Origin of the sequence: Bacteroides cellulosilyticus, assembly GCF_020091405.1 — a bacterium.
In the GTDB taxonomy this organism is placed as follows: domain Bacteria; phylum Bacteroidota; class Bacteroidia; order Bacteroidales; family Bacteroidaceae; genus Bacteroides.
On the sequence record NZ_CP081903.1, the window covers coordinates 1 to 57671 of the forward strand.

Annotated in this window: 40 protein-coding genes (1 of these 40 running past the window's edge); 16 read left to right on the forward strand and 24 right to left on the reverse strand. The window is 41.9% G+C overall.

The window, feature by feature from the left end; all coding sequences use genetic code 11:
- Window positions 1-1389, forward strand: coding sequence for a chromosomal replication initiator protein DnaA (dnaA, locus tag K6V21_RS00005; protein ID WP_217714182.1), 1389 nt, complete (start codon window positions 1-3; stop codon window positions 1387-1389).
- On the opposite strand, the gene K6V21_RS00010 is transcribed toward dnaA, so the two are convergent.
- Complete coding sequence (locus K6V21_RS00010; protein ID WP_007218932.1) at window positions 1386-2120, reverse strand: NADPH-dependent oxidoreductase; 735 nt, start codon at window positions 2118-2120, stop codon at window positions 1386-1388. The genes dnaA and K6V21_RS00010 overlap by 4 nt on opposite strands.
- Before the next feature lie 340 nt (window positions 2121-2460).
- On the opposite strand from K6V21_RS00010, the gene K6V21_RS00015 reads away from it, so the two are divergent.
- The 3 genes from K6V21_RS00015 (at window position 2461) to folB (ending at window position 8313) form a co-directional block, all read left to right on the forward strand.
- Window positions 2461-4998: an adenosylcobalamin-dependent ribonucleoside-diphosphate reductase gene (locus tag K6V21_RS00015; protein ID WP_217714181.1), complete on the forward strand. Its 2538-nt coding sequence runs from the start codon at window positions 2461-2463 to the stop codon at window positions 4996-4998.
- 135 nt (window positions 4999-5133) lie between these two features.
- Window positions 5134-7833, forward strand: a complete 2700-nt coding sequence (locus K6V21_RS00020; RefSeq protein ID WP_224320459.1) for a 4-alpha-glucanotransferase — start codon at window positions 5134-5136, stop codon at window positions 7831-7833.
- 117 nt (window positions 7834-7950) lie between these two features.
- Window positions 7951-8313, forward strand: a complete 363-nt coding sequence (folB, locus tag K6V21_RS00025) for a dihydroneopterin aldolase (protein ID WP_217714179.1) — start codon at window positions 7951-7953, stop codon at window positions 8311-8313.
- 542 nt (window positions 8314-8855) lie between these two features.
- On the opposite strand, the gene K6V21_RS00030 is transcribed toward folB, so the two are convergent.
- Window positions 8856-9740, reverse strand: coding sequence for an IS3 family transposase (locus K6V21_RS00030; RefSeq protein WP_254888453.1), 885 nt, complete (start codon window positions 9738-9740; stop codon window positions 8856-8858).
- Window positions 9741-9748: 8 nt separating this feature from the next.
- Window positions 9749-10132 (reverse strand): transposase, encoded by a 384-nt coding sequence (locus tag K6V21_RS00035; protein ID WP_224320460.1) that lies wholly within the window; start codon window positions 10130-10132, stop codon window positions 9749-9751.
- A gap of 186 nt (window positions 10133-10318) precedes the next feature.
- Here K6V21_RS00035 and K6V21_RS00040 point away from each other — a divergent pair, with 186 nt between their 5' ends.
- From K6V21_RS00040 to K6V21_RS00050, 3 genes are all read left to right on the forward strand, one after another.
- A complete protein-coding gene (locus tag K6V21_RS00040) occupies window positions 10319-12022 on the forward strand; it encodes a hypothetical protein (RefSeq protein ID WP_224320461.1) in 1704 nt (567 codons plus the stop codon).
- A gap of 494 nt (window positions 12023-12516) precedes the next feature.
- Window positions 12517-13158, forward strand: a complete 642-nt coding sequence (locus K6V21_RS00045; RefSeq protein ID WP_224320462.1) for a porin family protein — start codon at window positions 12517-12519, stop codon at window positions 13156-13158.
- A 51-nt stretch (window positions 13159-13209) separates the two neighbouring features.
- The gene (locus tag K6V21_RS00050) at window positions 13210-13863 is read left to right on the forward strand and encodes a porin family protein (protein WP_217712617.1); all 654 of its coding nucleotides are present in this window, start codon (window positions 13210-13212) and stop codon (window positions 13861-13863) included.
- A 295-nt stretch (window positions 13864-14158) separates the two neighbouring features.
- Here K6V21_RS00050 and K6V21_RS00055 read toward each other — a convergent pair whose 3' ends face one another.
- Genes K6V21_RS00055 through mtaB form a run of 4 tightly spaced genes read right to left on the reverse strand, consistent with a single transcriptional unit; the run spans window position 14159 to window position 17974 of the window.
- Window positions 14159-14680 (reverse strand): methylglyoxal synthase, encoded by a 522-nt coding sequence (locus tag K6V21_RS00055; protein ID WP_007210287.1) that lies wholly within the window; start codon window positions 14678-14680, stop codon window positions 14159-14161.
- 45 nt (window positions 14681-14725) lie between these two features.
- A complete protein-coding gene (locus K6V21_RS00060) occupies window positions 14726-15742 on the reverse strand; it encodes a glycosyltransferase family 2 protein (RefSeq protein WP_224320463.1) in 1017 nt (338 codons plus the stop codon).
- Window positions 15735-16637, reverse strand: a complete 903-nt coding sequence (locus K6V21_RS00065; RefSeq protein WP_224320464.1) for a lysophospholipid acyltransferase family protein — start codon at window positions 16635-16637, stop codon at window positions 15735-15737. Before K6V21_RS00065 ends, K6V21_RS00060 begins: the two co-directional genes overlap by 8 nt.
- Window positions 16638-16654: 17 nt before the next feature.
- Entirely contained in the window at window positions 16655-17974 is a 1320-nt protein-coding gene (gene mtaB / locus K6V21_RS00070) for a tRNA (N(6)-L-threonylcarbamoyladenosine(37)-C(2))-methylthiotransferase MtaB (RefSeq protein WP_224320465.1), read from the reverse strand.
- 86 nt (window positions 17975-18060) lie between these two features.
- Here mtaB and K6V21_RS00075 point away from each other — a divergent pair, with 86 nt between their 5' ends.
- From K6V21_RS00075 to K6V21_RS00090, 4 genes are all read left to right on the forward strand, one after another.
- On the forward strand, window positions 18061-19734 hold the full coding sequence (locus K6V21_RS00075) for a long-chain fatty acid--CoA ligase (protein ID WP_224320466.1): 1674 nt from the start codon (window positions 18061-18063) through the stop codon (window positions 19732-19734).
- Between the two features lie 159 nt (window positions 19735-19893).
- A complete protein-coding gene (locus K6V21_RS00080; RefSeq protein ID WP_224320467.1) occupies window positions 19894-20106 on the forward strand; it encodes a hypothetical protein in 213 nt (70 codons plus the stop codon).
- A 172-nt stretch (window positions 20107-20278) separates the two neighbouring features.
- Window positions 20279-21022 carry a hypothetical protein gene (locus tag K6V21_RS00085; RefSeq protein ID WP_224320468.1) on the forward strand — a complete coding sequence of 248 codons (744 nt, stop codon included), beginning with the start codon at window positions 20279-20281 and terminating at the stop codon, window positions 21020-21022.
- Between the two features lie 23 nt (window positions 21023-21045).
- Entirely contained in the window at window positions 21046-21765 is a 720-nt protein-coding gene (locus K6V21_RS00090; RefSeq protein ID WP_224320469.1) for a hypothetical protein, read from the forward strand.
- Window positions 21766-21827: 62 nt separating this feature from the next.
- Here the strand turns inward: K6V21_RS00090 and rplI are convergent, their stop codons facing one another.
- The 3 genes from rplI to rpsF are packed head-to-tail and all read right to left on the reverse strand — an operon-like array spanning window position 21828 to window position 22909.
- Window positions 21828-22277 carry a 50S ribosomal protein L9 gene (gene rplI / locus K6V21_RS00095; protein WP_044266373.1) on the reverse strand — a complete coding sequence of 150 codons (450 nt, stop codon included), beginning with the start codon at window positions 22275-22277 and terminating at the stop codon, window positions 21828-21830.
- 15 nt (window positions 22278-22292) lie between these two features.
- Window positions 22293-22562, reverse strand: coding sequence for a 30S ribosomal protein S18 (gene rpsR / locus K6V21_RS00100; RefSeq protein ID WP_007210278.1), 270 nt, complete (start codon window positions 22560-22562; stop codon window positions 22293-22295).
- Between the two features lie 2 nt (window positions 22563-22564).
- The gene (gene rpsF, locus K6V21_RS00105) at window positions 22565-22909 is read right to left on the reverse strand and encodes a 30S ribosomal protein S6 (RefSeq protein WP_007210277.1); all 345 of its coding nucleotides are present in this window, start codon (window positions 22907-22909) and stop codon (window positions 22565-22567) included.
- A gap of 159 nt (window positions 22910-23068) precedes the next feature.
- On the opposite strand from rpsF, the gene K6V21_RS00110 reads away from it, so the two are divergent.
- Window positions 23069-23515 (forward strand): MarR family winged helix-turn-helix transcriptional regulator, encoded by a 447-nt coding sequence (locus K6V21_RS00110; RefSeq protein ID WP_044266371.1) that lies wholly within the window; start codon window positions 23069-23071, stop codon window positions 23513-23515.
- A 190-nt stretch (window positions 23516-23705) separates the two neighbouring features.
- The gene (locus K6V21_RS00115; RefSeq protein WP_224320470.1) at window positions 23706-23882 is read left to right on the forward strand and encodes a hypothetical protein; all 177 of its coding nucleotides are present in this window, start codon (window positions 23706-23708) and stop codon (window positions 23880-23882) included.
- A 75-nt stretch (window positions 23883-23957) separates the two neighbouring features.
- Here the strand turns inward: K6V21_RS00115 and K6V21_RS00120 are convergent, their stop codons facing one another.
- The 3 genes from K6V21_RS00120 to K6V21_RS00130 all read right to left on the reverse strand — a co-directional run bounded on the left by K6V21_RS00120 (window position 23958) and on the right by K6V21_RS00130 (window position 28637).
- Window positions 23958-24659: a response regulator transcription factor gene (locus tag K6V21_RS00120; protein WP_007210274.1), complete on the reverse strand. Its 702-nt coding sequence runs from the start codon at window positions 24657-24659 to the stop codon at window positions 23958-23960.
- 4 nt (window positions 24660-24663) lie between these two features.
- Window positions 24664-26205, reverse strand: a complete 1542-nt coding sequence (locus tag K6V21_RS00125) for a sensor histidine kinase (protein WP_007210273.1) — start codon at window positions 26203-26205, stop codon at window positions 24664-24666.
- Window positions 26206-26480: 275 nt separating this feature from the next.
- Complete coding sequence (locus K6V21_RS00130) at window positions 26481-28637, reverse strand: elongation factor G (RefSeq protein ID WP_224320471.1); 2157 nt, start codon at window positions 28635-28637, stop codon at window positions 26481-26483.
- Window positions 28638-28831: 194 nt separating this feature from the next.
- Between K6V21_RS00130 and K6V21_RS00135 the strand changes: the two genes are divergently transcribed.
- A complete protein-coding gene (locus K6V21_RS00135) occupies window positions 28832-29632 on the forward strand; it encodes a gamma-glutamyl-gamma-aminobutyrate hydrolase family protein (protein ID WP_224320472.1) in 801 nt (266 codons plus the stop codon).
- 303 nt (window positions 29633-29935) lie between these two features.
- Here K6V21_RS00135 and K6V21_RS00140 read toward each other — a convergent pair whose 3' ends face one another.
- Window positions 29936-30553 carry a YhcH/YjgK/YiaL family protein gene (locus tag K6V21_RS00140; protein ID WP_217712626.1) on the reverse strand — a complete coding sequence of 206 codons (618 nt, stop codon included), beginning with the start codon at window positions 30551-30553 and terminating at the stop codon, window positions 29936-29938.
- A 173-nt stretch (window positions 30554-30726) separates the two neighbouring features.
- Between K6V21_RS00140 and K6V21_RS00145 the strand changes: the two genes are divergently transcribed.
- Window positions 30727-34047 carry a beta-galactosidase gene (locus tag K6V21_RS00145; RefSeq protein ID WP_224320473.1) on the forward strand — a complete coding sequence of 1107 codons (3321 nt, stop codon included), beginning with the start codon at window positions 30727-30729 and terminating at the stop codon, window positions 34045-34047.
- A 169-nt stretch (window positions 34048-34216) separates the two neighbouring features.
- Here the strand turns inward: K6V21_RS00145 and K6V21_RS00150 are convergent, their stop codons facing one another.
- The 3 genes from K6V21_RS00150 to K6V21_RS00160 are packed head-to-tail and all read right to left on the reverse strand — an operon-like array spanning window position 34217 to window position 41801.
- Entirely contained in the window at window positions 34217-37114 is a 2898-nt protein-coding gene (locus K6V21_RS00150) for a glycosyl hydrolase 115 family protein (protein WP_224322104.1), read from the reverse strand.
- Between the two features lie 38 nt (window positions 37115-37152).
- Entirely contained in the window at window positions 37153-38823 is a 1671-nt protein-coding gene (locus K6V21_RS00155) for a RagB/SusD family nutrient uptake outer membrane protein (protein WP_224320474.1), read from the reverse strand.
- An 11-nt stretch (window positions 38824-38834) separates the two neighbouring features.
- A complete protein-coding gene (locus tag K6V21_RS00160) occupies window positions 38835-41801 on the reverse strand; it encodes a SusC/RagA family TonB-linked outer membrane protein (RefSeq protein WP_224320475.1) in 2967 nt (988 codons plus the stop codon).
- A 225-nt stretch (window positions 41802-42026) separates the two neighbouring features.
- Between K6V21_RS00160 and K6V21_RS00165 the strand changes: the two genes are divergently transcribed.
- Window positions 42027-46163 (forward strand): hybrid sensor histidine kinase/response regulator transcription factor, encoded by a 4137-nt coding sequence (locus K6V21_RS00165; RefSeq protein WP_224320476.1) that lies wholly within the window; start codon window positions 42027-42029, stop codon window positions 46161-46163.
- Between the two features lie 73 nt (window positions 46164-46236).
- Here K6V21_RS00165 and K6V21_RS00170 read toward each other — a convergent pair whose 3' ends face one another.
- The 7 genes from K6V21_RS00170 to K6V21_RS00200 all read right to left on the reverse strand — a co-directional run.
- A complete protein-coding gene (locus K6V21_RS00170; RefSeq protein WP_224320477.1) occupies window positions 46237-48561 on the reverse strand; it encodes a glycosyl hydrolase 115 family protein in 2325 nt (774 codons plus the stop codon).
- 32 nt (window positions 48562-48593) lie between these two features.
- Window positions 48594-50300 carry a polysaccharide deacetylase family protein gene (locus tag K6V21_RS00175; RefSeq protein ID WP_224320478.1) on the reverse strand — a complete coding sequence of 569 codons (1707 nt, stop codon included), beginning with the start codon at window positions 50298-50300 and terminating at the stop codon, window positions 48594-48596.
- Between the two features lie 99 nt (window positions 50301-50399).
- On the reverse strand, window positions 50400-52484 hold the full coding sequence (locus tag K6V21_RS00180) for a six-hairpin glycosidase (protein WP_224320479.1): 2085 nt from the start codon (window positions 52482-52484) through the stop codon (window positions 50400-50402).
- A 48-nt stretch (window positions 52485-52532) separates the two neighbouring features.
- Complete coding sequence (locus K6V21_RS00185) at window positions 52533-53903, reverse strand: family 43 glycosylhydrolase (protein ID WP_224320480.1); 1371 nt, start codon at window positions 53901-53903, stop codon at window positions 52533-52535.
- A 25-nt stretch (window positions 53904-53928) separates the two neighbouring features.
- On the reverse strand, window positions 53929-55302 hold the full coding sequence (locus K6V21_RS00190; protein WP_408912925.1) for a glycoside hydrolase family 28 protein: 1374 nt from the start codon (window positions 55300-55302) through the stop codon (window positions 53929-53931).
- Between the two features lie 62 nt (window positions 55303-55364).
- Window positions 55365-57578: an alpha-L-arabinofuranosidase C-terminal domain-containing protein gene (locus K6V21_RS00195; RefSeq protein ID WP_224320482.1), complete on the reverse strand. Its 2214-nt coding sequence runs from the start codon at window positions 57576-57578 to the stop codon at window positions 55365-55367.
- 50 nt (window positions 57579-57628) lie between these two features.
- Window positions 57629-57671, reverse strand: partial view of a DUF4978 domain-containing protein gene (locus tag K6V21_RS00200; RefSeq protein WP_224320483.1) — the end only. Its footprint extends 1934 nt past the window's final position; the window shows 43 of its 1977 coding nt (coding positions 1935-1977); its start codon lies beyond the right edge, outside the window; the stop codon is at window positions 57629-57631.

A 57671-nucleotide genomic window follows, 5' to 3' on the forward strand; every position in this document is an offset into this window, starting at 1 on the left:
ATGAGTGAATTAAATCATGTCGGGCTATGGAACCGCTGTCTTGAAATCATCAGAGACAATGTTCCGGAGCAGACATACAAAACATGGTTTCTCCCCATCATACCTTTAAAATATGAGGACAAGACGCTGGTCGTACAGGTACCCAGCCAGTTCTTCTATGAGTTTTTGGAGGACAAGTTTGTTGACTTGTTGCGTAAAACTCTATATAAAGTTATTGGTGATGGTACCAAGTTATTGTATAATGTTATGGTGGATAAGAGTTCACGTACTACCGTCAATCTCGAATCTACTCCCCGCACTATTATTCCACAGAAAAAGGTAATCGGCAGAGAAATACCACAAGCTCCTATTGCAGATTTAGATCCGCATCTGAATCCTGAATACAACTTCGAAACATTTATAGAAGGCTATAGCAACAAACTTTCACGCAGCGTAGCAGAAGCTGTCGCTCAGAACCCGGCGAAAACAATTTTCAATCCGCTGTTTTTCTATGGAGCGTCGGGTGTGGGAAAGACGCACCTTGCAAATGCTATCGGCACAAAAATCAAAGAACTCTATCCGGACAAGAGAGTGCTATATGTATCAGCACATCTGTTCCAGGTACAATATACCGACTCTGTACGTAACAATACTACAAACGATTTTATCAACTTCTACCAATCAATTGACATATTGATTATTGATGATATTCAAGAATTTGCCGGTGTTACCAAAACACAGAATACATTCTTTCATATCTTTAATCACTTACACCAAAACGGTAAACAGCTTATTCTGACTTCAGACCGTGCTCCCGTATTATTGCAAGGCATGGAAGAACGACTCATCACCCGTTTCAAATGGGGTATGGTAGCTGAACTGGAAAGACCGACTGTAGAATTACGCAAGAACATCCTGCGCAATAAGATACATCGTGACGGTTTACAGTTCCCTCCGGAAGTAATTGATTATATTGCAGAAAATGTGGGTGACAGCGTGCGTGACTTGGAAGGTATCGTCATCTCCATCATGGCGCATTCTACTATATATAATAAGGAAATTGATCTGGAACTGGCGCAACGCATTGTGCGGAAGGTAGTGAAAAGTGAAAGTAAAGCGGTTACCGTTGACGACATCATCAATGTGGTATGCAAGCATTTCTCACTGGATACCGCTACCATCCATACTAAATCACGAAAACGCGAAGTGGTACAGGCACGCCAGATAGCCATGTTTCTCGCTAAATCCTATACAGATTTTTCGACGGCTAAGATAGGCGCATTAATAGGCCACAAAGATCACGCAACCGTATTGCACGCCTGCAAAACCATTAAAGAATTACGGGAAGTAGACAAAACTTTCCGCGCAGAAATAGATGATATCCAAGCATCATTAAAAAAGCAGGGTTAAAAACCCTGCTTTTTTATTACTTTCCAAAGATTCTCCGACATTACTTCGTTATCTTCTTTCTTATAACGTACATCCGTAAAGACTTGAGCCAAGGTTTCTTTGTTGTTTTCAAAAATAAACTGCTTATTTTCGGGCAAAGATTCCTTATAGGCATACAGGCGATCTATATCCTCAGGAGTATAATCATGATACGTCTCCTCATGTACAATAGCTTCCAGCGGCAATCGATCTACCTGTGCAGGCTCCTCGGCAGGCCAACCTACCGTCACTGTTGTAATAGGAAATACCAATTCTGGTAACTCCAGGGCTTCGATTATCATTTGCGGATTATAAGTCGTCGTACCCAGATAACATATACCTAATCCTTTTTCTTCCGCAGCCACACAAAAAGTCTGTGCTGCCAGCAAGGCATCTACAGAGCCGGTTACGAACCACTCTAAATTATTATACCCGGGAGTTGCTTTTCGCTGTTCGCACCATTTAGTAAAACGGCGCAGGTCTATACAAAATGTCAAAACCACAGGTGCAGTTTTCACCATCGGCTGATTGAAATGAGCCGGTGCCAACCTAGCTTTCCGTTCTGCATCACGCGTTACAATTACACTGTACACCTGCATATTTCCGACTGTAGAGGCCCGAAATGCAGAATCAAGCAAATCATTTAACAAATCTGAAGAAATATCTTTCTGCTGATATTTGCGGATTGTTCTTCTCTGTTTTAGGATTTCCATTCTTTTATTTTTTTGCAAATATAGAAAAAGAATAGCGAATTGTTGTCAAAGAACGAGTTTAAAGTTTATCTATGTTTTCTAAAAACAATTGGCCTGTTTAATCAAAGGCTAAAAACAATTTTCTTTTTTGGAAACTTTTTGTTCATACAATAATGCTAATATTTTATAAATCAGCAAACTATTATTCAAAAATGGAAATCTCACAGCCTGTTCATAATTTATTCTGTTTTTATTTTGCTATAATAAAAAACATTCTTAGCTTTGCAATCGCATTTGTTAATGATAGGTATTACTTCTACACTCTTACTTATTAAAAAATAAATCTAAGGAAAAAAGAATCGTGGAAAAACAAACTTATTCTTACGAGGAAGCTTATGAAGAATCTTTACGATATTTTCAGGGCGACGAGTTAGCTGCGCGTGTTTGGGTAAACAAGTACGCAGTAAAAGACTCTTTCGGAAATATTTACGAGAAATCTCCGGAAGACATGCATTGGAGAATAGCCAATGAAGTAGCCCGCATCGAGGCTAAATACTCTAATCCATTAAGTGCAGAGGAACTATTCGATCTGCTCGACCACTTCAAGTACATCGTTCCGCAGGGAAGTCCGATGACCGGAATTGGTAACAACTATCAGGTAGCCTCTTTGTCTAACTGCTTCGTGATCGGAGTAGATGGAGAGGCGGATTCTTATGGTGCCATCTTCAAAATAGACGAAGAACAAGTACAACTCATGAAACGCCGTGGTGGTGTAGGACACGATTTGTCGCACATCCGCCCGAAAGGTTCTCCGGTGAAAAATTCGGCTTTAACCTCTACCGGCCTGGTGCCATTCATGGAGCGTTACTCCAATTCTACGCGTGAAGTCGCTCAGGACGGACGGCGTGGCGCACTGATGCTAAGTGTATCTATTAAACATCCCGATTCAGAAGCATTCATCGATGCTAAAATGACGGAAGGCAAAGTAACAGGTGCAAACGTATCTGTGAAACTGGACGATGCATTTATGACTGCTGCTATCACAGGTACTCCATATATTCAACAATATCCTGTCAATGCTGCCGAACCAACTGTGCAGAAGGAAATCAACGCAACCAATTTGTGGAAGAAGATCGTTCACAATGCATGGAAATCGGCAGAACCGGGTGTATTGTTTTGGGATACCATATTAAAAGAATCCGTACCCGATTGCTATGCAGACCTGGGATACCGCACAGTTTCCACCAATCCATGCGGTGAAATTCCTTTGTGCCCGTATGATTCCTGCCGTTTGCTGGCTATCAATCTTTATTCTTATGTGGTAAACCCCTTCAAACCGGATGCATACTTTGACTTTGAATTGTTCCGGAAACATGTAGCGTTGGCTCAACGCATTATGGACGATATCATCGATCTGGAATTGGAGAAGATAGAACGCATCATGGAAAAGATTGATGCTGACCCCGAAAGCGAAGATGTGAGACATACAGAACGTATATTGTGGGACAAGATTTATAAGAAGAGCGGACAAGGACGCCGTACCGGTGTAGGTATTACTGCCGAAGGTGATATGCTTGCTGCACTGGGATTGCGTTACGGTACGGAAGAAGCTACCGAATTCTCTGAAAAAGTACACAAGACCGTTGCCCTGAGTGCTTACCGTTCATCGGTAGAGATGGCAAAAGAGCGTGGCGCATTCGAAATTTACGATACCGAACGTGAAAAGAATAATCCGTTCATCAACCGTTTGCGCGAAGCAGATCCCCAGTTGTATGAGGATATGAAGAAATACGGTCGGCGCAATATTGCCTGCCTCACCATTGCACCGACGGGTACCACCAGTCTGATGACTCAGACCACCTCAGGTATCGAGCCTGTATTCTTGCCCGTATACAAGCGTCGCCGTAAAGTAAATCCGAACGACACCAACGTACACGTAGACTTCGTGGATGAAACAGGAGATGCTTTTGAAGAATATATCGTCTTCCATCCCAAGTTTGTTACATGGATGGAAGCACAAGGGCACAATCCTTCTAAACGTTACACACAAGAAGAGATCGATGTATTGGTTGAGCAATCACCTTATTATAAAGCAACCTCAAACGACGTAGACTGGCTGATGAAAGTCAAGATGCAGGGACGTATCCAGAAATGGGTAGACCACTCCATCAGCGTGACCATCAACCTGCCGAACGACGTGGATGAAGACCTGGTAAACCGTCTGTATGTAGAGGCATGGAAATCCGGCTGTAAAGGTTGTACGGTTTATCGTGACGGTTCACGTTCGGGCGTACTCATTTCTGCCAAGAGCGATAAGAAAGAAGAAATGCCTCCTTGCAAACCGCCTACGGTAGTAGAAACCCGTCCGTCAGTTCTGGATGCCGACATCGTACGTTTCCAGAATAACAAAGAAAAGTGGGTGGCATTCGTCGGTTTGCTGGACGGACATCCTTACGAAATCTTCACCGGTCTTCAGGACGATGACGAAGGTATCATTCTGCCGAAGAACGTTACTTCCGGACACATTATTAAGAAGGTGGACAAGGACGGCAGCAAGCGTTACGACTTCCAGTTCCAGAACAAACGCGGATATAAAGTCACCATCGAAGGTCTGTCCGAAAAGTTCAACAAGGAATACTGGAACTACGCCAAACTGATCTCCGGAGTATTGCGTTATCGTATGCCTATCGAACAGGTTATCAAGCTGGTCGGCTCTTTGCAACTGGACAGCGAAAGCATCAACACCTGGAAGAACGGTGTGGAACGCGCATTGAAGAAATACATAACGGACGGTACAGAAGCCAAAGGCAAGAAGTGTCCGAATTGCGGCAATGAAACACTTGTATATCAAGAGGGTTGCCTCATTTGTACCACTTGCGGAGCTTCACGTTGCGGATAAAAACAGACCTGCGAAATGCAAGCACAAACGTTTGCATAGGAATTTGAAAAACTTAGATAGCGGTAGCTGCTTGATTATGCGGAATAATGTCTATACTTGCATAGTCAATGCAGCTATTACTAAATCTAATATTATATGATACTATCTTTTCATATCGAGTACCGCACAAGTTGGGGTGAAGAGGTCAGAGTCTTAGGATCTATTCTTGAACTGGGCAACAACCAGCCTGGTAAAGCCATACCTTTACAAACAGTGGATGGCATTCACTGGACTTTAGATGCGGACATTCAAGCGCCTGAAAACGGCATCGTACAATACAGTTATCACATTTATCGCGACGGCAAAGATACACGTACGGAGTGGAACAGCCTTCCCCGCACGCTCTATGTATCGGCTGACAAGAAGAAAGTCTACCGCCTGCAAGACTGTTGGAAGAATCTGCCCGAACAGCAATATTTCTACACGTCTGCTTTCACGGAGTCCCTGCTTGCACATCCCGAACGTAGCGCCGCTCCAAAGAGCCACAAGAAAGGATTATTGATCAAGGCTTATGCTCCGTGCATCGACAATGACCACTGCCTGGGTATTTGCGGCAACCAAAAAGTCTTGGGAGACTGGGATGCGGATAAAGCCGTCCTGATGAGCGATGCCAACTTCCCCGAATGGCAGGTTGAAGTAGACGCCTCAAAAATCAGCTTCCCGCTGGAGTATAAATTCATCCTTTATAATAAGAAAGAACGTCGTGCCGTGGCATGGGAGAACAACCCCAACCGCTACATGGCCGATCCGCAGATAGGCGCTAACGAAACACTGGTAATCGGTGACCGTTACGTCTACTTCGCCCTGCCCGACTGGAAAGGTGCCGGAGTAGCCGTGCCCATCTTCTCGCTGCGCTCCGAAAAGAGCTTCGGCGTAGGCGACTTCGGCGATCTCAGGCAGATGATAGACTGGGCAGTACTTACCCATCAGAAAGCCGTACAGATATTGCCTATCAACGATACTACCATGACGCATACATGGACGGATTCTTATCCATACAGCAGCATTTCCATTTATGCTTTCCATCCCATGTATGCGGATCTGAAACAGATGGGTACGCTGAAGGACAAAAAAGCAATGGCAGAATTCAATAAACGGCAGAAAGAGCTGAATGCCCTGCCTACCGTGGACTATGAAGCAGTAAACCAGACAAAATGGGAGTTCTTCCGCCTGATATACAAACAGGAAGGCGAACAAGTTCTGGCATCCGATGCCTTCCGGAAGTTCTTCGAAAACAACAAAGAATGGTTACAGCCATACGCTGTGTTCAGCTATCTGCGCGATGCCTACAAGACACCTAATTTCCGCGAATGGCCGAAATTCACAGAATATAAAGCAGAAGAAATAGAAAAGTTATGCCAACCGGAATCTCCCGACTATCCGCATATCGCCATCTACTTCTTCATCCAGTTCCACCTGCACCTGCAACTGCTGGCTGCAACGGAACACGCACGAGCCAATGGTGTAGTACTGAAAGGTGACATTCCTATCGGTATCAGCCGCAACAGCGTAGAAGCGTGGACAGAACCCTACTACTTCAACCTAAACGGACAAGCGGGTGCACCACCCGATGACTTCTCCGTGAACGGCCAGAACTGGGGCCTCCCTACTTACAACTGGGACGTAATGGAGAAAGACGGTTATTCCTGGTGGATGAAGCGTTTCCGCAAGATGTCGGAATACTTCGACGCCTATCGTATCGACCACATCCTGGGCTTCTTCCGTATTTGGGAAATCCCGATGCATGCCGTACACGGACTGCTGGGGCAGTTTGTTCCCGCCCTGCCGATGACGCGCGAAGAAATAGAAGGCTACGGAATGGCATTCCGCGAAGATTTCTTTACGAAACCCTATATCCATGAATACTTCCTCGGACAAATGTTCGGCCCGCATACTGATTATGTAAAGCAGACCTTCATAGAGCCTACGGAAACATGGGAAATATATCGCATGCGTCCCGAGTTCGACACACAGCGCAAAGTAGAGGCTTACTTTGCCGGAAAGACGGACGAAGACAGCATTTGGATACGCGACGGACTGTACGCATTAATCAGTGACGTACTGTTTGTGCCCGACCGTGAAGATCCGAACAAATTCCATCCACGCATCGGCGTACAACACGATTACATTTACCGTGCCCTGAATGATTGGGAGAAGGCGGCATTCAATCGTTTGTACGATCAGTATTACTATCATCGCCACAACGAGTTCTGGCGCGAACAAGCCATGAAGAAGTTGCCGCAACTGACGCAATCCACCCGTATGCTGGTATGCGGTGAAGACCTCGGCATGATCCCCGACTGTGTAGCTTGGGTGATGAATGACCTGCGCATCCTTAGTCTGGAAATACAGCGCATGCCGAAAGATCCTTCACAGGAATTCGGACATCCGGACTGGTATCCGTACCGCTCGGTTTGCACCATCTCTACGCATGATATGTCTACGCTACGCGGCTGGTGGGAAGAAGATTTCCAACAAACGCAACGGTACTACAACACCATGCTGGGACATTACGGCGCTGCACCAGCCGTTGCCACTCCGGAACTTTGCGAACAAGTGGTACGCAACCATCTTTACAGTAACTCCATACTGTGCATCCTCTCCCTGCAGGACTGGATGGCTATGGACGGAAAATGGCGCAACCCCAATGTACAGGAAGAACGCATCAACGTGCCTGCCAACCCCAGACATTACTGGCGCTACCGCATGCACCTGACGTTAGAACAACTGATGAAAGCGGAAAGCCTGAACGAAAAGATTAAAGGATTGATAGAACAGACGGGACGGAAAGGATAATCGCCACACTCCCGGTTGCCAAACGGGCGGATAGGTTCAAAGACTTATCCGCCCGTTTTCTTTGTTCAATGATAGGAAATTCTTATTTTTGTCACATACCAGTTATTCTATTTGATTATGAACAGTTACATATTTCTTGATAATGTCCGTTTCTTTGCCTATCATGGTGTAGGTGAACAGGAACGCGAAGTGGGTAATGAGTTTGTCATTAACCTGAGGTTGAAAGTCGACATTGCCCGTGCTGCCGAGACGGACGACGTGACGCACACCGTGAGCTATGCCGATGTATACGAAAACATTAAAGCAGAAATGGATATCCCCTCCAAATTGCTGGAACACGTCTGTGGGCGTATCGTGAAACGACTGTTCCGCACCTTCCCCACCGTGAAAGGCATTGAGCTGAAGCTTGCCAAGCGTAATCCACCTATGGGAGCCGATATGGATGCGGCAGGAGTGGAAGTGCACTGCGAAAGAGCCTGACTACAATAAGTTTTTTTGCAAAGTTGTCAGCACTCCAGCACTGACATACTTCAATCCCTTTATTGATGGGGGTTTGCTTGCAGTGCTGACAACGTGATGATGAGTGCTGACAAACGGTTTGTCAGCACTAAGTTGGATTCGGTTTCCACAAAGGGAACGATAATTCCCATTAAAGGAAACGACAGTTTCCATTAAAGGAAACGAGCGTTCCCACTAAAGGAAACTCGAGTTTCTATGAGGAGAAACTACAGTTCCCAAGCGCAGGAAACTTCAAACTGATGTGTACTGGTTTTAGTTGACAACTTCGTTTGTTATAACTGGATTAGTTTACTCAATATACTTTAATATCTAAACAGGTTTACTTTTGTTTTTTCTTATTCCTATTTTAGTTGTCTTTTGTTGGTGCTTGCAAATTTATGCATCTTCCTTTATTTACGCAAGCCTTTTTCAGGAAAATGTAATGTTGCCAACAAACAAAAACTCTTCGGTCGGGGATCGCCCTAGCGGCAAGGGGCGGGACCACCCGTCCCGACGAGCGGGTATTATGCTGTAAATTCTACCGTTTCTCTGAGCACTTCCATAGGTGTCCTCATGTTTATCCCTTGATGAGGCCGCACATGATTATATACATATACAGCATCTTCAATGCGCTTGCTTACTTGCTCGAAGCTCTCATCATCACAGTCGAATAGCCAACCGTTTTTAATGGTGTTGTTCATTCTTTCAGCCAATGCATTATGCAAAGGATCACCACACTGCGTCATACTGATGTTGATTTGATGCTCTTTAAGCCTCTCTACATATTTATTTGAGCAATACTGGACACCCCGGTCGGAATGATGAATAAGAGTGCTCATGTCTATGTGATACTTCTCATAGAATGATATTGCCATCTCCAAAGCTTTCAAGGGTCCCTCCGTCTCAAGAGTTTTGTAAAGTGCATATCCCACGATGGCACGACTTGCCGCATCGGTAAGCAACGAGAGGTAAGCCCAGCCCTGACCGGTGTTTACGTAGGTTATATCCGCCACTACCATAGCGCCCAATCGCGTAGCGACAAATTTGGGTGTAACATTCAACAGATCGGGGTAGATATAGTAATTATGGTTCGAATTCGTTGTTTTAGGACGCTTGCGACTTGTACGTTGACACAAACCATTGGAGCGAAAAATGTCATAACAACGATCACGACCGATAACCATCTTTGGTCCAAACTTACTCACGCAGCAGGCGTATAACTCGCGCATACCAGCTTTGGGCATGAGTTCCAACAGTTCCTTGCAGTACAACACGATGCTTGTGGTAAGGATATCAACCTCCAAATGCCGGTTCACATGCTTGTAATAACCTTGTCGGGTTATGCCGAAGTAATCACAGAGGAACTTTATACAACCATGTTTGCGTCGGGTTGAGTGCCTCTGTGACAAGGTGTCGATTACTTGGCATCGGAGTTTTTTCGTACCTTGATATGATACGTGGATTCAGCAAGATTGATGAGTTCTTCGCACGCCTCATGACGTAAACTTTCATCAGCAAGAGACCGATGAAGTTTACGGTTCTCAGCACGCAATAGCGATAGTTCTTTCTGGAGCTCAGAAATACTAGAATCAATAGCATCGCTATTTACCGGTTTAGGTGATATACCCATAGCTTTGTCTTCCATTTGATACTTGTTAAGCCAATAAGTAAGAAGCTTGGCACAAAAGCCGTTACGCTTACAAAACTGAGATTTGCTCTCGGGACTTGATAAATACTCACGAATATAAGACATTCGTTCATCATCACTGTAATAGTTGTACTTCTTTTTCGAATATTTCATCTTTATTTTCGATTTTTGAAGTGTCAACTTATTCAGTACACTACAAACACTTATATATCAATACATATCTTCTTCCTTTCCATTCATATATTTCACTACAAACTTCGCTTTCATTAAATTACAAACGTTTTATTAATAAAATCAATATTTATCCATACCTTTGCCGCCAACAAAATAACCGACCTTATGACAAACCTAAAAATAACGACAGCATTACTTACTGTTTTATTACTACTATCTTCTTGTTCACACAAAAGCGAAACAGGAACATTATTCTCACATGCCGATGCACTCATGGAAGAACATCCCGACAGTGTACTCCGATTATTGGATTTACCGCCGGAAGAAATAGAAGAACTTTCCGACAATGAATGCGCGCGTTATGCACTGCTACTTGCACGTGCAACGGATAAATGCAAACAATCTCTGCTACCTTGCGACTCACTGCTGAATGTAGCATTAGAGTATTATGACGATGACGAGAAAGAAAAAGCAGTAGCGTTGCTCTATAAAGGAAGACTGGCGGTAGAAATGGAAGAGGAAAAAGAAGCTATCTCATATCTTCAGGAAGGATTGACCATCATACAAAATTTTCCGAAAGAACTTAAAACGAAAAATCTATTACTCAGTTCATTAGGGAATATCTATTTTGATGCCGGGTATTATGACGAATCATTTGGGATGTACAAAGCTTTGTATCAGTGCTGTACCACAGAATTAGACAAATCAATGGCACTAAACAATATTAGTACATATTACTGCATAATAGATGAAGAAGATTCTACCCTGATGTTCCAGCGCGAAGCGTTAAACTATGCTATTTCCTCAGGAGATTCTCTACAGATTGCTATGTCCAAACACAATTTAAGTCTGGAATTTGATGGATTTGACGAACTTGATTCAGCCTTGTATTATGCACAGAAAGCTCTTATAGAACTACCACAAAGAGAAAATCATGGAAATTACTATTTCAATCTCGGAGACCTGCTCTTAAAGACAGGAGGAAACAAAGACTCAGCCAGATATTATTTAAATAAAAGCTTGGAGGACATACCCATTGAAGGTAAAATCTCCTGTTTAAAAAGTTTATATAACCTTGAAAAAGACAACGGAGATTACAAAACAGCAAATACCTATCTGGAGGAGCAATCTGCCATCATAGATTCTTTATGTTACATGGAACAATCAACCGAAATACAACAACTGATCTATGAATACAACACAAAAATGCGAGTAAGAGAGGAACAAATAAGAGGCAATCGCATTGTACGAAGTACCATCGCAGGCTCTGTATTCGTTTGTTTCCTAATCATACTTATCTATCAAAGCCGCATAAACCGGAAAAAGCGACTTCAACTCCAATACGAACGATCCTTAGAACAAACACAAAATAAATTGTCCTCTTTAGAAACCACTATTGAAAATAATCAGTTAATGATTAACTTACTACAACAAGAGCAAAGCAATTTAAAGCAAGAACATGAAAATAAAGAACAGCTAATAGAAGAAAGAGAGCAAGCTATAGCTCACTTAAAAGAAGAAAAACAACAGCTACTCGATTGGTTGTTTACTCAAAGCAGTATTTATAAAAGAGTAATTACTCTGTCCGGGCAAATCTCCACGAATAAAAAACAAATGAAAGCTCTAATAGCTACGGAGCAGGAACAATTAAGAAAGACAGTATTCGGAATATATCAAAGTTACATATCTTTCCTCCAAAATGAATATCCCAGACTGACGGAAGATGATAAATTGCTCCTTTGTCTACAAGAAACTTCTCTTGAGCCATTATCTATTGCAATTTGTTTTGGTTATGCTGACACACATCCTCTCAATCAGAAAAAATACAGACTAAAGGAGAGAATGAATAAAGAAGAAAGCAAGATGTGACTATGAATTTCATTATCTAACTATTCATCAACACATTACGATTTCATAGTGTGACTGTAAAAATGCATCCATAAGAATTGTTTGCCCTAACTTTGCAGCCGAAAACAATAAAACTATTATCGTAATGAAAATTAAATTATTATTTATTCTATTATCTGCATTATTCATTATGCCGATGAGTGCAATGCCACACAAAAGGCATCGACACAAAGTGAATACAAAAATTATTAATTCACATTCAAAAGCTATCCAGGAAATAAACGAGAATATAATCATAGATTTCCGAAAACATATTCAATACTATGGTTTTTACGGAGTAAAATTCGTAAAAACCATGATATTTTTAATTTATTAGTAAACCTGGCGAACAAAGAGAGTTAAAAATGAAAGCTTAACTAACAAAAGAAAGTAAAGAGAAAAGTCTAATTAAATATATTTCTAGACTATTTTATTACTCTACCTTTGCCGCCATAAACCAATAAAACAAGTTCAAGATGAAAACAAAAACTTTATTCATGATGAGAAAACTATTCGCTACAATTTGCCTACTGTGTATGATGTCTTCATTATCGTACGCACAAAATTTCAGATACGGCTTTACTGGCGGTGTCAATTTAAGTAAACCTATGGGAGACATAGAACCCCAATGCCAAGCAGGACTTCTCTTGGGAGCCAAAGGAGAACTGGGAATACCGTCCGTTACAAAAGGTTTTTATACCGAATTCGGATTACATCTGTCCGCAAAAGGTTACAAGTATGAATACGGAACTAATGGAAGGTATTTTACAGAGAATCTCAACTATTTAGTTGTTCCTATCCATATAGGATATAAAATAGAATGCAGTAAATCGGTTTCACTTTTCGCCAATGTAGGTCCATATGCTGGAGTAGCATTGTGGGGCAAAGAGAAATCTTATAGAGACGGAAAGAAGTTTCACACGGAAAGTGACATTTTTAGCGGTGAATATGGGTATAAAAGATTCGATTGGGGGTGCGGATTCAATGTTGGTGTAGAGTATGCAAAACATTTTCAACTCTCATTTGGGGCTGATTGGAGTTTAATGAACGTATCTAAAGCTAACGACTATACATACAAAAACAGAAGCTTCACTTTTTCTTTGGGATATATACTATAAATATTCTATAGAAAACGAGACTAAAAACTTAGCTAATAAAACTATTATACGATGAAAGTAAAGTCTTTATTTATAATGAGCAAGCTATTCACTATAATTTGCCTGCTATGTATGACATCTACATTCTTATCCGCACAAGATTTCAAATACGGCTTCACTGGCGGTGTCAATTTAAGTAAACCTATGGGAGACATAGAACCCCAATGCCAAGCAGGACTTCTCTTGGGAGCCAAAGGAGAACTAGGAATACCGTCCGTTACAAAAGGATTTTATACAGAATTTGGTTTACAATTATCTGCAAAAGGTTATAAAATGCAATACGCAACGCCAGTAAACGGTGACGAAAGACATTACACAGAGAATCTCAACTATTTAGTTGTTCCTGTCCATATAGGATACAAAATAGAATGCAGTAAATCGGTTTCACTTTTCGCCAATGTAGGTCCATATGCCGGAGTAGCACTGTGGGGCAAGCATAAATCTTATAGAAACGGAAAGAAGTTTCACACGGAAAGTGACATTTTTAGCGGTGAATATGGGTATAAAAGATTCGATTGGGGATGCGGATTCAATGTTGGTGTAGAGTATGCAAAACATTTTCAACTCTCATTTGGAGCTGATTGGAGTTTAATGAACGTATCTAAAGCTAACGACTATACATACAAAAACAGAAGCTTCACTTTTTCTCTGGGATATATATTGTAAACACACCTCAATCCCAAATCCCTATATATCATGTTTTTTTGCGGAATTAACTCTGCAAAAAACATGATATATAGGGATTGGCGCTTATAATCTACTGGTTTTATTGGAGAAGGGCAAAGAAAGGAGCTTATAAATGTAGCATAACAGCGAAAAGTCATCCTTAAAAGTGTAGATATATAGAGAAAGTCATCCTTATTTTTGTTATAACTATCCGAAAGCTTCACATAGAAAAGGGGGGAAGGACTTTCCAATACGAAGCCCTTCTCCCCTTTTTATTCTTATCGGAGAACTTACTTTATCCTCTCTTTTTCTTCCGCTTTTTGGCAGACTCCACCGCCTCGGCAACCACCGGTTTGTTTTCAAATCGTTTGGTGTAGCCGGTGTAATCCGGAATAGTGCGTTCATACGTCGGATCGACGAATAGCGGGCTTGAAATAATATGGTCTGCCGTACTGCGATTACAGCAGAAAACGATATTCTCAACACCGGCAAGACGGGTCAGCGCTTTCACATCCGTATCGTGCGGCTGCAACGTCATAGGATCAGTGAAGAAAAAAAGATAATCAATCTCGCCATCCACAATGCGGGATCCCATTTGCTGATCACCACCCAGGGGACCGGATTTCAGAATGGTAAAATCCCACTCAACATCGGGATGCTTTTCCTTAAGAGCCTCAAGAATAAGAGTTCCCGTAGTACCTGTACAGTAAAACTTGTGCCCCATAAGCAATTCGGAGTTCCAGAGAACCCACTCGATGAGGTCTTTCTTCATGGCGTCGTGCGCCACCAATCCAATCTTTCTAACTAATTTTGTCATAAGCCAATACCGTTTAAATAATAAACAATCGGTAAAAAGAAAAAGCTATAATTGCGAGAAAAATTTCTTTCCACGTAAATAATACTGCGCCAAGATACTGTTTTTTGTCCATTCCGGTATCACGGAAAGGGAAGTTTTTTTCAGGTTCTCTTCACGTGCAGGAGTAAAAGAAGAACGTAACAAACGATATTCACGCCGTGCACGAAGCACTGCCAATGCATTGGGGAACTGTAGTTTAAGTATAAAACTCAATGCAGCTATATAGTCAAGAACTGCACGGGTACGCATCACGGAAGCAAAATCCCGGGATGGCAGGTTCTTGTAGAGCATGACAAGATTATTACGAAAATTGAGGAAAGTCTTTCGGGGATTTTCTTTCTTCAGCGTAGCACCGCCTACATGGTAAACCACACTTTGCGGCACACAGGCAATCTGCCGGCCACGTGCACGAAGCCGCCAGCAAAGATCGATCTCTTCCATGTGGGCAAAAAAACGTCCATCCAGTCCACCGGCTTCACGATAATCTTTCAAGCGGATAAACAAAGCTGCACCTGTAGCCCAAAAGACGGGAATGATAGTGTCGTATTGTCCCTTATCCTCTTCTACCACACCCATAATCCGACCGCGACAAAACGGATAACCGTAACGATCAAGAAAACCGCCCGCCGCACCGGCATACTCGAACATCTCCTTCTGCCTCCAACTGCGTATCTTCGGCTGGCAAGCCGCCGCTTCAGGATGAGCATCCATATAGCCAGCCAGTGGCTGAAGCCAATGTTCCGTCACCTCCACATCTGAATTGAGAAGTACTACATACTCGGCATCGACCTCTTGCAATGCCATATTATACCCATCAGCGAAACCTTGATTTTCTTCCAACAGAATCAATCGGACGGTAGGAAATTCACGACAAAGCATATCTACAGATGCATCTGTAGAACCATTATCAGCAACATACACTGCCGCACCGTCCGCCTCGGAAAAGCGTACTACGGAAGGAAGAAACGAACGGAGCATATCACACCCGTTCCAGTTTAATATGACAACCGCTATCTTATTCATGTTGTTTCTTTAAATCTTCCCGTGTGAGTTTCCACCGTTTATGCGACCAGAACCAATAAGCAGGAGCACGGCGAATGGTCTGCTCCAAGCGGCGCACAAAAAGTTCGGTTATTTCTCCCTCGGCAGTTTGCTTCGGGGTTTCAGTCAACAGATCAAAGTATGCTTTGCAATATCCTCTACCCTGTTTTTCCAATTCACAATAAAAAACAGGATAATTCATCATCCTGGCAATACGTTCACCACCATCCATAAATACGGTATCCTGATTCAGAAAAGTAGTCCAGTGATGGGCTTCATTGCGATTGGGCGACTGATCGGTAATCAGTCCGATCACTACATGCTTCCCTTCACGGCGCAACCGGATCACTTCGCGGGCAGTGGAATGTTTCGGCACATTATAGCCGCCATGACGGGCACGGATGATCTTAAACATTTCATCCATATACTTGTTTCGCAAGGGTTTATACACTTGCAAGGGTACGTCTTCCGGTTTCATGAAGGCTCCCATCGCCGTCAGCCACTCGAAATTGGCATAATGAGGAATGAGCACAACGATGCCTCCATATTTTTCAAGCATGCCGAGATATTCTTCAGTATTACCATATTCCATACGGCGGGAAAGATCTTCGAACGACATACGCATCATCTTTATTTCTTCCAGCATGTAGTCGCAGATATAGTGATAAAACTCACGCTCAATCTCGCGCAGTTCAGCCTTGGATTTTTCGGGAAAAGAGTTCTTCAGATTCTTACGAACTACCTTCCGACGGTAATGCACCAAATGACGCATCAGAAAATAAAACCCATCGGACAAGATATAAAGTGCCCGGAAAGGAAGCAAAGCCAGAAGCCACATGCCGGCGTAAGTCAGCCAGTAGACAAGTTTCGATTTCATACTTTTCTTATACCTTATTATAATAGCATAGTTCCCTGCAATGCGGTTCCGTCTTCATTAAAATCGCCTAAACGAACAGACACCACCTGATTATCCAATGTATTATTGTGGGGAACCTCCACCCGGATATAGTTAGCCGTGAAGCCATGCATCGGGGCTCCCGGCTTGGAGCGTTCCAGCAACACAGGCAAGGTTTGTCCGATATGACGGGCATAGAATGTATGCGTCTTTTCGTCCGAAAGCTCCAACAGGCGCTGACTCCGACGGTGCTTTTCCTCGGGAGTTACCACATGGTCTATCTTTAATGCCTGCGTACCCGGACGTTCGGAGTAGCTGAACACATGAAGCTGGGTCACATCCAGGCTTTTGATAAATTCGTAGGCCTGCTCAAAGTATTCATCCGTTTCACCACGTGTGCCCACAATCACATCCACACCGATAAAGGCATCGGGCATCACTTCTTTCACTTTCCGCACTTTGGAAGCGAAAAGTTCCGTATCATATCGCCGGCGCATCAGCTTCAGCACTTCGTCACTACCGGACTGCAACGGAATATGGAAATGAGGCATGAAACTGCGGGAATGAGAAACAAATTCTATAATCTCATCAGTCAGCAAATTGGGCTCTATGGAGGAAATACGGTAACGTTCGATACCTTCCACCTCATCCAGCGCCTTCACCAGATCGAAGAAAGTTTCTCCGGTGGTTTTACCGAAATCCCCGATATTGACACCTGTCAGCACAATTTCCTTTCCTCCCTCAGCTGCTGCCTGGCGCGCTTGTTCCACCATGGATGCAATTGTTCCGTTGCGGCTCCGTCCGCGGGCAAAAGGAATGGTACAGTAGGAGCAGAAATAATCGCAACCATCCTGTACTTTCAGGAAATAGCGGGTACGGTCGCCACGTGAGCACGACGGTGCAAACGAATGGATATCTTTCAGCGCCGAAGCATAAGCTTCTCCCGACTCATTCTTTTGCAGGTTGCCGAGATATTGAAGCAAGTCTTTTTTCTGTTCGGCACCAAGCACCACATCCACCCCCTCAATCTTTGCAACGGTTTCGGGTTTCAACTGGGCATAACATCCGGTCACAACCACGAAAGCCCCCGGATGCTGCTTCACCAGGCGATGGATAGCCTGGCGGCATTTCTTATCCGCCACTTCCGTCACCGAGCAAGTGTTCACCACACAGATGTCCGCTTTCTCTCCTTTACGTGCCGTACGCACACCTGCATCCCGCAAAATCTTACCGATAGTAGAAGTTTCCGAGAAGTTCAACTTACAACCTAATGTATAGTAAACCGCTGTCTTATCTTGAAATATATTGGTATCAATCATATCTATTCTAAACACATTTCTGCTACAAAGTTACATATAATTATTAGATTTTTCCTACTTTTGCACAAATCATCAATTTTCGTGCAATGATACAAGAGAACTTTATCAAACTCTACGAGCAGAGTTTCCGTGAAAACTGGGACCTTCCTTGCTATACCGATTACGGTGAAGACGAGAGTTATTCCTATGGACAAGTGGCGCAAGAGATAGCTAAATTGCACTTGCTATTCAAACATTGCAGTCTGCGCCGGGGCGACAAAATTGCTATTATCGGTAAGAACAATGCCCGTTGGTGCATCGCTTATATGGCCACCATCACTTACGGAGCTATCGTTGTTCCCATTCTTCAGGATTTTAATCCGAATGATGTACATCATATCGTCAACCACTCCGAGTCCGTTTTCCTCTTTACGAGCGATTCCATCTGGGAACATCTGGAAGAAGAACGCCTGACCGGATTGCGTGCCGTATTCTCCCTTTCCGATTTCCGTTGCCTGCATCAGCGCGACGGTGAAACAATCAATCGTTTCCTCAAACACCTGGATGAAGAAATGCACATAACTTATCCGAAAGGTTTCCACCGGGAAGACGTGCAGTATACCACTCTTTCCAATGATAAGGTAATGCTGCTGAACTATACCTCGGGCACCACCGGTTTTAGTAAGGGCGTGATGCTGACAGGAAACAATCTCGCAGGAAATGTCACTTTCGGTATCCGCACCGAATTATTGAAAAAGGGAGATAAAGTACTCTCCTTCTTACCCTTGGCTCACGCCTACGGTTGCGCTTTCGACTTTCTTACGGCTACTGCCGTGGGTACTCACGTCACACTTTTGGGCAAAGTCCCCTCTCCAAAGATTCTGATGAAAGCCTTTGAAGAGGTAAAACCCAGCTTGATTATTACCGTGCCACTCGTTATCGAGAAAATCTATAAGAATGTCATCCAGCCCATCATAAATAAAAAGACAATGAAATGGGCGCTCAGCATTCCTTTGCTCGACGGACAAATCTATGGGCAAATCCGGAAGAAACTGATAGATGCTTTGGGCGGACGTTTCAAAGAAGTCATTATCGGCGGTGCTGCCATGAACCCGGAAGTGGAAGAATTCTTCCATCGCATCAAGTTCCCGTTCACCATCGGCTATGGCATGACGGAGTGTGCGCCGTTAATCAGTTACGCTCCCTGGAACGAATTCATCCCGACTTCTTCCGGGCGAGTGCTCGACATCATGGAAGCCCGTATTTACAAAGAAAATCCGGAGGTAGAAATCGGTGAAATCCAGGTACGCGGAGAAAATGTGATGGCAGGTTATTATAAAAATCCGGAAGCCACTAAAGAAGTCTTCACCGAAGACGGCTGGCTACGTACCGGTGACTTGGGTAAACTGGATGAAAAAGGAAACCTTTATATTCGTGGCCGCAGTAAGACCATGATCCTGAGTTCCAGCGGACAAAACATCTTCCCCGAAGAAATCGAGGCACGGCTTAACAACCTGCCTTTCGTACTGGAAAGTCTTGTTATCGAACGCAATAAAAAACTGGTAGCTTTAGTCTATGCAGATTACGAAGCTTTAGATTCCCTGGGACTGAACCAAGAGGAAAACCTCAAAACCATCATGAACGAGAACTTGAAGAACTTGAATAGCAGTGTGGCCAGTTACGAGAAAGTCAGCCAGATTCAGCTCTATCCTACCGAGTTTGAGAAAACTCCTAAAAGGAGCATCAAACGCTACTTATATAACAGTATTGCAGAAGATTAGTATGTTATTAAACATACAAAAAGTAGTCAAAAGGGGCTAACCTCCAAAAAAAACATAAAAAAAGTTGGGATTTGGAGAACAACATATCGAAAAAGTACATACCTTTGCAACGTTTTAATAAAGCAATTGATTGTATTACGTTTTTAAAAAGCAAAGAAAATGAAAAAATTAGTTTTGATGGCTGTAGCTATCGTAGCAGTATCTTTCGCATCTTGTGGTAACAAACAAGCTGCCGCTGAAAAAGCAGCAGCAGATTCTATCCGTATTGCTGATTCAATCGCAGCAGTAGAAGAAGCAGCAGCCGCAGCAGCTGAGGCAGCCGCAGCAGCTGATACTGTAGCAGTAGATAGCGCAGCAGTTGTAGCTGAATAATTTCAGAACAACTCACTGAGAGAATTGAAAGTCTGACGTGCAAAAAAGCACGAACAGACTTTTTTTATGCCCTTTTGTTTCCTTAGCCCTACAACATTATTTCTTATACTTCTTTTCTTTTTTTGTTTCAAATAATGCCTATCTTTGCCTTAAAACACTAAATAATAATATTATGAAAATAAAACTGTCAGACAAACTAAAGTACATAGCCAAAGAATATAAGTTAGGTGATTTCGTCCGCAATCTCATCGCCGTAGTATTAGGCATCATTATCACCTTTGTTGGAAGTGACTGGATTTCAGAACGAAATACTCAGAAAGAAGTTGAGAAGTCTATACAGTTGGTTAAAAGCGAACTAATTCTAAACAGAGAAACATTGAAGGAGATGGGAAGCAGAGTAGTATTCGAACAAAATGCCGCACGATATCTGTTTGAATATAAAAACAAGAAGGATGAAATCTCTCAGGACTCTGTGAAACAATATTTACCTGTTATTTTTCAATGGAGTAAGTACACATTCATCAATGATGCCATGGAAATGCTCAAAACATCTTCACTCATCCAAAAGATCAAGAATAAGGAACTTTCCCTGCAAATTATAAAAGCATACGGAACAATCAAAACCGCAGAATCCTCTTTCGAAATGTATAAGGAGTACAAAAAACAGGCACAAGATGAATTCAATGCCAATCCCCAAGTAGCCGCTTGCTTTTACAACCAAATAAAAAAAAGAGAAAAAGTTGAATACTCTGAAGAAAATGACCTGTCGGAAGAACTTTACCTGGTACTCACTTTACCAGAAGGCTTAGGTCTACTTCAGACCATGCCCAATATCCTTAATCCCAAAACTCATTTTTTTGCCAGTATAGAAGAACTTGATGAAACCATTGCAGCAATTGACAAGGAGTATAAGTAATCCTACACAAATTAAAGGAACAAATGAAAAAGAAATTAAAAGAGATTATCACATCCCCTACCACAACAAGACGGTTAGGAGATTTTATCTGTAATTTTACAGCAGTAGTATTAGGCATCATTATCACTTTCTGGAGTAGCGATTGGATTGAAGAACGCAAACAACAGAATGAAGTTAAAAAAGCACTGTCACTGGTGAAAAATGAAATGATGATAAACCGAGAATATATAGAGGAAATGATGAAACAAGAGATATTTGAAAAACAAGGCACTCAGTATTTACTTCAATATATGGATTGTATAGAGAAAGCTTCGCCCGATTCTCTGGAAAAATATGACAACTTTGCCTTACTATCAAGAGACTACATCTATATAAACGATGCCATGGAAATGCTCAAATCATCTGCCCTTCTACAAAGTATTGATAATAAAGAAATAGCCACCCAACTTATAAAAACTTATACGGCTATAGAGAGGGCTTACAAAACAGCTACATCCTATGAAAACAACAAAATGAACAGAGGAGAAAAGCTACTGGATAATAATGAAATACAAGTATTTCTAATAGAAAACAGAGAGAAGAATTCCTGGATGGAAACATGGAAATTCTTATTCAAATATCCGGAAGGAACTACCTTGATAAAGAGCATTTATGATACCCACTCGAATCCTGCCCAAATATACGGTCAATATTTACAAGCCATTGATGAAGCAGTAGCTGCCATTGAGAAAGAATATGAGTAAGTAAAACAAAAAAGCCCGGCTCCTCTCGGAAACCGGACTTTTTCTATATATGAAGTATTCAATTATGCTTCTTCAGCAACAACTTCGAAAGGAATCTCTACAGAAACTTCCTTGTGCAGCTTAACGATAGCTTTGTACTGGCCAACTTCTTTCACAGCGTCTTTTACAACGATGATCTTACGGTCAATTTCATGACCTAACTTAGCCAATTCATCTGCAATCTGGATGTTACCAACAGAACCGAAGATAGTACCGGTTGAGCTAACTTTAGTAGCGATCTTCAAAGATACGCCTTCCAATTTAGCTGCCAATGCTTCAGCATCCTTCTTGATTTTTTCCAATTTGTGAGCACGTTGCTTCAAATCTTCAGCCAACATTTTCTTTGCAGCAGGAGAAGCAATCACAGCTTTACCTGTCGGGATGAGGTAGTTACGACCATAACCAGACTTAACAGTTACGATGTCGTTCTTATAACCCAAGTTTACAATGTCTTCTTTCAATATAATTTCCATACTTTCCTCCTCCTATTATTTCATCATGTCAGTTACATAAGGCAGCAATGCCAAGTGACGGGCTCTCTTTACAGCTTGAGCTACACGACGTTGGAACTTCAAAGAAGTACCGGTGATGCGACGCGGAAGGATCTTACCTTGCTCATTCAAGAATTTCTTCAAGAATTCAGGATCCTTATAGTCGATATACTTAATACCACTCTTTTTGAAACGGCAGTATTTTTTCTTCTTAACGTCCACTGACGGCGGAGTTAAATATCTGATTTCTGATTGAACTTGTGCCATGATTAATCCTCCTTTTTAGTTGATTTAACACTTCTTCTCTTCGCAGCGTATTCAGCAGCGTACTTGTCTTGCTTGAAAGTCAAGAAACGAATAACGCGCTCATCACGACGGAAGTTAAGCTCTAACTTGTCAATTACAGTAGGGTCTGCATTGAACTCAATCAGCTGATAGAAACCAGTTGACTTCTTCTGGATAGGATATGCCAGTTTTTTCAGTCCCCAGTTTTCCTCATTTACGATCTCAGCACCTTCAGCAGTAAGGATGCCTTTGAATTTTTCTACCGCTTCCTTCATCTGAACATCAGACAAAACGGGAGTTAAAATGAAAACGGTTTCGTATTGATTCATACTTGTTTAATTAATGAATTAATAATTCGTTTAAAAATTTGCGGTGCAAAGGTAGGGATTTTATTTTGATCTACAAACATTTAATGTTTTTTTGTGCCCGAAGGTAGGATTTATCATAGAAGTGACTTACCTTTGCAAAGTTGTTTAAACAATAATTTCATGATCGAGCAATTTAACTTTGACATCCGGCTGATTTTTGCCATCCTGAACGGTAAAGTTTCCGCCGCAATCAACCGAAAACTGTCCCGCAACTTCCGCCAGAACGGTTTGGAGATTACTCCGGAACAGTGGACTGTCCTCATCTTTTTGTGGGAAAAAGACGGAGTGACGCAACAAGAGTTGTGTAATGCAACTTTTAAGGACAAGCCCAGTATGACGCGCCTGATTGATAACATGGAACGTCAACATCTGGTAGTCCGTATCTCGGATAAAAAAGACCGCCGCACCAATCTTATCCACCTCACCAAAGATGGAAAAGAACTGGAAGAACGCGCACGGGTAATCGCTAACCAAACTTTGAAAGAGGCATTACACGGTATCACCGTAGAAGAGCTGAGCATAAGCCAGGAAGTATTAAGAAAAATATTTTTCAATACGAAAGACTGAAATAAATGAAGAATGAAGAATGAGGAATGAAGAGGCTCAGGCAAAAGATGTGGTATCCAGCCTCATTTTTCATTCCTCATTCTTCATTCTTTATTAAAATATGGTTTTTTTTGCAAAAATAATTTCGCTTGTTAAAGAATTATGCTTTTCTTTGTGACAAGAATATAATAATCTATTAAAATACACACACATGAAAGGTTTATTAAAAAATCTGGGCTTGATATTAGTCTTGGTGGGAGCTGTAATCTTGGTTGCATGTTCCTTTACCGGTAATGTAAACAACAATACCATTTTAGGAACATCAGCTGTCCTGTTGGTATTGGGATTGGTTACATACATTGTCATCAATAAGAAATTGGCAGACTAATCGTCAGAAAAAGAATAAAAAAGGCGGTTGCTTTGATAGCGACCGCCTTTTTTATTCTTATGCAAGGAGTCTATATCAAGACTCCGGTTCCGGTGTAATCAACTTATATCCCTTTCCGTGGATATTGATGATTTCAATGGAAGGATCTTCTTTCAGATGCTTACGCAGCTTCGTGATATACACATCCATGCTACGTGCATTGAAGTAGTTATCATCAATCCAGATGGTCTTCAAAGCAAAGTCACGCTGTAGGATTTCGTTAGCATGAGCGCAGAGCAAACCCAAGAGTTCAGACTCTTTCGTAGTCAGCTTCGTCTGCTTTTCAGGCGTTGACAGAATCTGTTTCTGTGTATCGAAAGTAAACATACCGATCTTATAGATATTACTCTCTTTGTTCTTCTTTCCACGTACACGTCTCAGGATTGCTTCAATTCTGAAAGTCAGCTCTTCCATGCTGAACGGCTTGGTGATGTAATCATCCGCACCGATTTTAAAGCCTTCCAGAATATCTTCTTTCAGTGTCTTTGCGGTCAAGAAGATGATAGGAATTTCGGCATTTGCAGCACGCACTTCCTGAGCCAAAGTGAAACCATCTTTCTTCGGCATCATCACGTCAAACACACACAAGTCATATTTATTCTTCAGAAAAGCTTTGTATCCAGCTTCACCGTCGGGATACAACTCCGCAGAATAACCTTTTGCCTGTAAATATTCTCTTAAAAGCATGCCAAGATTTTCATCATCTTCGCACAATAAAATACGCAGTTTCTCGTCCATATCATTAATTTTTAAGTAAAGGTAATGCAATAATAAATTTAGTTCCAACGTTTAGTTCACTCTCTGCCCGGATGGTTCCCTTATGGTCCGTAATAATCTTTTTCACATAAGACAATCCTAATCCAAAGCCTTTCACATCGTGCAGATTACCTGTATGCACGCGGTAGAACTTTTCAAATATCTTTTTCAAATTTTCTTTCTTAATACCTATACCGTTATCCTGAATAGAAATCATCAGCTTTCCCGGTTCATTCCAGGTCTTCACTTTCAATTCCAAATCCGCATCCGGTCTCTTATACTTCACCGCGTTATCCATCAGATTGAAAATCACATTCGTAAGATGCATTTCATCTGCAAAGATATTCGGGTCTGTTGCGTTCAGTTCCGACTCTATATTACCGTTATAACGCTCCACCTTTAAGGTGAATGTATTAATAACACCTGTAATCAATTCATTAGCATCCAGTTCCTTCATTTTCAAAGTAGCCTTTTGCTTGTCGAACATCGACATCTGGAGCACCTTCTCCACCTGGAACCTCAACCGTTTCGTCTCATCATTGATGACCGTCGATATATGCTGGAACATGGCAGGCGACTTACCCACTGCAGGGTCTTTCAACATCTGCGCCGCCAGTGAAATGGTCGATATCGGCGTTTTAAACTCATGCGTCATATTGTTGATAAAGTCATTCTTCATCTCCGTCAGTTTCTTCTGGCGGAACACGATATAAATCGTGAAGATAAACGTAATCAGCAACACAAAGGTGAATATCATCGACGGTATCATAAAGTTGATCGAGTCGAAAATATAATCTCTTTTGCCCGGAAAATGTATCTTTACGATACTCATACGGGCAGGTGGATCATTCAGGAACAAAGGCTGGGAGTAAGAATACTCGCTACCTTCATCGACATAGTCCGAACAACGGTATACTTCCCGTCCATCCCGGTCGATCACCTTAAAGTGATATCCCAGATCAATGCCATTATCTACCAAGCCCGACTTTAAGTACTGATCCAGATTCTTAAAGTTGATGCGTTCCTCAATCGGCTTGCTACTTGCCGTATATAACATCTGCAAGGCAACTTCATCCAACAAACCACGCTGGTACACATAACGTTCTTTCATTAAATCGATTTGTGTACGAGCTGTTTTAGGAATCGTCTTAGCGCCATGCTTACGCGAAATCATCGCTCTCGGCAGCTCTGACGGCTTATTTGTGATCGTCTGAAGTTCCATGGCCGAATACTTGGAACCATCCGGCGACGTCACCGTAAACCGTTGTGTTTGCACCAATGCCTGCCCTTGCTCAGTCAATTCCCACGCTCTCTTTTCTGCCTCAGAGATGTCTTCCCGCAACCAACGGGCAACCTCAGCGGACTCTACTTCTTTAGAAGCAGCCATCAGTCCACGCTTCACAGATTCATCAAATTGCTCGTTACGCATCTTTACCATCTTCTCTATGTAGCTGATTTGCAGATACAAGAGGCTGAGGAAAGATAACCCCATAACGATACCTAATATCCATATTGTTGACTTCTTCATAGTCACAAAATTAACACTCCCTAATTAACACTCCTAACCTATTAACCTGATTTAACCGCAAGTTCTCGTAAATTAACCGAAAAGAGTTTTTTAAGTTGCATTACGAGCATTATAACAAATCAGCGTGTGTTTGGTTTGCAAATTTAATAAAAAATTAATCATTCTCGTTCACATTTACGCATGTTCTTAATCAGTGTTAATAAAAAAGCCATTACCCCTCGTTCTGAGGGAGTAACGGCTTTAACAAATTATAAAAACAGACGAAGTGAAGTCTTTTATTCTTCAGCTTGCTTAGCTTCGAACTCCTTAACCAACTTATCTTGTACATCACTTGGAACAAGTTCATAGCTGGCAAATTTCATGATAAACGAAGCACGTCCTCCTGTCAAAGAACTCAAGGCTGTGGAGTAAGATGCCATTTCCTTCAAAGGTACTTTAGCACTCAGCTTTTCATAACCGGCTTCACTACTCATACCCATAATCATGGCACGGCGTCCCTGCAAGTCACCCATCACATCACCCATTCTATCCGACGGAACAAATACTTCCACATCATAGATAGGTTCAAGGATCTTCGGTCCTGCATTCTTGAATGCTTCACTAAATGCATTACGACCGGCCAACATGAAGGAAATTTCATTAGAGTCTACCGGGTGCATCTTACCATCATACACGATAACACGTACATCACGAGCGTACGAACCGGTCAACGGTCCTTGTTCCATACGAGACATGATACCTTTCAGGATAGCCGGCATGAAACGCGCGTCAATAGAACCACCTACGATACTATTAATAAATACCAATTTACCGCCCCATTCCAATGGGATTTCTTCGGTACCTTTCACGTTCATCTTAAACTCCTGCGCACCAAACTTATAAGTATCAGGCAACGGCATACCTTCGTAATAAGGTTCTACAATCAGATGCACCTCACCAAACTGGCCTGCACCACCCGATTGTTTCTTATGGCGATAGTCTGCACGAGCCGCCTTTGTAATGGTTTCACGATACGGAATTCTCGGTTCCTCATATTTGATTTGCAACTTTTCATTATTCTCCAAGCGCCATTTCAACGTACGCAAGTGGAACTCACCCTGTCCGTGAACAATAGTCTGGCGCAATTCCTTGGACTGCTCTATCACCCAAGTCGGATCTTCCTCGCGCATACGGTTCAATATGGCCATCATCTTTTCCGTATCGGCCTCATTCACGGGTTTGATAGCACGGGAATATTTTGAATTGGGATATTTGACAAAGTTGAAACGGTTTTCAGTACCCTTACCATTCAGAGTATTACCTGTATGCACATCTTTTAATTTCACAGTACAACCGATATCACCGGCCACCATTTCTTCCACCTTAATACGGTTGGCACCTGCACAGGCATAAATCTGAGCGATACGCTCTTTCGAACCACGGTCAGCATTCGTAAAGTCTTCACCTTCGTGCACTTTACCGCTCATAACCTTGAAGTATTGAACGTCACCGATATGAGGTTCAACAGCGGTCTTGAAGAAATAGAGAGAAGTAGGTCCATTCGGATCCGGTTCCACAACCTCGCCACGGGTATTGTGTACGGGCGGCATCTCGTTTACAAACGGAACCACATTACCCAGGAATTCCATCAAACGACGCACACCCATATCTTTACCTGCACAAACACAGAATACGGGGAACATGCCACGTGAAGCCAAACCTTTACGGATACCCTCGCGCATTTCGTCTTCTGTCAGTGAATCCTGTTCAAAGAATTTCTCCATCAGGCTTTCATCGTGTTCAGCAGCAGCTTCTACCAATGCTTTATGCAGTTCGGTTGCTTTTTCCAATTCCTCTGCAGGAACATCTTCAATGGTGGGTGCACCACCTTCGGGGCCCCACGAATATTTTTTCATCAAAAGTACATCAATCAACGAATTAAAGTTCGGTCCGGTAGCCAACGGATATTGTACGGGAACTACCTTCGAACCATAAGCAGACCTCAACTGCTCCAGTACCATATCATAATCACACTTCTCATGGTCAAGTTGGTTCACCAGGAAAATCACCGGTTTACCTAACTTTTCTGTATATCGGAAATGATTTTGGGTACCCACTTCAGGACCATATTGGCCATTCAGAAGCAATATTGCAGTATCAGTAACATTGAGTGCTGTCATGGCAGCTCCAACAAAGTCATCACTTCCCGGACAGTCTATAATATTAAGTTTCTTACCGTTCCACTCCACATGGAAAACGGTGGAAAACACAGAATAGCCATATTCTTGCTCCACCGGGAAGTAATCGCTGACTGTATTCTTGGCAGTAATTCTGCCGCGACGTTTTATAATACCACTCTCAAAGAGCAGCGCTTCTGTGAGAGTGGTTTTACCCGAGCCATCATTGCCAAGCAGGGCAATGTTCTTAATTTCATTCGTCTGATATACTTTCATGATATATAAGATTTAAAATGAATAACTCAGTATGCCTTCGCATACCCTTAATTTTTGTGAGGCGCAAATTATGAATTTATCAAAAGAAAAGCAATAAATCGACGGTGTTACTAAACTATGTTATGTAACACATCACGACTAACAGAAAGATTTTCTTAACTTTACAGCGTAAATCACTAATCTTTAAACTTACAATGAAAGCACTGCTATCCGTCACCACGCTGTTGATTCTTCTATTGTTCAGCGGATGCCAATCCAATGGTGCCTCGCACAGGCAACGGCCATTGATCGGCATATCCTGCTCCCACCCCAATGATTATTCGACTGCCCGAATGACTTACACAGAATCTGTGATACAAGCCGGAGGTACCCCGATGCTCATCCCTATCACAACGGACAGTACGGTGTTGGCGGATATCGTCAGCCGGCTGGATGCAATTATATTAATAGGAGGGGCTGACATTCACCCTTCTTATTATAATGAAGAACCTATCGAGCAACTGGGGGAGGTTGATTCGCTACGCGATGTTTACGACATCGCCCTGATTCGTCTTGCAGCACAGCGCAATGTACCGATGTTAGGCATCTGTAGGGGTGAGCAATTGATAAATGTAGCGTTCGGCGGGACACTCTATCAGGACATACCGGCACAATACCCGGACACTACCGTACGACATAATCAAAAAGAACCGAGCAGCGTGCCCACGCATACGGTTCATCTCCTGCAAGGCTCCACGATAGCTCAGATTACGGGGCAAACGGAGCTTTTCACAAATACGCATCATCACCAGGCGGTGAAGCTGGCAGCACCCGGTTTCCGCATCACGGCATGGGCCACGGATAGTATTCCTGAAGCCATTGAAAATATCAATGGAAAGCCCATTTGGGGAGTACAGTTCCACCCGGAAGCATTAACAATGGCAGGCGACAGTATATCTGCCAGATTCTTCCACTTTCTGGTTGATAAAGCGGCGGCATTTCGAAGGAGTAAATAAACCCGGTGCCTACTCATCCCGAAAGGCATAGGCAAGGCACTTTTGTTTCTCAGTTAAGGCACTCTTGTTTCTCAGGCAAGAAACTCTTGTTTCAATGGGAAGAAATCTTTGTTTCTTAGGCAAGGCAATTTTGTTTCAGTTGAAAGAAACAAAATGAAACAAACGAGAGCCTGACAAAGCTAAAGTATCTCTCCTCCTAATCACAAGAAAGGGCGCAATCTTACGACTACACCCTTACTTTTTTATCAATAGACTTATTTTCATAAGATGAGACTATAATTATAATATAGGTACGCGCGTGTATCATATATAATCCAACTTAATCACGATCACCCTTATATCCTGATCTTCCTTATCCGTAGCTATCTTTGCAATATGCCAGTCGGACGGGAAGAACAAGAAAAACTCACCGGGAACAGAGTCGATAAAGGTAGTTTTTTCCGGATCAAAATCATAGTGAATAACATCTCTCTTCTCACTATATTCGCAATTAGCCTTTGAAGACTCATGATCCAGCAATGCAAAACGTTCCGTTCCTTTCACCACATACTGCAAATCTATATGTTTCCGGTGTGATTCGGATGTCCGCTTCTCTAACGGTTCATTCTTACTATCTTCAACAGAAACCACAAGTGACGTTCCTTCTATCGGATGTTTTCCCTTCTCGATAGTAGTCAGGTCGTGCGACGCCAACCAGCGAAAAGCCGCCTTCCATTGTTCCGGATTCGCTTCGTACTGCGCTTTGAATTCCGCTAAATTCGTAGAAGAATGGGGCTTCGCCTTCAAACCTTCACTCCAGACTTTCGATTTTACCCATTTTTCAGGCGAGATACTTTTTACTTTCTTGCCACTTTGAGCAGAAACAGACAGACAAACCGCAAGCATACAGGCAGTTGCCAATAACCATTGTAAGTGTTTCATGTTAATGTTTTCTATAATTTCGTTTACTGACTACAAAGATATAAATTATAAATCGTATTAAATTGAAACATCTGTCTACCTATATTGAATTATTTGTGGAACATTAAATGAGAAGTCGTTCTTATCTTTGCAACAGAAATTAATTCGTAAACTAACAATAATCCATTCAAATCATGAGAAACATTTTCTGGAGTATGACATTAGTTGTTGCCTGTTTATTTGGAGCTGCTACAGCGCAAGCCCAAAAACAAGTAACCGCCAACAATGCCATCGTGCCGGGTGAAGTATGGAACGACACCGACGGTAACCCCATCAATGCACATGGTGGCGGTATCCTCTACCATGAAGGAACGTACTACTGGTACGGTGAGTACAAAAAAGGTAAAACCATCCTGCCCGAATGGGCCACATGGGAGTGTTACCGCACGGATGTAACCGGCGTGAGCTGCTATTCATCCAAAGACCTGCTGAACTGGAAGTTCGAAGGCATCGTGCTTCCCGCAGTAAAGGACGACCAAGGCCACGACCTGCACACCAGCAAGGTACTGGAACGTCCGAAGGTGATTTATAACCCAAAAACCAAGAAATTCGTGATGTGGGCACACGTGGAAAGTGCCGACTACAGCAAAGCCTGCGCCGGAGTAGCCGTCAGTGACTCCCCTACCGGAGAATTCACCTATCTGGGCAGCTTCCGTCCTAACAATGCCATGAGCCGCGACCAAACCGTATTCGTGGATGACGACGGCCGCGCTTATCATTTCTACTCTTCCGAAAACAACGCCACACTGTACATCAGCGAGTTGACAGACGACTATCAGAGACCGAGCGGACGCTATACCCGTAACTTCGTCAAGGAAAGCCGCGAAGCCCCCGCCGTCTTCAAACGTAACGGAAAATACTACATGCTCTCTTCCGGCTGTACCGGGTGGGATCCGAACCAGGCAGAACTGGCTGTAGCTGATTCCATTATGGGTGAATGGAAAACAATAGGCAATCCTTGTACCGGAACAGATGCCGACAAGACTTTCTATGCTCAAAGCACTTACGTGCAGAAAGTTATGGGCAAGAAAGACATGTACATTGCCATGTTCGACCGCTGGAATAAGAAAGACCTGGAAAACTCACGTTATGTATGGCTTCCTTTCTCCTTCGAAGGTGATAAAATCACCATTCCCTGGCGTGACAAATGGAGCTTCGACAATTTCGAAAATCAAGGCCGTTTTGAAGCCGGCAAAGGAACTTTCCTGCTAAATGGCAAACCATTTGTAGTTAAAGCCGCCGAACTGCACTACCCGCGCATCCCGAAACCTTATTGGGACCAACGCATCAAGTTGTGCAAAGCACTGGGTATGAACACTGTCTGCCTCTATGTATTCTGGAACTCTCACGAACCGCAACCCGGCGTATATGACTTTACGGAGCAAAACGACCTGGCTGAATTCTGCCGTCTGTGCCAGCAAAATGATATGTATGTCATCCTCCGCCCCGGACCGTATGTTTGTGCCGAGTGGGAAATGGGTGGTCTGCCGTGGTGGCTGCTTAAGAAAAAGGATGTGCGTCTGCGCGAATCCGATCCTTACTTCATAGAACGTGTAGCTCTGTTCGAAGAAGCCGTTGCCAAGCAAGTGAAAGACCTGACGATTGCCAATGGCGGCCCCATCATCATGGTACAGGTAGAAAACGAATATGGATCTTACGGAGAAGATAAGGGGTATGTATCCCAAATCAGAGACATCGTACGTGCCAACTTCGGAAATGACATCGCTCTGTTCCAATGCGACTGGGCTTCTAACTTCACCCTGAACGGACTCGATGACCTGATCTGGACCATGAACTTCGGTACAGGCGCCAACGTCGACCAGCAATTTGCCAAACTGAAACAGCTTCGTCCCAACAGCCCTCTGATGTGTTCTGAATTTTGGAGCGGTTGGTTCGACAAATGGGGTGCCAACCACGAAACGCGTCCTGCTGCTGATATGATCAAAGGTATCGACGATATGTTATCAAGAGGCATTTCATTCAGCCTGTATATGACACATGGAGGTACGAACTGGGGACACTGGGCAGGCGCCAACTCTCCCGGCTTTGCACCCGATGTGACGTCTTACGATTACGATGCGCCTATCAGTGAATCCGGTCAGACAACTCCTAAGTATTGGGCGTTGAGAGAAGCCATGGCGAAATACATGGATGGTGAGAAACAGGCGAAAGTACCTGCACTGATCAAACCTATCAGCATCCCTGCTTTCAGATTCACAGAAATGGCACCACTGTTCGAGAACCTGCCCGCAGCAAAGAAGGATGAAAACATCCGCACCATGGAAGAATATAACCAAGGCTTCGGAAGCATCCTCTACCGCACTACCCTGCCTGAATTGAAATCACCCGCTACCCTCACAGTAAACGATGCGCACGACTATGCTCAGGTATTCGTAGACGGGAAATACATCGGCAAGCTCGACAGAAGAAACGGTGAAAAGCAATTGGTACTCCCCGCCTGCGTCAAAGGCTCCAGACTTGATATTCTGGTAGAAGCCATGGGCCGCATCAACTTCGGACGTGCCATCAAAGACTTCAAAGGAATCACGAAAAACGTAGAACTTTCTATGGACATCAACGGATATCCTTTCGTTTGCGACCTGAAGAACTGGGAAGTTTTCAACATTGAAGATACCTATGAATTCTATCAGGGCATGAAGTTCCAGCCGATAGAGTCATTGACAGACCGCCTCGGACAACGTATTCCGGGTGTTTACCGTGCTAAATTCCAGGTGAAGAAACCGAGCGATACTTTCCTGAACTTCGAAACATGGGGCAAAGGACTGGTTTATGTGAACGGTTATGCATTAGGCCGTATCTGGGAGATCGGTCCTCAGCAGACTCTTTATGTACCGGGATGCTGGTTGAAGAAAGGTGAGAATGAAATCGTAGTTTTCGATATCGTAGGTCCTAAAGAAGCTAAGTCCGAAGGTTTAAGTGAACCGCTCCTTGACCAGCTGCTTGTACAGAAACCCTTGACACATCGCAATGAAGGCGAAAACCTGAACTTGTCAGGTGAAAAGCCTGTATTCACGGGAAGTTTCAAACCGGGTAACGGCTGGCAGGAAGTTAAATTCAACAAACCGGTCACCGGACGCTATGTTTGCATTGAAGCATTAAACTCACAGGATGGAAAAGACCTGGCTTGTATTGCCGAAATGTATTTCTTGGACAAGGATGGCAGCCGTCTGTCCCGCGAGCCTTGGATTGTGAAGTATGCCGACAGCGAAGACGTGGCTCACGTCAACCGCTCTGCCGACAAGACTTTCGACCTTCAGGAATCCACCTATTGGAGCACAGAGAAAGGTAGTCCTTATCCGCATACGATTGTAATCGATCTGGGCGCCAGTCATGCCGTGACTGGTTTCCAATGCTTACCCCGAATGGAAAGCGAAGTACCGGGAGGCATTAAGGATTTCAAGATTTATGTGAAGGGGGAAAACTTCAAATACTAATCTGATTCACCACAGAGTAACACAGAGTCCCACGGAGTTCATTCATTTGATTTTAAATCAATAGAACTCCGTGGGACTCCGTGTTACTCTGTGGTGAGATCTTAATAAAGTATCACCTGATCCAGCACCACTTAGACAGCCGCTCTTCTTTATATAGAAGTCCGACTCATTATCGTACGATTGTAGTTTCAGGGCCAAGATAAGAGCGCTTCATTCCTCCCATATCTATCACCACCTTTTGAATAATCATACCCGGGTCAGAGCATATCAATTTCAAAGTATGCTTGCCCGGCTTATCAATGTTTAGGGTTACAGCATTTATCGTACTGTTGCGGTACACATTTTCCCTCCATTCGCCTGAATATTCTTTTGCATTATTCGAAGCATATTTCAATAAGCCATCATCTATCATTATGCCGAAGCAAGTGCCACGTTCCGAATTCACCGGGAAAACAGGTAATGCATACGTATAAACCGTTACTGAACCGGCATTAAAAGTATAAAAATCATATTCCACTTTGGCAGCCTGTCTGGAACGACGTGGATTTTGAACAGGTTTTGTAGCCTCTCCTAATTGTATGCACTGATTCTCATATCCCAATCCCTCTATTACTTTCATTTTTATATCTTCATTCTCCACTTTTCTATGAAATTTTCCCGGATTGATAGATACACAACCATTATCCTCCACATACCATCCTTTCAACTCGCCGGCTGTAGGATAAGCAGGATTGAAAACAGGCAAATAAATCTTTTCCTGATTGCTGCCGGATATAATATCAATTTCACCTGTTACCCTTTCTCCTACCGGAACTTTCGACCAGTCAACAGATACAATAATCCGTTCTTGCAGAAGAGTGGTTCCGCTCTGCCTGCTGAGTTTGATCCACGAATCCGAAACTTTAGCATTCCACGTAAATGCTTGTTCTCCTATATTATACAATTCAATAAAAGATTCTTTCCGGGTATAAGGATTTACGCAAGGAAGTACATTCAATGTAATCTTTCCCAAAGGAGAGTCCTGTCCCGGAAGAAAAACACGCATTTCTGCTTTCTGCGGTACATCGATGGTCGTTACCGGTGGCATCTTCTGATAAGTAGCAGTCCATCCGGGTGCCAGAGCCATCATATGGTTCCATTTACCATTAAGCAGGGAGTTATACTTACCGGTATAATAATCGATACTATCATGATAAGCCTTTGTTCTATCAGCCAAATAGTTGGTTGCTGCACGTCCTTGACGCGCGTACCATCTGTTTTGCTGCGCAGTCAGCATTTTCTTGTTCATAAGCGCCGCTCCCTTCACAGGATAGAAAACCAGCTCATAAAAAGCAGCCTTATAAGATTCCGGCAACGTGTTCCATATCTTTTCGCTCTTATCAGAAATACGGTCGTACTCTTGCATTCTGCCTTCTGCTTCATTATAATTTGCAAAAGAAAAGTCTGTATCCGTCATTCTTTCCTGAGCATGTTCATTATTCCATTCATATCCCCATCCCATTGCCTCCGGTTTGTGCTGGAAACCTAAATGATAATAACTGTTCATTATATCGTCAATATCTTCCCTATACTTTTCACCAAATATGGAAGCCAGAAAGTCCACCTGATGATTGTTTATATTATCAAAATTGAATTTATCAATGTCCCAGGCCATATCCAGAAATGTTTTCATACCCAATTCACCCGGTTTGATGTCTCCCACATTCAATAACCAATAGCGTTTTGCCCCGGTATCATAAGCCTTGCGCATTTCTTCGAACATCAATGCCGGAGGAGTTGTATTCAACCATAAATAGTCATGCGGCTCGCCCAAATATGAAATATGATAATATACGCCCGATCCGCCTTTACGGTTTCTTTCCTCCTTATTATTCAATCGTTTGATATAACCGAAATTATCATCCGGCCAAACCAACATAATGTCTTCCGGAAGCCTCAACCCTCTCTCATAGATATCAAGCACTTCTTTATAGGGAACAAAAATCTGAGGGATAGAGTCAAGAGGAGAATCTACATGTTGCTTCAGAATGCCTCTTTGGTCAGCAATGACCTCCTCTACCAAGCTGACTTCTTTATCTTTGGGAACACCTACGAGTCCGGCGTCATGAATACCACGCATAGCAATCGTATAAATGTTCTCATATGGGGCATTCTCGGAAACCCGTCGGTCGAGTATCTTATTGATTCCTCCTTTGTTAGTTATATAATTCCATTCTCCCATTGTTTTTTTATCCCACTCCGTTACATTATTAAAGAGTAACGGTTCGCAATGAGAAGAACTCATTATAATTCCATAACTATCAGCAACTAATTTGTTTTCAGGATATTTATTGAAAGCACCCGAAGAAGGATGCATCGCAGGTGCCAGCATATTACCTTTCATCCGCAGAATCAGTTCACACACCTTAGCATAAGTCTTCGGTCCGATGTCGCCCAGTTCTTTATCAAACGTTTTTCCGGCCCACGGAGTTATTCCCCAACCTTCATCATTAATAAAGATACCCCTGTACTGAACAGACGGGGCCTGAGAAACATAGTTTATGTTCTCAATATATAATTGAGACTTTCTTTTTGTCGGCACATCGGCCCACCAGTACAAAGGAGACACTCCTATAGCCTCTGACAGTGTGAATACGCCATAAGCTGTACCACGCCTGTCGCATCCGGCAATGACAAGCACTTTTTTCACTCCTTTGGCAGGATCATCTATCGTTTTAACAATAAACTGTTCCCAACCACCACGAATAGCCGACACATCTAATTGTCCCTCTGCCACCAATCGGTCAATAAAAGCATTATGTCCCACTGTCCCCACAACAACGGCATACTCCGAAGAAACCTTTTTCGAAGAAACAGGTACTTTCTTATTAGTCACCCGCTTTATATCTTCAGCCAGAAGACAAGCCGTTTTTTCTACTACACCATAATCCCCGGCATCATAATAAATCACTGTCTTATGGGAAGACACTAACGGAAAGGTTGCCCCGCCCCCGGTTTCTTTAACTATAATCTGTCCCCAGCATATTACCGGAAGAAACATAGACATGAATACAAACCAAAATCTCATCATAACATAAACTATATTTTAATTACTACTTATCATCTTTATTCATATCCGGGGTTCTGTTCTAACACAGCTCCTCTGTTAGCTTCAATTTCTTTATAAGGTATTGGCCATAATTCATAATGTTTTTCCATCTCCTTGGCATAATAAGGATTGCATTTCATCACGCGGTCGTAAAGCTTTCCCATTCTCATCAACGTTATTCTACGTCTTTCTTCTACGCCTAACTCTCTCATTCTCTCATCCAGAATATAATCCAATGTTATCTGAGATGCCGATACAGGCTTAGCATGAGCTCTATCGCGAATCACATTGATATCAGCCGCTGCCTTATCCTTATCATTTAAAGCCAAATAAGCCTCAGCACGCAACAAGTAAGTCTCGGCAAGCCTGAACATATATTGATCCGTATATGTAGCACCGGCTCCACTGTTAAGCGCAAAAGTTTTGGAATTGGAATACAAACCATCCGGATGATTATACGGAGTAGTACACTTGGATTGATAAGCATAGAGCGGACGGGACGGAACCGTAACCCCTACCGGCGGATTCTGAGTGTCAATGGTATCCCCGTAAAGTTTGGCATACTCTTTATTATGAACTGCAAACTTTCTCACAAAATTATGATTAGCGTTTCTCATGTCTCCATAGAAATCATCTTTCCATATCTCATCACTGAAATATCGGGTCGAAATGGCCCAACCAATGCCACGACCTCCGGTATAGTCACCAATCGGCCAGCTAAAAGGATTCATGCCATGTGCTTTCACGTCACGAACCATCGGAGCATGATGCCTTTCCAAAGTGTATGTCTGGTCTTTGGCCGTCAAGGAACCACTTCCACCGGGAGTGTCAGTTTCAATCTGAATAACCCAGATTCCTTCTGTATTTCCGGAACCTCTGTTCTGATTATTTTTTCGGAATAAATCCCAATATACATCTCCCGGAAGTTCATTAGCTCTGGAACCAAAGCGAGTGTACATTAATCCGGTAGCCGGATCATCGATGACTGTTGTAGCAGCATCCACCGCTTTCTGATATTGAGCTGTTGCCAGATAAAGTTCTGAAAGCAAATGATATGCAGCCGCATTAGAAACTTCCCCATCCTGCACACTGGACAAACTGGGTAGATGAGTAGCCGCAAACTCTACATCCGTAAGTGCCTGCTTCAACACCTCTTCTTTGGACGCCCTGACATAATCAAACTTAGGCTCGACGACTTCTGTCAATAAAAGAGGTACCCCACCGTACAGATAGGCCAAGGTCCTGTATGCAAATCCTCTAAAGAAACGGGCTTTGGCTTCGGCAATCGTCTTTTGTTCCTCTGATACTTCAGAAGCAGGCAGACGGTCGATAATAGTATTAGCAGTTGATATGGTATGATAAAGTAATGACCAGTGTACCGATGCAATATTACCGGTTGAATGATAAGCTGAAATCATATTGGAATGTCGCTCCGTACCATTCGGTTCGCCATCATAAACAATATCCGTACCGTAAAGGTAATCCATCGGACGGTTTTCATCCCTACTATAAAATTCTCTTCTTATCAGGTAATAGAGATTATTTATTGAACAATCAATATCCTCTTGGGTAAGAAAAGAATTGGTTGCACTCATGAAATCCAAAGGCTTCTCATCCAAAAAAGAACTGCTGCACGAACCCAGCACTGCTGAAAGCAACAAGGTAATAGTATATATTTTTATTTTCATAATAAATCAGATTAATAAGTAAGACTAACACCAAAAGAAAAACTTCTCATTACCGGTCTGCCCGAATAAGTGCTTCCGGCTTCCGGGTCCCAACCATGCCATTTTGTAAAAGTCAGCAGGTTTTTCCCACTGAAAAACAGATCAATTTCACTCAAACCAACCTTGTTCGTAACAGACTTTGGAAAGGCATAAGACAATGAAACATCCTGCAAACGTACAAAGCTGCGGTCTTCATATACCGTAGGAGTTATTTTCGGGGTACTAATGGAGCGTGCATAGACTGCATCCGGATTACGCGGTGACCAGTAATCCCATGCACTTATACGATTCCAGCGCAGATTATTCTGATCTCTGACTAACGAAGAAGAGTTTGCCGCCAGATACCCATCCTTTCCTCCTTGAACAGAATTGATAAAGAAACTAAGTGTGAAGTTCTTATACTCCAACGTATTCATAATACCAAATCGGTAAGCCGGATCTCCTTTCCCTAAAATGACACGGTCTTCAGGGGTTATTTCTCCCTCTCCGGTCATATCTACAATACGATAATTGCCCGGATGGAAACCGGCAGGTATATCATCACCTAACTGATAAATGCCATCTACCACATACCCATATACCGCAGAAATGGGCTGGCCTATAAACAGATTACTGGATATGTTATCATCCTCTATGCCATCTCCGTCATTATCTTCTCCTGTCAAAGTTACGATCTTATTGGAGTTTGTCGAAAAATTGAGTGAAGTAGTCCATTTAAAATCAGAAGTCTGTATATTCTTCGAAGTGAGAATAAATTCGAAACCCTTGTTTTTGATTTTTCCAAGATTAGAAGCAATCTTTGAAAATCCCGTAATATCAGGCAAAGCCACATCATACAATAAGTCTTTCGTAGTTGTCGAATAATATTCAACGGAACCGGTGAGTCTCTGACCCAGAATTGTGAAATCAAGCCCTAAGTTTATCCCTGCTGTTTTTTCCCATTTCAGATTATTATTTCCCAAAGCTGAGATTTCCTGTCCGATTACAGGCTTTCCACCATCACCAAAAATATACCTGATCTCAGAAGCAACTGTGGACAAAGATTTGTATCTGCTGGTTTGATTTCCGCTAATACCATATCCCCCACGCAGTTTCAGATAATCAATCCAGGGTATTTTAAAGAAAGACTCTTCTGAGATAATCCACCCTAAAGCTATGGAAGGAAAAGTGGCATATTTATTATTCGCCGCAAATCCCGAAAAACCATCTCTACGCACCGTACCCGTTATCAAATACCGGTCCTTCAAACGATAGCTGACTCTGGCCATCTGATAACAAAGGGCTTCTCTCCAGGCATCCGAATATACATAGCGGGTGGTTGCCTGTTCCAGACTATTATAACCCAATGTCATGCGTGTAAATCCTTGTCCCAAAGCCTTTGTATAATCGTACTTACGCTCCGAAGCCCCATATAATAATGTGGCATCAATATGATGTTCACCAAATGTAGCATTGTAAGCCAGAATATTATCTATAGTATAATCATAGTAACCGGTATGCTCTTTATAAGCCTCTCCTTGCAGATTGTATCCATACTGGCTGGCCTGAAAATGATTGTCTATTCTATAGTTATTACCAAAATTCAACCGATACACTAACCCTTTAAGAGGCAATCTTATTTCGGATGATATATTACCGAAAAAGTAATTATGACGTTCGTAATCATCAATATCCGATCCCATAAAAGGATTGGTATCCAATGTATTAAAAGGATATGGTTTTATTTTGCCATTTTCGTCATAAGGTTCAATCAATGGAGATTGGGTTATCAGATTCCACAAACCCGGCTCCGCACCATCCTGATTCACAAATGCACCAAAAGTCTGAATTCCTATTTTCCACCAGGGAGCTATTTCCGCATTCAGATTCATACGAACGCTGTTTCTCTTAAAATCATCATTCACGATAAATCCACGTTGATCCGTATTGGAATACGAAAGCATATAATTGATGGATTTACTGCCACCGGATATATTAAAACGGTTTTCAAACAGATGTCCGCTTTGTGTACCTTCGTCCCACCAGTTATAATTATAAGGACTGACATTTCCATTTTCATCCCTCAACGGAGCATCCGGCAATTTAGACGCGAGATCAAAATCCGGATTAGGGGTAGTATAATCAGGACCCAGGAAAGCCTCCGTATAATAGAAGTCTCTGACATTATCCAGATACTCTTCACGATTCATCGGACGATAATTGTGAGTTGGGTTGGAAAACGTATAACTACTGGAGAAAGTGATTTTCGGTTTCCCTTCCACACCTTTTTTAGTAGTAATCATAACTACTCCATTGGCAGCCTGTGCACCATACACAGCAGTAGAACTTGCATCTTTCAGGATATCAACAGATTCAATGTCATCAGGATTTATAGAAGATAACGAGCTTGTATAAATGATACCGTCCAGAATGACTAGAACATCCTTGTTTCCTCCCAAAGTATTCGTACCACGGATAGACATGGACGGAGTACCTCCCGAATTGGTCACCTGCCCAATATTAAGTCCCGGAACATTCCCTTGCAAAGATTGCAACACATTTGAGTTGGGAGACCTTTTCAACGTTTTAATATCTGCACGTATAACAGCACCCGTCAAGTCAGCCTTACGTTGTGTTCCATATCCCACTACTACCACTTCATCCAATGCTTTCACATCTTCTATCAAACGTATATCAACAACCGTTCTATTTTTCACAGGCACTTCCTGAGTAATAAAACCTATATAAGAAACAACCAAAATATCATTCGGAGCAGCCTGAAGATGATAGTTGCCGTCTATATCTGTTATAGTCCCGGTATCCTTACCTTTCACCTTTACATTCACACCAATAATCGATTCACCGGATGTATCCGTAATTTGCCCTTTGATATTCAAATTTTGCGCAAGACCGGACATAGCGAAAAAAAACAAGAAAATCCAAATAAGAAAATGTTTCATAAAATAATAGTGATTTAAAATTAACTACTTAAACTCATTCATTATGTTTTTCAGCTAATGAAATTAAAAAAAACTGTAACTCTTATGTGCTTCTCATAGGCAATCATTTTAAGGTTTCACATAGCATGGAGAATTAGCTCTCCAAAAGATTTCACCGGACAAAGGTAAATTCGAGCCAAGACTTCAGGCATCTGTATCATTCAGAATACCGCCGTTATTTTTTCAATGACAGAATTGTGGGCGACTTTTGGAAGGATTGCGACCATCATTGTGCTTATTAATGCTGATTTTTGTATTTGTTTGAGATTAAGTAGTAATTTTGAAGATGAAAATAGTATGAAAATGAAACAGAGCGGCCTATTCAAGTTAATCTTATTACTCTCATTAGTAGTTTACTCCATAGGAGGTTTCTGCCAGCAGATTCCGACTATTAATTTAGTCATGAAAGATGGATTATCCAGCAACTATGTAACAGATATCGCTCAGGATAAGTATGGCTTCACATGGATTGCAACCAAATATGGTCTTAATAGATTTGACGGAGATAAATTTACTGTCTATCTAAAGGAGCCCGATAAAGCATTACTTAATAGTAATGATATTAATAAGATTGCGACAGACACCATTAATAATAAAGTATGGATTGCCAACAGATGGATGGGCATAAATGTATTTGATTGTGCAACACAGCAATTCTCATCTTTTTTGCATGATAAAAATCGCCCGGAAACACTGATATCCAATGAAATTAAAGATATTCTGGTCACTTCCAACGGAAATGTATGGATTGCAACAACGCAAGGATTAGATTTATATAATCCCGAGAATTCACAGTTCATACATTATAATACGTCAACCGTTCCCAACTTCCCCTCAAATGGCATTATGACATTGGCTGAAGGCAATAATGGCGATTTATACATCGGACATACTCATAGCGGATTCACCATCTTCTCTCCAGATAACAGAAGCTTTAAAAATTTCACTCATTCACCTCTAAACAAAAATTCGCTCCCCAACAATACCGTACATTCCATTTTTGTTGACGCTAATTCTAAAATCTGGATTGCGACCAACAACGGAGTGTCACTTTTTGATCCTTTCAGAGAAACATTCCGCAATTTCAAAGATGTCAGCGGGATTCACAACACGATGCAAGGAGCAGTTTATAAAGTCTGCAAAACTAGTGATGGACGAATATGGGTGGGTACAATATCTGATCTTTGTTATTTCGACTCCAAAGACACAGACCTGATCTTATCCGGGAAAAAGGACGTCAATCATATGTTTATCCAGGATATCTATTGGGGAATATCAAATCCAACCGTTCATAGCATCTTTGAAGACTCTTTCAAAAACGTGTGGATAGGGTCAAACGGCGGAGGGGCCAGTTTCATCAGTAGCACTTCATCTTTCTTTCATAGTTGGAAAATTAATAAAATTCCGGGAGTCACTAACGGGCTCAATGACAAAGAAGTATTAACAATATGTGTTGCCGACAATGGAAATGTATGGATGGGAACCGATGGAGGAGGTATCAATGTCAACAAAGATGGCAAGAATTGCAGATTTTACTCCCACGATACAGGAGAGGTTTCATCAAATGCTTATCATTCTTCTTTAAAAGACTCTAATGGAGATTTATGGTTTGGAGATATGGAGATTGACATATTCTCAAAAAAAGAAAACAGATTTATCCATTACACCCCTCAAAAAAACAATTCAATAATCCATTGTTTCTTTGAAGATAACCAGAGAAATGTGTGGATTGGCAGCAGTAACGGGTTGGAAATTTACAACCTGATAACTAAGAAAAAAGATTTTCTTAATAAAGATAACAGCCAACTATTGACTAATGAAATCAGAGCTGTCTCACAAGATAAAAACGGGAACATATGGATCGGTACTCTCAATAGAGGGATTAGTATATATAATCCGGAGAGCAAGATAATGAAACATATAAATGAACACACCATATTTGAGAATTGCGCAATCAACCAAATATTCAGAGATTCTAAAAACAGAATTTGGATTGCAACAACAGAAGGATTAGTCTTATTCCCTGATGAGCAGTCAGATGCTTACCAATTGTTTAACACCCAAAACGGACTAGCCTGCAATCTAGTCTGTTCTATTGAAGAGGATTCAGAAGGTAATATCTGGCTGAGTACCCATTCAGGTATCAGTTGTTTCTTTGAACCAGAAAAAAGATTTCTTAATTATGACCATAAAGACGGTACCCTATTTGGTACATATATGAACAACTCTGTTGGTAAGACTCAAGACGGAACTATTTATTTCGGCAGCATCAATGGCGTGTGCTACTTTAATCCTAATGACAGGCCTTCGAATATTATTCTTCCTCCGGTAATATTTACCGAGTTCAAAGTCTATGGTAGAAACCCTCACGAAGATGCGATTGACATATCCATACCTATGACAGACGGAAAAGTCACACTCAATCATAATCAGAATATATTCAGCATAACGTTCAACGTCATGAACAAATCACTGCAAGGAAAAGTTGAATATGCCTATAAACTGGAAGGATTGGAGGAAAACTGGATTAATATAGGAGGAGAAAATCAAGTTGCATTTCGCAATATTCCTTATCGCAACTATAAATTGCATATTAAAGCCCGTTATAAAAACCAGGAGTGGCAAAATAATTATTCAACACTGTTCATAAGCATCAATCCTCCGTTTTGGCTCAGTTGGTGGGCTAAATTGATATATGTAGCAGGTATAGCCACCATCATATTCTTCATAATTAAATCTTATAAAAAACGCTTGCAGTTACGCAGTTCACTATCACTTGAGAAAGAAAAAGCCCAGAAACAGCAGGAATTGAATGAAGAACGATTGAGATTTTATACCAATATCACTCACGAACTGAAAACTCCATTGACGTTAATACTCGGGCCACTTGAGGACCTACAGTGCGATTCAAGAATTCAAGAGGAACACATGAAGAAGATTTCTCTTATTCATAAAAGCACAATCCGCCTGTTAAATCTGGTCACTCAAATATTGGAGTTCCGTAAAACAGAAACTCAAAACAAGAAGTTATGTGTAATTGAAGGAAACATTGTCGAAAAGATTCAGGAAATCGGTTTCAAATATAAAGAACTGAACAGAAATGCTGATATCACATTTGATATGATTACTGATGCAGACAAAATACAGATATATTTTGACCAAGAAGTGCTTTCGATGATTGTTGATAACCTTTTATCCAATGCATTCAAATATACCTATAAGGGAACCATCACGCTTGCTTTGCGGTCAGTAATAGCCAATGATATAGAATACACAGAAATTGAAATAGCTGACACAGGAATCGGAATCTCCCAAGAGGATATCTCACGTATATTTGAACGGTATTATCAAACTAATATAAGAAAAAACATACCCGGATTCGGTATAGGGCTCGCTTTAGTGAAAAACCTGGTAGATTTGCATGAAGGAACTATCCTGGTGGATAGTGAACCTAATGTAGGTTCATCCTTCCGTGTCCGGTTAATAACCAATAATTCCTATCCCAACGCCATACATATCAATACTAACCTCAAAGAATCCATAGACGAGGAGAAATTAAACAAACCCATCGTTTTAGTGGTGGAAGACGAGGGCGACATCCGTGATTATATTGCTGAAGCACTGATGGGCTCTTACGATGTTCTTGTTGCAGAGAATGGAGAACAAGGATGCCAGGCCGCCTTCACAAGTATTCCCGATATAATTATCAGCGATATAATGATGCCCGTAAAAGATGGAATCGAGTTATGCAAGGAAATTAAAAACAACATTGCAACCAGCCATATTCCTGTAATACTGTTGACAGCAAAAGACACATTACAAGATAAAACAGAAGGGTATGATGCCGGTGCCGACTCCTACGTCACCAAACCTTTCAGCGCATCTTTACTTAAAAGCAGAGTGGCCAATCTATTAGAAGGAAGGAAAAAAATAGCTTCCTTAATATCTTCAAGCACGCATCTTAAGCAATCTATCATCAAAGAATCATTAAACAAAATAGATAATGAATTCATTGAGAGAATAACAAGGATTATAGAAGAAAACTTGATGGATGAAAAAATAGATGTGCCCACAATAGCCCAGGAGTTATCAATGAGCTACTCTTCTCTTTATAGAAAAATAAAAGCCCTGACCGGGATGTCAACAGGAGAATTTATCCGTAAACTGAGGCTCAGGAAAGCAGAGCAACTATTGCTCTCAGGAAAGTATAATATTTCAGAAATAGCCCATCAGGTTGGGCTGAATTCCGTATCTTATTTCAGAGAATGTTTCAAAGAGGAATACGGAATGTCTCCATCAGAGTATATAAAACAGTTGAAGTAAACGAGAATCTCCCCTAAGTCCATTCCTTCTTAAGGGAGATTCTACTTAAACTATTTTGTAACAATTGGAATTATCAATAAAGCATGATCTGATCCAAAACGACACCCTCGTCCAATGCCTTAATCACCAGCTTATGCGATTTTCGTTTGCTGACGGGTAGTTTCACTTTTCGTATCGCTTGATTGCGCAACACATTTTCTTTCCATTCTTCGCTACGCCCTTTGGTTTCATAAGAAACGGTTTGCGGAGCCGATTTATCAACTGACAGTGTGAAACGCAGTTGTTTTTCATCCATAGGATGATTGGGTAACAAGCGTATTTCAACTTCCACAGAATCGGTCTTCCAATCATCAAAAACAAAAGTGAGAGAAGTATTTTTACCGATACCTGCCGCTTTACCCTCATATCCCAACCCTTCGCACTGTAAAGGATTTCCGGCTGTACAATCCATAGCATTCCATTTATAGGCAGGAGTCTTCTCATTTACCATAGGCGTAACGGCAGTTTCATGTGCCACACGTTTAAAGACAGGGAGTTTGCGGGGTTGGAAATCCATCATGTGAATCCACTTTCCGTTTTGCAAAGCGTTATACCGACGCGTCAGTGAAGCAATGCTATCGAAAGCTGCATCACTTTGTTCCCAATCGACCTTTCCGTGACGGGCAAGTTGTGCATTCAGGAGCTTCCGGTTCATTTGGTCGGCAGCTTGTACGGGATATTTTACCAATTGCATATAGGCATCTTTCCGGTAGACAGGAAGTTTGGCCTCAACTTCTTCGACTACGGAAGACAAAGCAGCATAATCTCTCAAGCGTTCACGAATGGCCTGTTCACTCCAAGGCAGGTCTTTTACTTTCTTATAAATAGGGTCACGTTCTTCTTCACGCGTATTCCCCATAAACTCGGGCTTGCGGATATAGGCCAAGCGGTAATGTTCTTTCATCACCGGAAGCAGAGTCTTTGCGTATTCCGTACCAAACTCTCTGCCCAACCAGTTCTTCAAATGAGTTGTAACACCTTCTTCAGCCACCTGTTCTATATTCCATGCCATATCGAGGAATAGCTCAATCTGATATTCGGCAGGTTTGATATCACCTACATTCAGGACCCACATTTTCTGGATGCCACGGTCATAGGCCAGTTTCATCTGCTGATAGAGCAGATACGGGCTAAAAGTACCCAGCCAGAGATAATCGTGCGGACGTCCCCAATAGGATACGTGATAATAGATGCCGTTTCCACCTTTGCGGGCTTGTTCTTCCGGCGTAGGAAAGTGACGGATATAGCCATAATTATCATCACACCAGATCAGCGTGACATCATCGGGCACCTTCAATCCGGCATTATAAATGTCGAGTACTTCCTTGTAAGGTATGAAAGCCTGCGGAATGGCGGTGACATCTTTATTCACATACTTTTCCAGCAAACCACGCTGGTCTTTAAGCACGCGTTCCAACACAGCTTTCTGTTCTGCAACAGTCTTGGCTCCCTGCATTTGTCCGTCGTGCACACCACGCATACCCAAAGTATAGATATTTTCTTGTCCCGCCACTTCTTTCACACGGTCTTCCCAGAATTTGTAAACGGAGGCACTGTTATTCACATAGTCATAATCGCCCTCTCCCCTTCTTCTCCATTCGCCGGCAGCACTACACACCATCGGTTCACAATGAGAAGAACCGATAAAAATACCGAATTCGGCAGCTACTTCCCGATTACCTTTTGTCAGGAAAAAGGGCAAGGTACACTCGTGCATGGCAGGCCAATAAGTATTAGCCCGCAGGCGGAGCAATAACTCAAAGATGCGACGGTTCGTCTTAGGACCGATTTGTTGCTGATCGGCAGGCTCGTAATTCTTACTGCTCCAAGGCATCAATCCCCAATCTTCATCATTGATGAAGATGCCACGGTATTCTACGGAAGGAGACTGTGTCGTTTGGTAATCTGCGGGTAAAGTGAAAGATGTCTTTTTTTCCGGCACCACATCCGCCCACCATTCCCACGGCGATACTCCTATCAGGCGGGAAAGCTCCATAATACCATAAGCTGTACCATGTGCATCGCTTCCGGCTACCAATAGTTTTCCATCCGGTAAAACAGTCAGTAGAAAGGCTTGCTTTTTATCTTTCAGACAAGAAAGATCCACACCAGTTGCCTCTACCAATGAAGTTTTTCCTACAGTTCCCACTATGATATCCCCTTTCCGGACATTCATAACGGCAGGAGTCGAAAATACTGATTGATAGTCACGCATAAACAATTTCAAAGCAGTTTGCACCACTTGTTCTTCCGTATTGTCACTGACCAGTGCAACCGATTGCCCGGAACGTAAATTAAACTGTGCCCAGCCAAGCTGCGCAATAAAAAGCAAAATTAAACTGATAATCCCTTTTCTCATTATTTCAAGTTATTTTTCAAAGATACATCCTATCATTTGGTTAGAAAACTTATTTTTATAGCTCCCCCATACGGATTGAAGTCAAAGGTCAGTTTATCATCCCGATCTTTTACCAACAGACTCTTTCCATTTTGAGATACCTTCACTTTTTCCCTCCCTTTCTTATCCAACACCATTGTCAAAGGTTCGTCGAATAATTCTTTGTCCAGCGACAAACGAGGTGTAACCACCCACTGCGATTTCTTTTTCACAATATCCAGGTGTACATTCTTCCGTTCTTTCACATAGGCCGCTACCTCACGAAAAGTACCGACCCAAATATTATCTTCCTGATTCTTCACTCTACGAAAATGTTCCCATAATATATCCGAAGAAGTGAAGGCATCATATCCGGTAGAGATGCCATGTATCATAGCCACTCCCCAATCACCGGCAATCATAAGCTCCTTCACCCATTTATCCAGCGACTCAACCGTGGATTTCGATTTATCACCACCCACACCATGTTGCCTTGTACGGGTAGCCACTCTACTTTCCGAAGCTTGCCGCAATATCACTTCATCAAAGGCATTGAACGGATAACAGAATGTCAGAGGTTTCTTACCTATCATTGCCCCTATAATGCTATCATTCTTCTCTATTTCCATTTTCACTCCATCTGAGTTAAGATGCTTCAGATTCGCATGCGACCAGCTATGATTGGAGATTTCATGCCCTTTATCAGACATTTCTTTCATCTGCGGCCAAGTCATACGTGACTTACCTTGCCGTGCAGCCTCATTCTCTATAATGTTCCCGCATACCCAGAAAGTACCTTTGAATCCAACCTTCTCCATTTCGGGGAAAACAAGCGTATAGTGCTCCTGTAAACCATCATCAAAAGTATAACTGACAGCACATTCCTTATTGTCCTTATAGTCGGCTACATATACTTCCGGATCACGGTAGCGAATATATGGCACCAGTTCCGGCACTACTTTGGCTACAGCCTCAATAGCAATCCCTGCCACCACTTTTCCACCATATATATTCAGGTGGGTATTATCTACCTTTCCTTTCGGACAGAAGTCATACTTACCCGCGGGCACCCACATAAAGAGTTCCTTTGATTTTTCTACTTCCATCCCAACTACCAGATCATGGGTTAATTTGTTCAAATCAACAAAAGGTACCCCCATTTCTTCAGCTACCTTGCGGGGAGAAATCAAATATTCGCCATGTGTATCTACCAGTACATTTCCTTCTTTCTCATAACTACCTTTATTTTCCATTGCCCCTTCCGGTGGGAAATTCCTACGCACAATTGAATTAAACAACACCGGATAAGCTCCTTTCTCACGTGTCTCCGTTACAAAACGGCGCAGATTATTATCAAAAGTACTTCCCGGGTCAGTGTGCAACTTCTCCGATGGCTTCTCGTCATTATGCCCAAACTGGATAAATACATAATCACCTTTCTTCAGCCTTGAAACAACCGTATCCCAACGTCCTTCATTGATAAAACTAAGCGAACTCCTTCCATTCCGAGCATGGTTATCAACCACAACATCATCAGTCAAGAAGTCAGGAAGCATTTGCCCCCAACCACGCTCAATATTACCATTCCTCAGGCTTTTGTTGGCCATGGTGGAATCACCGATCATAAAGATGGTGATAACGTCTTTCTTTTCCGTTATAAAAGCTGAAAAGAGTAATATCGCACAGAGTGCAAACAGTAGTTTTATTTTCAGATTTTTCATGCTAAGAAATATTCAGTAACAATAAGTAAGTTCATAGATACGGCGTATGGAGCTACGTACAATTAGATGTATTATCGTACATAAAGAAGTACATTTTTTCTATAATCCCTTATTGACCAACAGATAATAGACTAACGCCCAGTCCTGATCATTCGCATAAGGATCGTAAAATTCCGCCTTCACACCGTCAATCTTATAGGGGTACATATAAGCACAAGACGCCTTCCCATCTTCGAAGAAAAGACATAGATTATTCCTCACTACATTTTCCGCACGCTTCTGATAAGAGCTATCACCGGTACATAACGCATAGTAATAATATACCGCACCGGTTATCGTACTCCAATAATGGGGAAAAGTATCACCAAACAGTTCACGTTTGCCAAACCAATGACCATCCCAATGACGAATCGCAACTTCATTCAGATGGTAGCTGGGTTGGGAACCATTGAATGCTTCCAGTACAGGCATTTGCCGTTTCACCTCATCCAGATATTTCTGATTGCCAGTCTCCAGATAGAGCTGTGCAAGGAACTGAATGGCAGGGGCTACAATGCTTTGCTCATAATTTACCTCATGCGCAGGGTAATTTAAACCATTCTTTACAAACACATCACCTGTCTTTATAAAATCGTTCCGCAAATCCGTATATTCTTTCTTCATTCCGGCTTCTTTCAGGCTTTGCAGTCCCAACCGAACAGGAATGCCTATTGCATAAAAGCCATAACCAAACTGCTGGAACATAGATTTCAGAGTCTTATAGCCATCAGTCACAAATTGTTTGCCGCCAGTCACTTTATACATCTGAAAATAGAGTTCCGCCACCCACATATAATTATACCCACGGTTGCGATTCTTCTGGTCTACACTCGAATAGGTTACGTAATTATCCGTTTGCAGTTTCCGGTGTACAAAATCAGTGTACCTCAAAAGAGATTGCTTTAATTCCGGGTCTTTAGTCAGCAAATACTGTTTTGCCAGTAGTACCCCCATACCCAGGCGTTCCGCTCCTTCATCGCGATCCACCGGATTACAGTTTGGCGTATCATTCAGATAAATGCTATCACCTTCATTATCATAAACCATATAAGCCCCATCACGCAAATCAGACGGATTGTTCATCTGTTGACGGGTACGAATAAAATCGACACGCTTTCGGATTAAATCAGCCGTATTGCTGATGACCAGACAGTCTGCATGAGTTTGCTTATTTCCATTGTAATAGAAATCAAAACGTACTTCTCCAGCCTGTTCCATCGGTACTTCTACAAAACAAAGATTCCCCGCCTGTTTTACGGGGACAGGTACTCCATTCATCTTAGCGGTACACGCTTCTAAAGGTTCCAGACTCCGACATTCCACACGGACTTTCTCTCCTTTCTCAAACACATATTTATTACAAGATACAAGTACACTCCCTTTTTCCAGAAGCTTACGGCGGAAATCATCATTCCCATTGTGAGCAAAGATATGCCACTCCAGTGAATAGCTTTCTCCCGGCTGCAACAATAAATCCGGTAGATCCAATGCAATGATACCTCTTGTCTGTGAGTTTGCCTTTTTACGTCCACGTTCCCAGATTTCATAGTTCCTGATAGCTCCGTTCGTCACCACCAGTCCCAGATGGGGAGTAAAAGCTCCCATACGGATAGCATTGACATAGGCAGCACTTCCACCTTTCCAAATATGCGTATGAGCACGGGAATTAATGCATTGTTGTGCATCCGGGTAATTATCATTGAAAGGAGTGCAGATAGCCACATCATATAAAGATACAGGTTCTTCTCCTTCATTAGTGAAAAAATATTCTTCTACCAAATCGCCCTGTTTTATTTCTCTTTCTACCAGAATGCGTATATCACCTTCACGATATAAAACTTTCATTCCGTCAGGACTGATTTCCACAGGTACTCTCCATTCCCGCTTTACGGTTTCCTTTCCTTTAACCGCCGTAAAGTATCCCAATCCCCAACCATAGTTATCCTTAACCCAAGGGTATTGAGTCCCATCAGTTTTCACTACCCAGTTCATACTACGATTATCACCCTTCAAGGTCAGTTCACTAATAGCACCGGTAGAGGGATTAATACGTATCTCCACAGGAAAATTCCCGGCAGATAAACAATTGACTGCAATCAACAGACAAACAAAAATCCCGATTCTTTTTATCAGTTCGTTTTTCATGACATAGCTCTGGTTTTTAATAACTTCGATCTTTGCTTTTTTAACTCCTCAAAAATAATAAATACTATCAATAGTCACAAAACTATTATCACTTCCATAAATCGTTTTCGTTTTATCCGTCCATATTGGCATTATACCTGTCACTTCTATCAATAAAGTATAACTATCTTCCGGCATCTCTGGAGTCATGATGCGAATCGCTTTTTCCGGATATTTACTATAAAAATCTACTAAAGAAACATACACCGTATCCTTCTTGGCATCCAGCAAACTCACTCTTGCGTATCCGCTATGAGGATTCGATTCCCCAATCACTGCAGCATGAGTCCCTTTAAAAGGAATACTCAGAACACTGCCCCGAACATTCGAAGATAACCCCTCGTTGTCTTGCTTCCAATCCGGTGTAAATTCCATCTTTGAAATAGGAACCAACTTTCCTTCACGTAATGCATCTACTGGTTTCAGTTGGTCGATATCCCAGCATTGCCAATACTCTGGAATGGAAATATGCGTTCCATTTACTTGCAAAGGCATCCACACATAAGTAGCAGCCGAGGCCTGATGAGGATATGACCAGCGATCACCCATAAACATCGGAATTGTGTCATTGCCCCGTTTCAACGGAAAGACAAATGTACTTTGTGAATTATAAGTTAACTTTCCTTCCGGACAGAACAACCCTTGTTTTGTCCAAGGACCTTCAATTTTCGGTGCCGTAAAATAGAAATTATCATTTTTCTCCCAACTGGTCAGATTGGAGTAGAGCATATAATATATACCGTTTTTCTTAAACATGGCAGGCGATTCTCCTGAGCCTTTCACATGAGCTACTTCTGCCTCTATGGAGCGATAATCATCGCTCAGCCGATAAATAGGCCCGTGATGGATTAGCAAATACCCTTTACCATCCGTATCCTGAAAGGTTCCCATATCCCAACGTTTAACAGGTTTTCCATCATGAAGTAAAGGTCCTTGTAATTTATACTCCCCATTTATTGTACTGCATGTAGCATAACCGATATAAGGATCCTTATACCCCATATCGTCCGCATGCATATACATGACATATTCTCCTGTAGAAGGACATTTCATCACCTTTACCCGCTCACCTACACGATTGGGTCCCAATATACCGTCTGGTTGTACCGGTAGTACTACCCTTTCAAATTTCCAATTCACCAAATCATCCGAAGAATAGCAACTAAAACCCGGAAAAGCATTGCTTTTATCTGATTTATATTCACCGAAAAGGTAATATCTACCGTTATCCTCAACTATGCAGGCACCATGTGCATTAACGATATTTCCTTGATTATCGAACCAAGGGATTCCATTATAAACAATCTTTCCGGAACCCTCATTTGAGATTCCTGCACACCCTACACAAAAAAAAGCTACTAATAAAAGCAATTTAATCATATCTATTATCTATTAGAAAACAAATTTATTTATCACCTGTACGGTTCAATACGGAATAGGAAACATTCTTTTCTACCACATTTTCCGTGTAATTTACCTTCTTAACAAAATCTTTTACTTCCCCCACATATACATCTTCAATCACTATATTCCTGGCAGGAAGTCTGGCATCTCCTTTCAGTTCGTAGATGGCATCAGCCGAAGTACATGTCACATTTTTCATATAAATGCCATCAATACGCGTAATGCGTTCTTCATACGTAGGAACAAGATCTTTCCATTGATAAAGCACATCTGTATCTATTTCAAGTACCCGTTGTACATGCCCGGCTTTGATATTCTCCATGTGAATATTCTCCACAAATGCTCCACGCCGATGATTGGTCTTGACAAAAAAGAGCCTTCTGACGGATTGCGGCACCTTGCAATCATGCATATACACATTACGGATACCCCCTGAAATTTCACTGCCAATGCCCAATAAAGTATGCCCCTCTACAATGTCGCAATTACGGATTACAATATTCTCCGTTGGTGTATTCAGACGCCATGCATCGCGATTACGTCCCGCCTTGATTACCACCGCATCATCTCCCTGATCGAAAGTACAATCTTCCACCAAAAAGTTACGGGTCATCTCAAGGTCAATCCCATCGTTATTGTGTCCATGAGCTTTTACATCCAGATTACGGACAATGCCGCCATCACACATATACATATGCACAGTCCAGAATGGGCTTTCCCTGATTTTGAATCCATCAAGCAAGATATTCCTGCAACGGTTGAATTGTATCAGATGCGGACGTAAATGGTTCTCGCCTACAGCCATCTCCCGTTTTTCTACAGGAACATCTGTAGATGCCATTGTATAAAGTTCTTTCAATGCATTCATGTGAGCCTTGGGACGGGCAAACCAGACTTTCCAAGTATCCATTTTAGGCTTCAGCATTCCTTTGCCTGTTATAGCTATATTCTCACACTCAAAAGCATAAATTAATGGAGAATAGTTATAACACTCCATGCCTTCCCATGAAGTCATTACAGATGGTAAATAATCAGATGGATTATCAGTAAAACGTAACACTGCATTCTCTGCCAGATAAAGATTTACGTTACTTTTCAAATGTATTGATCCTGTAAGCCATTCCCCTTCAGGCACTAAGACTCTACCACCTCCTGCTTTACTGCAAGCATTTATCGCTTGGGCAATGGCATCCGTATTATCCACCTGTCCTCCCTTTATAGCACCATACTCCTCTATAGAAAAACTCCTTGAGGGATAAATAAATTCTTTAATTACCTCCATACGGAAAGGAGCATCTACCTTTATTTCTCGATATTGTCCCCACAAAGGCAGCAATGAAAATGTAGAAATACAGAATACCAGTAACCATCTCATTAATAAAGTATTTTTCATAACGTTTTCACCTATTTTATTTTTAATAATCCTACAGTTCTTCCTCATTTCTTCCGCAGGGTAATCATTGTATAAGAATATTTAGGAAATGTATAAGTTACAATATCATCCATACTTAATTCTGAAAATTGAGGAACTACATTATCTTGTTTATCTATAGTATTGTATTCTGTGAGTTCACAATTTCCCATAGATATGACTTTTGCCTTGTTTCTCACCTTTCCAAAGCCCTTCACATTTATCACGCTCTCTTGGGGTTGATCAGTCATGTTTACAATATAGAGTGTCAGTTCATCACCTTTATCATCTATCTTTGCTGTAAGATCAATCTTCTGCTCATCACTGCTAATTGTCTTCACCACATTCGGTTTCCACGACTTCATCATTAGTTCATCTATATAAGCCGATGGCTGAAACCATACTTTATCTGACGTATAGTGAATTCGTCCCTGATCCCACATATAATGTAATCCGTGTGGTTGAAACGTATTAGCTGTCCCCATCATCTTGAAACAATCACCATAACGTTGCAACACAATCCAATTATGAGCATGAGCCAAACCACGATCCCAATCACAACGAGACCCATTTTCTTCCATAGGACATAAATTCAATTTAAAACCGGGATAATCTTTAGCCAACTCACGCTGCAAGTCTATTCCCATCTCACTCTCAAGCCACTCTTTATCACCAGCAAAACTACGACTGCCACTATAATGTGAATCCCATGCAAACTTATCGCCTTTACCTTGAGCTATAAACCATCCCACCAATTCCGAAGCTAACGCATAATTCTGATTTCCACGTATATATCTGTTTCTACTAATATTCAATGAAACCATAATAGACATATCAGGATCTACCGACCAAGCAGCTTTAGCAAACTTCTTTACACATTCCACATATCCGCGGGAAATACGCCGTTCATTATCCACTTGAATATACTTTAAATTATATGGTATCGGATGGCCATCTGCTGCACGACGTGCTCCCCACTCTGAAGTAACCTCTCCATTAACATATTCTACAAAATCCCGGATATCCTCAGCTGTTTCATCCATACTCATACCGATAATTGCTACAGCATTAATGCACTCAGCGGCTTGAAGCATTTCGATAATACCAAAACTGTGGGTAGCATAAACGTTAAAACCTGAGCGAAACAATACCCGACGTTCATCAATAGGTCCAAGCATTTTTTTCCAACGATAAAGGAATTTATCGGCTCCTACGTCCACCATGGAACCATTATAACGGAAAGCTGTGATACCCTGTTTTTTCAATGCATCTATGAAAGATTTACGTAAAGGATATCCGTTCGAACGCCCCCAATCGCCCGGCTGCAAAAAAGCAAAGCCCAAATTAAGCGTACCCGGTTGCTTTAAAGTTATGCAAAAATCGCCATTAGCCGTATAAGCAGAAGGAGTCAGATTGAACTGTACTTTTTCATAATTACCATTACCTTCCAATATATAAGATTTTTCATCCAGTATCTGTCCATTTTCATCTCTTAGGGAAATATAAACATTAGTAGGTTTTTCAGCCATTATACGCAGTACACCGTCATAAGGCTTTCCTTTCTCATAACAAATCCCCATACGATAAAGGCCCAAATTGCTGATACCCACTTCACCTGTACCACTGATAAAATTTATCTGCTGTGTTTGCCTACCTATATAAGCCTTACCATCACGTATCAGTTTATAACTGTATTCAGGTTGTCCGCTTACTATTTTACTCCAATATTTAGTTATCTGTTCATTACCGTTAATCCGTTCCAGCATTATCCGTTGAATATTAGCCGGAAGTGAATCAAAAGGTAAGAAACGTCCAGTGAATTTCAGTCCTGAAATGATTTTGGGCTTCTCGAACGGAGTAGCATCATAAATATCTTTGGAATAAAAATCATATTTCTCTGACAAGTTATTCCAATTAACCCGATGATAAATATCACTTTGAGTAATAAGATGCGGAATACGTCTTTCATCAAGCACTACATAGAGTTTTGAGTAATCAGCACGTTTCACGTTCAGAAAATCAATATCGATATTCTCCTCAAAGGCCTCACCATGTAACAGCTGGCTAAAAACACCTCCATTGGTTTGGTTGTTCAAGTCTTCAATATTGGTTCCATTGAACAATTTACTTACAGTAGCGATTTTCTTACTTGCATCCACCTCTAATCGTACCTGCGCATACCCAGTTGTCACCATTAGTGGCAAACAGATACTTAATAACAAAATATATCCGATTTTCATTTTGATTTTCTTCCTTTCTTATTATTAGGATTATTCATATCATTATCCGTTCAAAATAGTTGCAACTCATCAATATTTCCTGCAGATAATGGA

Bases quoted from the DNA above. Each gene is read 5' to 3' on its own strand.
- dnaA (WP_217714182.1), top strand. From the start codon at position 1: ATGAGTGAATTAAATCATGTCGGGCTATGGAACCGCTGTCTTGAAATC.
- K6V21_RS00010 (WP_007218932.1), bottom strand. From the start codon at position 2,120: ATGGAAATCCTAAAACAGAGAAGAACAATCCGCAAATATCAGCAGAAA.
- K6V21_RS00020 (WP_224320459.1), top strand. From the start codon at position 5,134: ATGATACTATCTTTTCATATCGAGTACCGCACAAGTTGGGGTGAAGAG.
- folB (WP_217714179.1), top strand. From the start codon at position 7,951: ATGAACAGTTACATATTTCTTGATAATGTCCGTTTCTTTGCCTATCAT.
- K6V21_RS00035 (WP_224320460.1), bottom strand. From the start codon at position 10,132: ATGAAATATTCGAAAAAGAAGTACAACTATTACAGTGATGATGAACGA.
- K6V21_RS00040 (WP_224320461.1), top strand. From the start codon at position 10,319: ATGACAAACCTAAAAATAACGACAGCATTACTTACTGTTTTATTACTA.
- K6V21_RS00045 (WP_224320462.1), top strand. From the start codon at position 12,517: ATGAAAACAAAAACTTTATTCATGATGAGAAAACTATTCGCTACAATT.
- K6V21_RS00050 (WP_217712617.1), top strand. From the start codon at position 13,210: ATGAAAGTAAAGTCTTTATTTATAATGAGCAAGCTATTCACTATAATT.
- K6V21_RS00055 (WP_007210287.1), bottom strand. From the start codon at position 14,680: ATGACAAAATTAGTTAGAAAGATTGGATTGGTGGCGCACGACGCCATG.
- K6V21_RS00060 (WP_224320463.1), bottom strand. From the start codon at position 15,742: ATGAATAAGATAGCGGTTGTCATATTAAACTGGAACGGGTGTGATATG.
- K6V21_RS00065 (WP_224320464.1), bottom strand. From the start codon at position 16,637: ATGAAATCGAAACTTGTCTACTGGCTGACTTACGCCGGCATGTGGCTT.
- mtaB (WP_224320465.1), bottom strand. From the start codon at position 17,974: ATGATTGATACCAATATATTTCAAGATAAGACAGCGGTTTACTATACA.
- K6V21_RS00075 (WP_224320466.1), top strand. From the start codon at position 18,061: ATGATACAAGAGAACTTTATCAAACTCTACGAGCAGAGTTTCCGTGAA.
- K6V21_RS00080 (WP_224320467.1), top strand. From the start codon at position 19,894: ATGAAAAAATTAGTTTTGATGGCTGTAGCTATCGTAGCAGTATCTTTC.
- K6V21_RS00085 (WP_224320468.1), top strand. From the start codon at position 20,279: ATGAAAATAAAACTGTCAGACAAACTAAAGTACATAGCCAAAGAATAT.
- K6V21_RS00090 (WP_224320469.1), top strand. From the start codon at position 21,046: ATGAAAAAGAAATTAAAAGAGATTATCACATCCCCTACCACAACAAGA.
- rplI (WP_044266373.1), bottom strand. From the start codon at position 22,277: ATGGAAATTATATTGAAAGAAGACATTGTAAACTTGGGTTATAAGAAC.
- rpsR (WP_007210278.1), bottom strand. From the start codon at position 22,562: ATGGCACAAGTTCAATCAGAAATCAGATATTTAACTCCGCCGTCAGTG.
- rpsF (WP_007210277.1), bottom strand. From the start codon at position 22,909: ATGAATCAATACGAAACCGTTTTCATTTTAACTCCCGTTTTGTCTGAT.
- K6V21_RS00110 (WP_044266371.1), top strand. From the start codon at position 23,069: ATGATCGAGCAATTTAACTTTGACATCCGGCTGATTTTTGCCATCCTG.
- K6V21_RS00115 (WP_224320470.1), top strand. From the start codon at position 23,706: ATGAAAGGTTTATTAAAAAATCTGGGCTTGATATTAGTCTTGGTGGGA.
- K6V21_RS00120 (WP_007210274.1), bottom strand. From the start codon at position 24,659: ATGGACGAGAAACTGCGTATTTTATTGTGCGAAGATGATGAAAATCTT.
- K6V21_RS00125 (WP_007210273.1), bottom strand. From the start codon at position 26,205: ATGAAGAAGTCAACAATATGGATATTAGGTATCGTTATGGGGTTATCT.
- K6V21_RS00130 (WP_224320471.1), bottom strand. From the start codon at position 28,637: ATGAAAGTATATCAGACGAATGAAATTAAGAACATTGCCCTGCTTGGC.
- K6V21_RS00135 (WP_224320472.1), top strand. From the start codon at position 28,832: ATGAAAGCACTGCTATCCGTCACCACGCTGTTGATTCTTCTATTGTTC.
- K6V21_RS00140 (WP_217712626.1), bottom strand. From the start codon at position 30,553: ATGAAACACTTACAATGGTTATTGGCAACTGCCTGTATGCTTGCGGTT.
- K6V21_RS00145 (WP_224320473.1), top strand. From the start codon at position 30,727: ATGAGAAACATTTTCTGGAGTATGACATTAGTTGTTGCCTGTTTATTT.
- K6V21_RS00150 (WP_224322104.1), bottom strand. From the start codon at position 37,114: ATGAGATTTTGGTTTGTATTCATGTCTATGTTTCTTCCGGTAATATGC.
- K6V21_RS00155 (WP_224320474.1), bottom strand. From the start codon at position 38,823: ATGAAAATAAAAATATATACTATTACCTTGTTGCTTTCAGCAGTGCTG.
- K6V21_RS00160 (WP_224320475.1), bottom strand. From the start codon at position 41,801: ATGAAACATTTTCTTATTTGGATTTTCTTGTTTTTTTTCGCTATGTCC.
- K6V21_RS00165 (WP_224320476.1), top strand. From the start codon at position 42,027: ATGACAGAATTGTGGGCGACTTTTGGAAGGATTGCGACCATCATTGTG.
- K6V21_RS00170 (WP_224320477.1), bottom strand. From the start codon at position 48,561: ATGAGAAAAGGGATTATCAGTTTAATTTTGCTTTTTATTGCGCAGCTT.
- K6V21_RS00175 (WP_224320478.1), bottom strand. From the start codon at position 50,300: ATGAAAAATCTGAAAATAAAACTACTGTTTGCACTCTGTGCGATATTA.
- K6V21_RS00180 (WP_224320479.1), bottom strand. From the start codon at position 52,484: ATGAAAAACGAACTGATAAAAAGAATCGGGATTTTTGTTTGTCTGTTG.
- K6V21_RS00185 (WP_224320480.1), bottom strand. From the start codon at position 53,903: ATGATTAAATTGCTTTTATTAGTAGCTTTTTTTTGTGTAGGGTGTGCA.
- K6V21_RS00190 (WP_408912925.1), bottom strand. From the start codon at position 55,302: ATGAGATGGTTACTGGTATTCTGTATTTCTACATTTTCATTGCTGCCT.
- K6V21_RS00195 (WP_224320482.1), bottom strand. From the start codon at position 57,578: ATGAAAATCGGATATATTTTGTTATTAAGTATCTGTTTGCCACTAATG.